The organism is Streptomyces sp. NPDC002958 (assembly GCF_055563255.1).
On sequence record NZ_JBVHDS010000014.1, the window covers coordinates 56,786 to 112,954 of the forward strand.

The following is a 56,169-nucleotide window of genomic DNA, read 5'->3' on the forward strand; positions in this document are numbered from 1 at the left end:
GGCGCCGGCAAGGTGCTGCAGACGCCGCGAGGCGCCGTCTACTGCGTCAGCCAGCGTGCCGAGCACATTTGGGAGGGCGTCAGTTCCGCCACGACGCGTTCCCGCCCGATCATCAATACGCGTGACGAACCGCACGCGGACGCGGAGCGGTACCGCCGCCTCCATGTCATCGTCGGTGACTCCAACATGTCCGAGACGACCATGCTCCTCAAGGTCGGCGCGACCGACTTGGTGCTCCGCATGATCGAGGCGGGCACCGTGATGCGGGATCTGACGCTGGAGAACCCGATCCGGGCGATCCGCGAGGTAAGTCACGACACCACGGGGCAGCGCAAGGTGCGCCTGGCCAGTGGCCGTGAGGCGTCCGCCATCGAGGTGCAGCGCGAGTACTACGAGAAGGCCGTCGACTTCGTCGACCGCCGTGGCATCCGCACGGGAACGGTCGCACAGGTCCTGGAACTGTGGGGCCGGACGCTCGACGCGATCGAGGCCGAGGACCTCGACCGGATCGAGACCGAGATCGACTGGGTGATGAAGTACAAGCTCATCGAGCGGTACCGGGCCAAGCACAACATGACGATGTCGCACCCGAGGGTCGCTCAGATAGACCTCGCTTACCACGACATCCACCGCCGTCGCGGCCTGTACTACCTGCTGGAGCGCAAGGGGCAGGCCGCTCGTGTCTGCAACGACCTGAAGATCTTCGAGGGCAAGTCCGTGCCTCCGCAGACGACCAGGGCACGGCTGCGCGGGGACTTCATCCGCAGGGCCCAGGAGCAGCGGCGGGACTTCACCGTCGACTGGGTCCATCTCAAGCTCAACGACCAGGCGCAGCGCACGGTGTTGTGCAAGGACCCCTTCCGTTCGGTGGACGACCGAGTGGAGAAGCTGATCGCGGGTATGTGAGCCGGCGCAGGACAGCCCCGGCTCCCGACGCGGGCCCCGTACGTTCCTCGTGCGGGGCCCCGCGTACGCCCTAGAGTGTCGGGGACTCAATCAACTGTGCCGTCTGAGATCTGAGGAACAAGTGCGCCGACTTGCCGGCCTTCTCGTCGTCCCCCTGTTGCTGCTGACAGCGGCCTGTGGCAACGACAAGGGCTCCGCTTCCGATTCCGTTTCCGCTTCCGCCGCGTCCAAGGACGGGTTCCCCGCGATCACCGCGGGCGCGAAGTTCGGCGAGAAGCCCACTCTGTCCAAGGGCACGGGGAACCCGCCGAAGGAGCTGAAGACCAGGGTCGTCAGCCAGGGTGACGGTGCCACGCTCAAGAACGGCGACGCGATCCAGGTCAACTACCTCGGCCAGGCCTGGGACTCCGACAAGCCGTTCGACAACAGCTTCGACCGCAAGCAGCCGTTCGATCTGACCCTCGGCGCCGGCATGGTCATCCAGGGCTGGGACAAGGGCCTCGTCGGCCAGAAGGTCGGCAGCAGGGTCCAGTTGGTCATTCCGCCGGACCTCGGTTACGGAGCGCAGGGCCAGGGCGACATCAAGCCGAACGCCACGCTCGTCTTCGTGGTCGACATTCTGAAGTCGACGCAGATCCCGGCGTCCGCCAAGGGCACCGCGGTCGCCCAGGACAACATCGACCTGCCCAAGGTCGGCACCAACACGGACGGCAAGGCTCCCAAGGTCACCATCCCCACCAAGAGCGACCCGCCGACGAAGCTCGTCTCCAATTACATCCTGGAGTCCAAGGGCGATGTGGTGAAGGCCACCGACAGCGTCGTCGTGAACTACGTGGGTCTGCTGTGGAAGGACGGCAAGACGTTCGACAGCACCTACACCGCGGGCCAGACGCAGACCTTCCCGCTCGACCAGGTCACCCTCAAGGGGCTCAAGAACGGTCTGGTCGACAAGAAGGTCGGCAGCCGTGTGCTCCTCGTCATTCCGCCGGACCAGGGGTTCGGTGACAAGGCGCAGGGGACCATCCCCGCCAAGTCCACGCTGGTGTTCGCCGTGGACATCCTGGCAAAGGTGTAAGACTGTCCCGGTTGCCCAGTTCATCATTAAGAGGAGCAAGTCAGTGAGCATCGACAAGCCCGAGATCGACTTCCCGGGTGGCGAGCCGCCGGCCGACCTGGAGATCAAGGACATCTGGGAAGGCGACGGCGCGGTGGCCAAGGCGGGCGACACCGTCTCCGTCCACTACGTGGGCGTGGCCTTCTCCACCGGCGAGGAGTTCGACGCCTCCTGGAACCGCGGCACCCCGCTGCAGTTCCAGCTCGGTGCCGGTCAGGTCATCTCCGGCTGGGACAAGGGCGTGCAGGGCATGAAGGTCGGCGGCCGCCGCCAGCTGACCATTCCCGCGCACCTTGCGTACGGCGACCGCGGCGCCGGTGGCGGCCGTATCGCCCCCGGCGAGACGCTGATCTTCGTCTGCGACCTGGTCGCCGCCTGATCCGCACCGTGCGATACGAGGGCCCGTGCCGCAAGGTGCGGGCCCTCGCTTTTTGTCCGGACAGCGCGGAGCGGTACGGTCGACGGTTGTAGGGCAAAACAGAAAGGGCGTCGATGGCGATTGCCAAGGCCGAGCGGCTGATGAACCTGGCGCTGTGTCTGCTGGGAACCCGGCGCCCGCTGAGCAAGCGCGAGCTGCGTGGTTCCATCGAGGCCTATCTGGAAGCGGGTTCCGACGACGCGTTCAACCGGATGTTCGAGCGCGACAAGGACGATCTGCGCGAGCTCGGTCTGGTCATCGAGACCGTGGAGAACCTGGACGGCGACACGGGATATCTCGCCCGCCGCGACAGCAACCGGCTGCCCCCGATCACGCTGGACGCCGAGGAGGCCGCCGCGCTCGGACTCGCCGCCAAGGTCTGGCAGCAGGCGCGGCTGGCCGGTGCCGCCAGCGGTGCGTTGCAGAAGCTTCGGGCCGCGGGCATGCCGGAGGCCGAGGACGCGTACGAGGTGCACAGCGCCCTCGAACCCCGCATCCCCGTTCACGAGGCCGCATTCGAGCCGTTGATGCTGGCCTGCCGGGACCGCCGCCCGGTGACCTTCGACTACCGCAAGGCCAACGCCGCCCGGCCCGAGCAGCGCCAGGTCGAGCCGTGGACGCTGGAGTGCTGGCGCGGCCACTGGTACCTGGCCGGCTGGGACCGGGACCGCGGCGCCGAGCGGGTGTTCCGGCTCTCCCGGATCAGCGGCCGGGTCCGCTCCCGGGCCGGGGCGTTCACCGTAGAGGTGCCCGATGTCGTGACCGTCCGCGAGACCGTCGAGAGCTGGGCGGGGGAGACGGCAACCCGGACCGCGCTGATCAGGCTGCGGGCCGGTGCCGGATACCCGCTGCGCTCGCGCGCCATATCGGTCCGGGAACTCGGGGACGGGTGGGACGAGTTGGAGATTCCGTACGGACACGGTCTGGATGCCTGGCTCGTCGAGTTCGGTCCGGACGTCGTCGTACAGGACCCCGCCGATCTGCGGGCCGATGTGGTGGACCGGCTGCGCGCCGTGGCCAAGGACTGAGGGGCACCGTAATCATGGCCACGAACGCGATCGACCAGACCCGCCGGATGCTCTCCCTGGTGACATATCTGCGTGAGCGCCCCGGCGCCCATGTCCAGGACGTCGCCCGCGCCTTCGGGATCACCGAGGACGAGCTGATCTCGGACCTCGACGTGCTGCCCATGTGCGGTACGAGCTTCCGAGGCGGGGACCTGCTGGACATCGACACCGACGGCGACCGGATCTGGTGGCACAACCCGGATGATGTCGCGGAGCCGCTGCGGCTCGCGGCCGACGAGGCGACGGCGCTTCTGGTCGCCGCCCGCGCCGTGGCCACGCTGCCGGGGCTGCGCGAGAGCGACCGGCAGGCGCTGCTGCGGGCCACCGCGAAGCTGGAGACCGCGGCCGGTGAGGTGGGGGCAGCGAGCTCGAGGCTGTCGGTCACCTTCGAGTCCGAGGGCGGTGTCTTCGCCGATGTCGACCGGGCGATCTCCGAACGGCGTCGGCTCTGGCTGCGCTACTACTCGCCCGCGCGCGACGAGCTCACCGAGCGCGAGGTGGACCCGATCCGGCTGTTCGCCGTGGGGCATACGTACATGGAGGCCTGGTGCAGGTCCTCCGAGGACCGGCGTACGTTCCGGCTCGACCGCGTCGCCGAGATCCGGCTGCTGGACGAGCCGGCCGCGCCGCCCGAGCTCGAACTGCGGGACCTGTCCGAAGGACTCGTCCAGCCGGCGGCCGAGGACCCGGAGGTCGTGGTCGAGGTGGGCCCCGGCGGTCGGTGGGTCGCCGAGTACTACCCGCACGACAGCGCCCAGGAGCTGCCCGACGGCGGGCTGCGGATCGCCCTGCGCACCCCCGATCCGGCCTCGCTGCGCAGGCTTGCGCTGCGTCTCGGCCGGGAAGGCCGCATCGTCTCCCCGCCGGAACTGGCACAGAGCGCACGGCAGGCGGCCCGTGCGGCGCTCGCCGCCTATGACGAACCGGTCTGAGCGGATACCTGTGGGAGATATGGGCAATATGTCTGTGGTGTCAGGTATTCCGACCGTGGTGGTGCCCGATTCGGTACGGTTCAAGGCTGCCTGTCCGGACTGCCGCGAGCGGTTCGAGCTGGCGGCGGGCGCCATCCGCCTCGCCGTAGGGGCCAGCCGCCGGACGACGTTCTACTCCTTCACCTGCCCGGAGTGCGGTGCGGCCGTCCGTAAGCCCGCAGGGGAGCGGATAGTTGAGCTCCTCACCGGTGGTGGGGTGCGGACCCTGCGCCTCCATACCAGCCTTTAGAACGTCGGACATAGAACTGACGTCGGACGAAGAACGTCGGACATAGAACGTCGGACATAGAACGTCGGACACCTAGACACATTGAGGCTCTGCGCATGTTCTGGCCCATGCTCGCCATCGCCCTGGGGTTCCTCGGGATCGCCGTCCTCGGTGTGCTGGCCGTCAAGGTCTTCATCGAGACCCAGCGCCTGGGGCGTCAGGTGAAGCGAACCACCGAGCGCATCAACCGGGCGGCGGAGGACCTCGAACGGGCCGCGACGGATCTTGCCGCCACCGGTGAGACGTTGCGATAGATGTACCGCCCCTACGATCGTGTGAGGCGGTGAGCAGGGCCGATTGATCGGGGAGTGCGTGGCCTCCAGTTTCTCGGGTTCGGGGGGTACCCTGCTGAACGCGGCCCTGAGAGCGAGGCGCGGGTCGTAATCGCAAGGACGCCTGGGTATTGCCCTGCGTTTACTCCTGCGGGATACGATCGCTGACAGTACAACGATCGGGCGTCCGTCCGACGTTCGATCCGCCCCACCCCTGCTGCCTCGGTGAGAAGGTACACGCATATGTTCGGAAGGCTCGGCGCTCCCGAGATCATCCTGATCCTCGTCGTCATTGTTCTGCTGTTCGGCGCGAAGAAGCTTCCTGACATGGCTCGCTCGCTCGGCAAGTCGGCCCGCATCCTCAAGAGCGAGGCCAAGGCCATGAAGTCCGAGGGCAGCCCGTCGGCCACCCCGGCCGAGCCGGCGAACGACGCCGCCCAGGACCAGGTGGCCCCGCGCACCATCCAGGCCGCGCCCGGTGACGTGACCAGTTCGCGTCCGGTCGCAGAGGCGACCGACTCGACCAAGCGCTGACAACCGGGCCGACGCAGGCGCCGTGATCGGTGACGGCCTGCTGCACGAGATGAGGACGTGGGTTGCTCAAGTCTGCCCGCAAACAGGAGACGGATCCAGAGGGCCGCATGCCCCTGGTGGAGCACCTGCGTGAGCTGCGTAACCGGCTGGCGAAAGGCTTGCTCGGGATCGTCGTCGTCACGATCGTGGCCGCCTTCTTCTACAAGGGGATCATCGAGTTCTTCACCGACCCGGTACTGAAGTCGGTCGGTTGCGAGTCCAGCTTCACCGACCTCGCCGAGAAGGAGGACGGTACGTGCGCACGTATCGTCCTGAACGGTCTGCTCACCCCGTTCACCCTTGCCCTCAAGGTCTCCTTGATGGCGGGCGTCGTCCTTGCCTCCCCGATCTGGCTCTACCAGCTGTGGGCCTTCGTCGCCCCGGGGCTGCACAACCACGAGAAGAAGTACTCGCTCGCCTTCGTGGGCGCGGGTTTCCCGCTCTTCCTCGCCGGTGGCTTCTTCGCGTACAAGACCCTGCCCACGATGGCGCGGGTGCTCCTGGAATTCTCGCCGGGCGGGCTCGACAACCAGCTGCCGCTGGACGAGCTGCTGGATCTGATCACGCGCATGGTGGTCGTCTTCGGGCTCTCCTTCGAGCTGCCCCTGCTGCTCGTCATGCTGAACTTCGGCGGGGTCATCACCGGCAAGCGGATGCTCGGCTGGTGGCGGGGCATGATCATGGGCATCACGGTCTTCGCCGCAGTGGCCACTCCCAGTACCGAACCAGTGAGCATGCTGGCGCTCGCCGGACCGATCTGGGTGCTGTACTTCGTGGCCACGGCGATCTCGCTCCTCAACGACCGTCGCAAGGCGCAGATCGCGGCGGCGGGGCCCGCCGACGACGAGGCGTCGGAGCTGGATCTGACCCCCGAGGACATCGGGGAGATCGAGCCGGTCGCGTCGAGACGGTCGTTGCCCGCGCAAGCGAGCTCGGACCGTGAGCGGGTGAACGGTTACGACGACATCACGTGACCTTGCAAGGTCCCCGGGGTGACCAGCGAGATCACCCTTTTCGTCAATCCCACCGCAGGGCGCGGCCGGGGCGCGCACGCCGCGCAGCCGGCCGCTTCCGCGTTGCGGGATGCCGGATTCTCCGTGCGTACGGTTCTCGGCGAGGACGCCGAGGACGCCCTGCGGCGGGCGCGTGAGGCCGTCGCGGGCGGGACCGGTGCGTTGATAGCGGTGGGCGGGGACGGCATGATGTCCCTCGCCCTGCAGGCCGTTGCCGGAACGATGACCCCGCTCGGGGTCGTCGCCGTGGGCACCGGGAACGACTTCGCCCGCGCGCTCGGGATGCCCATACGGGATCCGGCCGCCGCCGGGCGGCTGGCCGCCGAGGCGCTCAAAGGTGGTGCCGTCCGCGAGATCGACCTCGGCAGGGTCGATGAGCGGTGGTTCGGGTCCGTGCTCGCCTCCGGCTTCGACTCCCGGGTCAACGACCGTGGCAACCGGATGCGCTGGGTCGGCGGACGGTTCAAGTACGACCTCGCGATCCTCGCCGAACTCGCCGCGTTCAAGCCCATTCCGTACCGCATCAGGCTGGACGGCGGTCCGGTCCGGGACATCGAGGCGACGCTCATCGCCGTCGGCAACGGATCGACGTATGGCGGAGGCATGCGGATCTGCGCGGACGCCGTCATGGACGACGGGCTCTTCGACGTGACCGTCGTCGGGGACTGCAGCCGCACCACACTCCTCAAGGTCTTCCCCCGCGTCTACAAGGGAACGCATCTCGGTCACCCCGAGGTCACTACGCACCGGGTCTCTTCGATCGAGCTGGCCGCGGCCGGTGTCACCGCGTACGCGGATGGTGAACAACTCGGGGCGCTGCCGCTCACCGCGACCTGTGTACCGGGTGCGGTGAAGGTGCTCGCACCGGGTTCTCCCAACGGTATTTAAAGATCGCGTCACTGTCAGAGGCGGCGGGTAGGCTCGTACGCAAGATGACAGAGGACCTCTCACCAGCTGAGCGATACCAGGCTTCTCGGATCCGCGCCACCGAGCTGGCCACCGCACTCGCGCCCTTCCGCGAGATGTACGAGTTCGATCTGGACCCCTACCAGATCGAGGCCTGCGAGGCCCTGGAGACCGGCAAGGGGGTGCTCGTCGCAGCCCCGACCGGCTCGGGCAAGACGATCGTCGGCGAATTCGCCGTACACCTCGCCCTCGAACAGGGCCGCAAGTGCTTCTACACGACCCCCATCAAGGCCCTGTCCAACCAGAAGTTCACCGATTTGGTCAAGCGCTACGGACCGGACAAGGTCGGCCTGCTGACCGGTGACAACAGCGTCAACGGCGATGCCCCGGTGGTTGTCATGACCACCGAGGTGCTGCGGAACATGCTGTACGCGGGCTCGCAGGCGCTCCGCGGCCTCGGCTATGTGGTCATGGACGAGGTGCATTACCTCTCCGACCGCTTCCGCGGCGCCGTCTGGGAAGAAGTGATCATTCACCTCCCGGACTCCGTGACCTTGGTGTCGCTGTCGGCGACCGTGTCCAACGCCGAGGAGTTCGGTGACTGGCTGGACACCGTCCGCGGCGACACCCAGGTCATCGTTTCCGAACACCGTCCCGTGCCGCTCTGGCAGCATGTGCTGGCAGGCCGCAAGATGTACGACCTCTTCGAGGAAGAGACCGACCACGGCGGCCGTGGCGTCGGACGCCGCGAGGTCAACCCCGACCTCGTCCGGCTCGCCCGGATGGAGAACCAGCGGGGGTACAACCCGCGTGAGCGCCGCCGCGGCAAGATGGTCCGCGAGGCGGACCGTGAGCGCGAGCGGCGTGAGCGCAGCCGGATCTGGACCCCGGCCAGGCCCGAGGTCATCGACCGGCTGGACGCCGAAGGGCTGCTCCCCGCCATCACGTTCATCTTCAGCCGGGCCGGCTGCGAGGCTGCCGTACAGCAATGTCTGCACGCCGGATTGCGGCTCAATGACGAGGGCAAGCGGCGCCTGGTCCGCGAGATCGTCGAGGATCGGACCGCGGCCATCCCCGGCGAGGACCTCCATGTCCTGGGCTACTACGAGTGGCTGGAAGGACTGGAGCGAGGCATCGCCGCGCATCACGCCGGCATGCTGCCCACGTTCAAGGAAGTCGTCGAGGAGCTGTTCGTACGAGGGCTCGTCAAGGCCGTCTTTGCGACGGAGACCCTCGCCCTGGGCATCAACATGCCCGCACGCTCGGTCGTGCTGGAGAAGCTCGTCAAGTGGAACGGCGAACAGCACGCCGACGTCACCCCCGGCGAGTACACCCAGCTGACCGGGCGGGCCGGACGGCGTGGGATCGACGTCGAAGGCCATGCGGTGGTGCTGTGGCAGCGCGGCATGGACCCGGGGGCGCTGGCCGGACTCGCGGGTACGCGTACGTACCCGCTGCAGTCCAGCTTCCGGCCCTCGTACAACATGGCGGTCAACCTGGTGCAGCAATTCGGGCGGCATCGTTCGCGCGAACTGCTGGAGACGTCCTTCGCACAGTTCCAGGCCGACCGATCGGTGGTCGGGATCTCCCGGCAGGTTCAGCGGAACGAAGAGGGACTGGAGGGCTACCGGGAGGGCATGAACTGCCACCTCGGTGACTTCGAGGAGTACGCGCGGCTTCGCCGCGAACTCAAGGACCGGGAGACCGAGCTCGCCAAGCAGGGCGCGTCGCAGCGGCGGGCCGCGGCCGCGGCGTCCCTGGAGAAGCTCAAGCCCGGCGATGTCATCCATGTGCCCACCGGCAAGTTCGCCGGACTGGCACTGGTCCTCGACCCGGGGCTGTCCGCCGGACGGACCAATGGGCACGGGCACCGCGGGCTCGAATACCACGACGGGCCGCGGCCGTTGGTGCTGACCGCCGAGCGGCAGGTCAAGAGACTCGCTTCGATCGACTTCCCGGTTCCGGTGGAGGCCCTGGAGCGGATGCGGGTGCCGAAGTCGTTCAACCCGCGCTCGCCGCAGTCACGCCGCGACCTGGCCTCCGCGCTGCGGACCAAGGCCGGGCACATAGTGCCGGAGCGGCACCGCAAGGGGCGGTCCGCCGCGGCCGACGACCGGGAGATCGCCCGCTACCGGGCGGAGCTGCGCGCGCACCCCTGCCACGGGTGCGACGAGCGTGAGGACCATGCGCGATGGGCCGAGCGGTATCACCGGCTGCAGCGCGACACCCGGCAGCTGGAGCGGCGCATCGAGGGGCGGACGAACACGATCGCCCGTACCTTCGACCGGATCGTCGCGCTGCTCACCGAGCTCGACTATCTGCGGGGCAACGAGGTCACCGAGCACGGGCGGCGGCTCGCACGGCTTTACGGCGAGCTGGACCTGCTGGCGAGCGAATGCCTGCGGGACGGGGTGTGGGAGGGCCTGAACCCTGCCGAACTCGCGGCGTGCGTCTCGGCGTTGGTGTACGAGGCGCGGCAGGCCGATGACGCGGTGGCGCCCAGACTGCCCTCGGGTCCCGCGAAGACGGCGATGGGCGAGATGGTCCGGATCTGGGGTCGGCTCGACGCCCTGGAGGAGGACTTCAAGGTCAACGGGGCGGAGGGGGTCGGGCAGCGCGAACCCGATCTGGGCTTTGCCTGGGCGGTCTACATGTGGGCGTCGGGGCGGACGCTGGACGAGGTGCTGCGCGAGGCGGAGATGCCGGCGGGGGACTTCGTGCGCTGGTGCAAGCAGGTGATCGACGTGCTGGGGCAGATTGCGGCTGCGGCGCCGCGGGACGGGAGTTCTGTGGCGCGGAGTGCGCACAAGGCGGTGGACGCGGTGTTGCGAGGGGTAGTGGCTTACAGCTCTGTGGGGTGAGGGGGCCGCGGTGGGCGGATTTGCGGGGTGCGGGGCCGAGGGGTGCGAGGTGCGTGCGCCTGCGGCGGGCGGGTCTCCTCCTTGCCCCTTCCCGAAACCGGGGGCTCCGTCCGCGAGTTCGACCCAGCCACAGCCCGCGGTGCTGGGGAGGCCTGCCACATCGATGTTGCCCTTGACGGCCAGCAGGCGGCCCGCGAGCGGGAGGTGTTAGTCCGCGGCCGGTCCGCATTACGTGGACCGGCCGCGGGGTCCTTGTCTCAGATCGATTCCTTGCCACTCTTCATCGACACCCCCGCGCAGACCAACCCCAGCAGCACGGTCAGTCCGCCGATGATGACGTTGTTGAGGATGACGCCGAGGTCCGGGCTGCTGCCGACGACCCACGTCGAGATGATCATCCAGGCACCCATGGCGCAGATGGCCCAGCTCAGGCCGTACATCCGCTGCGGCATGACGGTGAACCCGAGGCCCAGCGCGGCGATCGCGATACCCATGATCAGGTTGTGCGTCACGAGCGCGGGCTGACTTGCCGTGAAGTTGAGCACCCAGGGCGAGATGGCGCAGTAGAGACCGATGAGGAACACCGGTGCGTCCACGAGGGCCACATCACGGCCACCGAGCACTCGCGCATAGCGATCGCGCATTTCGGAAACATCGGGGTGACTTGTCATGTCACGGCCGGTGTGCGAGAGGTTTGACATGGGGTTCGTCTCCTTCGCTCCAGACCTGGCCGCCGAGTCTGTGCGACAAGCGGCCTTTTACCGTCATTCTGCGCTTATCTCGCCCTTATGTGTAGATTCGCGACATGCGGACACCGCGGGAATCGCAACGCGTCAGGCACCGCCCAGCCGCCTGGCCAGGGCCACCGGATCGGGTGTCCGCAGCACCCGGCCCCGTACCCCGGCAGCGGTACGTGCAGGGGCTCCGTCCAGCGTGACGGAATCGCGCCGAAGCCGTACACCGCCCCCGCCGGACCACCGGCTCACCGCCGCGACCGTGTCCGTGTCCCCACCCACGTCGACCCCTGCGACCAGGGCTTTCTCGTACGTACGCGTGGTGTGCAGCGCCCACGGTGCGGTGCCCGGACACGGCCGCACCGCACCGTTGAACTCCGTTGCCGCGCCCGGGTGCCGGCCGGGCGCGGCAGGTGGCGGCCCAGCGCGAGTGAGCCGGTGTTACGCCGCGATCTCCTGCTCGCGCTCCACCTGTGCGTTCCACTCGCGCTTGACCGAGCGCCAGGCGTCGTCGTTCTGGCCGAGCCGCCAGTAGCCGGAGATCGACAGCTGGGTAAGCGGGATCTTGCGGTCCAGGCGCAGATGGCGGCGGATCTCCTTCACGAAGCCCGCCTCGCCGTGGACGAATGCCTGGACCTCGCCTGCCGGGAACTCCAGCTCCTTCACCGCGGCGGTCAGCGCCTCGCCGACCGGGCGCTCCCCGCGGTGCAGCCAGGTCACCTCGACCCCTTCGGGCGTCACGATCTTCTGCTCCTCGGCGGCGTCCGTCACCTCGACGAACGCGTGCACCACCGCGCCCGCCGGCATCTGCTCCAGGGTGGCCGCGATGGCCGGCAGGGCGCTCTCGTCGCCTGCCAGGAGGTGCCAGTCCGCCGAGGCGTGAGGGCCATAGCCCCCGCCGGGGCCGAGGAAGGTCACCTGATCTCCCGGGACCGCCCGCATTGCCCAGGGCCCGGCGAGGCCCTCGTCGCCGTGGACCACGAAGTCGATGGCCAGCTCCCGGGTGACCGGATCCCAGGAGCGCACCGTGTAGGTGCGAGTGGTGGGCCACAATTCCCGAGGCTGTTCCTCGCGTATGCGGGTCATGTCGAACGGGTGCGCGTACTGTGCGCCCTCGGGGGCGAAGCAGAGCTTGACGTAGTGGTCGGTGTACCCGGAGAGCCCGAAGCCGGCGAGGCCGTCACCGCCGAGCACCACGCGCACCATGTGCGGGGTGATCTGCTCGGTGCGCAGAACGTGGGCCCCTTGCGCCTTGGGTGCCTGTCGTGCCGGTCGTTCTGCCACGAAATTCTCCCTGCTCCGATTGCTTAGGCTTACCTAAGTTAGCACCTCAGTCGCGGAGTGTGGAGAGCAGGCGTTGCAGGGCACCGCCGAGCCCCCACTGCTTCGCGAGGGCTTCGAGGGCGGCGGGGTCACGCGGCTCGGTGGGCAGCGTGGAGTCGAACTCCGGCAGGGGTACATCACTGGCGACCCGCACCACTTTCGGTGCGACGGCCACATAGTCCCGGGCCTCGTCGAGCCGCTTGCGCTGCGAGGGTGTCAGCTTGGCGGCCGGATCGTCCACCGCGGCCATGATTCCGGCCAGATCGCCGAAGGCGTCCAGCAGTTTGGCCGCCGTCTTCTCGCCGATGCCCGGGACGCCCGGCAGCCCGTCGCTCGGGTCGCCGCGCAGCAGGGCCAGATCGACGTATCCGGAGCCGTTCACCCCGTACTTCCCCCGCAGCCACGCCTCATCCGTCACCTGGAGCGAGCCGACCCCCTTCAGTGGGTAGAGCACCCGCACCCCGCGGGCGTCGTCGACGAGCTGGTAGAGGTCCCGGTCACCGGTGACGATGTCCACGGGGCCGGTGGCCGGACCGGCGAGCGTGCCGATCACATCGTCCGCCTCGTAGCCCGCGACGCCGACCCGGGCGATACCGAGCGCATCGAGCACGTCCTCGATGACCGGTACCTGCGGGGCCAGGGTGTCGGGGGTCTCCTCCTCGTCGGGCAGCCCCTCGGCGGTCTCCACCGCGACGCGGTGCGCCTTGTACGAGGGGATCAGCTCCACCCGCCAGCGCGGCCGCCAGTCCGCGTCCATGCAGGCGACCAGATCGTCCGGCCGGTGGTCCTGCACCAGTCGCCCGATGAAGTCGAGCAGCCCGCGCACAGCGTTGACCGGAGTCCCGTCCGGGGCACGTACCGAATCGGGAACCCCGAAGTAGGCGCGGTAGTAGAGGGAAGAGGTGTCGAGGAGCATCAGGCGTCGCGTCACACCCCGATGATGCCGCACCCCACCGACACCGGCCGTCGCGGACACCGGGGCCGAAAGGCGGGGGAGGTCGGTCCCCGGTGGTGCGGTCCCCGACGGAAGCCGCTCATCTGTGACCTGGATCACTCTTGTATGACCTGGGTCACTCTTGCGTTTGCCTCGTGTAAGCGAGGGCAGGCGCGCAGCCGGAGCGGATCACGTAACAGTTTCAACTAGTGCACGTGCCAAGCGGGCCGAATCCGCGCCGCTCCACGGTCTGCCGGAGGGGTGGCGGACCGTTTTTCGGTTCAACCCGCGAGGTGTATGTGTCAAGGCTGCAAGCTGAGCACTTGTACAAAGTGTTCGGCAGACGACCCGATCAAGCCGTGCAGAAGCTCGAAGGCGGCGCCGACCGCGACGAGCTTCGCGCCGACGGAACGACCGCAGCGGTGATCGACGCCTCGTTCTCCGTCGAACCGGGACAGATCTTCGTCGTGATGGGTCTGTCCGGGTCCGGTAAGTCCACGTTGCTGCGCATGCTCAACGGACTTCTGGAGCCCACAGCCGGACGCGTGCTGTTCGACGGCCAGGACCTGACCGCCCTGAGCCCCGCCGAACTGCGTCATGTCCGGTCTTCCAAGATCAGCATGGTGTTCCAGCACTTCGCGCTCTTCCCTCACCGAAGCGTGCTGGAGAACGCCGCGTACGGCCTCGAAGTGCAGGGTGTGCCGCGTGCCGAGCGTGAGAAGCGCGCGGCCGAGGCGCTGGAGTTGACCGGTCTCGCCGGCTGGGAGAAGTCCTGGCCGGACGAGCTGTCCGGCGGTATGCAGCAGCGCGTCGGCCTGGCCCGCGCCCTGGCCACCGACGCCGACCTGCTGCTGATGGACGAGTCCTTCAGTGCGCTCGACCCGCTGATCCGCCGCGACATGCAGGACCAGCTGCTCGAACTGCAGAAGCGTCTGAAGAAGACCATCGTCTTCATCACCCACGACCTCAACGAGGCCATGCGCCTCGGCGACCGTATCGCCGTGATGCGCGACGGGAAGATCGTCCAGCTCGGCACCGCCGAGGACATCCTCGTCACCCCGGCCAACGACTACGTCGCCTCCTTCACCCAGGACGTCGATCGCACCCGGGTGCTGACCGCGGGCGCCATCATGGCCGAGCCGCACACCGTCATGGGCACCAGCACGGACGACGGCAAGGAACTGCGTACCGCCGCAGACGTCCTCAGGGAAGCCCCGGCCACCGTCACCGAGTCCACGCCGATCATCGAGCTGTTCACGCCCTGCTCGCAGAGCGCAGTCGCGGTCGCCGTGACCGACGCCGAGGGCAAGCTCGTCGGCGTCGTACCGCGCGCCCGGCTGCTCGCCGTCCTCGGTGAGCCGATGAGCCCCACCGAGGTTCCGCAGGACATCAGGCCCGGAGCCGTCGGCACGAAGAAGGTGGCCAATGTTTAGGCTCCCTCTCGGCGACTGGGTCGACTCCGCGGTCGACTGGCTCCAGACTCATCTGTCCTGGCTGTTCGATGCGATCAGCTCGATCGTCAACGGCATGTTCGACGGCATATCCGCCGTGCTCTCCGCCCCCGCGCCTCTCGTCTTCGCGGGCATCGTCGCGGTCATCGCCTGGTGGCTGCGCGGTCTGCTCCCGGGTGTACTCGCCTTCGTCGGCTTCGCGGTCATCGACTCCGTCGAGCTGTGGGACGAAGCGATGGACACGCTCACCCTGGTGCTCGTCGCCACCATCATCGCGCTGGTGCTGGCCGTACCGCTGGGCATCTGGGCGTCCCGCTCCAAGGCGGTCAGCGCGGTGACCCGGCCGGTCCTGGACTTCATGCAGACCATGCCCGCCATGGTCTACCTGATCCCCGGCGTCATCTTCTTCGGCGTCGGTGTGGTCCCCGGCGTCATCGCCACCATCATCTTCTCGCTGCCCCCGGGTGTCCGGATGACCGAGCTCGGCATCCGCCAGGTCGACGCCGAACTCGTCGAGGCGGCCGAGGCGTTCGGCACCACCCGGCGCAACATCCTGCTGCGGGTGCAGCTGCCGCTCGCCCTGCCCACGATCATGGCGGGCGTCAATCAGGTCATCATGCTGGGCCTGTCCATGGTGGTCATCGCCGGCATGGTGGGTGGCGGCGGCCTCGGCGGCGCCGTCTACCGCGCCATCGGCAACGTCGATGTCGGTCTCGGCTTCGAGGCGGGCATCTCCATCGTCATCGTGGCGATGTACCTGGACCGGATGACCAGCGCCCTCGGCCGTGAGGTCTCCCCGCTCGCTCGCCGCTCCCTCGCCAGGGCGCAGTCGATGGCCGGCGGACCGAAGGTCTGGAACCACCGTCCGCAGCCCGTCGTCGCGGTCGTCGGCATCGTCGTCCTCGCACTCGTCGCGGGCGGCATGGGAGTCTTCGGCTCGTCCGGCTCGGACAAGGCCACCGCCGCCGGCGCCTCAAACGTCGGCGAGGGCAAGAAGATCAGCATGGGTTACATCCCGTGGGACGAGGGCATCGCCTCCACCTACCTGTGGAAGGAGCTGCTGGAGCAGCGCGGCTTCGAGGTCGATGTCGAGCAGTACGAGGCCGGTGCGCTCTACACGGGTATGGCCAACGGCCAGATCGACTTCGAGACCGACTCCTGGCTCCCGGTCACCCACGCCAGCTACTGGGAGAAGTACCAAAACAGCCTGGAGGACCTGGGTTCCTGGTACGGCCCCACCTCGCTGGAGCTGGCCGTCCCCTCGTACGTGAAGGATGTCCAGTCGCTGGACGACCTCAAGGGAAAGTCCTCGCAGTTCAAGGGCCGGATCGTCGGCATCGAGCCGAGCGCCGGTGAGATGGCCCTGCTCAAGGACAAGGTCCTGCCGGGCTACGGCCTGGACGAGGAGTACGAGGTCGTCGACGGCTCCACGCCGTCGATGCTGGCCGAGCTGGAGCGCGCGTACGCCAAGAAGGAACCGATCGTCGTCCCGCTCTGGTCGCCGCACTGGGCGTACGACCAGTACGAGCTGACCAAGCTTGAGGATCCCAAGAACCTCTGGGGCGAGGGCGACGGCATCCACACCCTGGCCCGCAAGGACTTCTCCGCCGACTACCCCGAGGTCAGCACCTGGCTCAAGAACTTCGAGATGAGCGAGGACCAGCTCACCAGCCTTGAGGCACAGATCCAGAAGAGCGGCTCCGGCAATGAGCAGGAAGCCGTCCGCACCTGGCTGGAGGCCAACCCGGGCCTCGCCGACAAGTGGACCCCCGTTGCCGAGGCCGGTGCGGCCAAGGGCACCGACGGCGAGGACGAGCGCGACCGTGCCGTCGAGATGGCCTGGGCCCCTGGGAGGAGGGCATAGTCGCCACGTGCCTGTGGAAGGCCGTCCTGGAGGAGCGCGGCTACAAGATCAACCTCAAGCAGTCGGAGGTCGGTCCGATGTGCGCCACCAAGGCCTGGATGGAGAAGAACCCGGGCATCGCGGACACGATGGCTCCGCAGTAGGGCTCGACAGAGCCTGAAGCAGCAGAAGGGGTGGGCGCCGCCGTGGGCGGGCCCGCCCCTTCCGGCTGTCCGGAAGACGTTCATCAACCGGCCGACCTTGCGTAACCGTGTGCGTAATGTGCAGGCAGCCGGAAGGATGACGAGTCGGGAGGGAGCCGGACATGGATGACAAGGAAGCACTCCGGGTGGGCGCCGCGGTCCGCCGACGGCGCAGATCCCTGGGGCTCACACTGGCCGCGGTCGCGACCCGAAGCGGTCTGTCCGTGCCGTTCCTCAGTCAGATCGAGAACGAGCGGGCCCGGCCCAGCGCCCGGTCCCTGGACCGGGTCGCCGGAGCCCTGGAGACCACCACGGCACGATTGCGCGCCGCCGCGGACTCGGCGCGCGCCGTCGATGTCGTACGGGCGGGCGAGGGCGACGGGGTACGCAGGGTGGTGCGCGGACGCCATCAGCTCAGCGCCCTGGAGTTCACCGGTGAGCTCGACCTCGGGCGCGAGTTCCAGCACCGCAACGACGAGGTGATGTACGTGGTGCGGGGCGCCGCGGAGGTGGAGGCCGAGGGGCAGGCGTACCGGCTGGAGCAGGGCGACACACTTTTCCTGTCCGGCGGGGTGCGGCACCGCTGGCGGGCCACGATGCCCGGTACGCGGCTGCTGGTCGTCGCGGTCGCCGAACACATCGACGCCACCTTCGACCCGCGTCGCTGAGAAAGGGGCTTTCCGCCGTGCGAGTCGTCTCCCTGGTCCCCTCGCTGACCGAGGCTGTCGCCGTCACAGCCCCCGGCCTGCTGGTCGGTGTCACCGACTGGTGCACCCACCCGGCCGGCCTGACCGCCGCCCGTATCGGCGGCACCAAGAACCCCGACGTGGCCGCGGTCGTCGCGCTGCGGCCCGATCTCGTCGTCGCCAACGAGGAGGAGAACCGCGAGCCCGACCTCGCAGCGATCGGGGCGGCCGGAATCGAGGTCCTCGTCACCAGGATCCGCACCCTCGACCAGGCCCTCGAGGAACTGGACCGGGTCCTGGTCACCGCGTGCGGACGGCCCAGGCCGCGCTGGCTGGACGAGGCCGAGGCCGCCTGGGCCGCGCTCCCGCCACCGCGCGCCCCGCGCCGTGCGGTGGTGCCCATCTGGCGCAGGCCCTGGACGGTGCTGGGCCGCGACACCTTCGCCGGGGACCTGCTGGCCAGGCTCGGCGTCGAGAACGTCTACGCGGACCACGCCGAGCGCTATCCCCGTATCCCGCTCGACGCACTCAACACGGCGGGCGCCGACCTGGTCGTCCTGCCCGACGAGCCGTACCGCTTCACCGCGAACGACGGGCCCGAAGCGTTCCCCGCACTGCCCGCCGTACTCGTCGACGGGCGATTTCTCACCTGGTACGGGCCGTCGCTGGCGCAGGCGCCTGCGGCGCTGCGAGCAGCGCTCCGCTGAGCAGCCCGCGCACCGTCCGGAGCCCGGCCACCGCCCACGCCGTCACCAGCAGTACGTACAGCGCGACGGCCAGCCAGGTGTACGCCGTGAGACCGGTGTGCCGGGCCAGACCCGCTGCGCCCGTGACACACGTACCGACCGGGAAGGTGAAGCCCCACCACGTCATACTGAAGGTCATACCGTTGCGTACGGCCCGCACCACCAGCGCGACGGCCAGTGCCAGCCACATCAGCGCGAAGCCCATCACCGGCACCCCGTAGAGCACGGCGAACACCTCGAACCCCGAGGCATACGGCTCCCCGATCGCGCCCGGCGCCACATCGGCGAGCTGATTGACCGCGGTCGTCGACTGGCCCAGCGGGCCGAGGACAAGGAACAGCGTGGGCGTCAGCGCGAGCGGCAGCGGGCCCTGGTGGACGAGCCGGGCGAAGATCAGCGGCAGCATCACCAGCGTGGCCAGCAGACTCAGACCGAACATCGCGTAGCAGGCCAGCAGCATCGCCTCCTGCCACTGACCGGCGGGCAGCTCCGGCACCAGCAGCGCACCGAGCGCCGCGGAGACCATCGGGGCCACCACTGGAAGCAGCCACACCGGCGATGCGGTGCCGGGTTCGACCCGGTGACGCACGACCATCAGGTACGGAATCGCGACCGCGGCGGCCAGCCCGATCAGCGTGCCGGCCGTGTACAGCACCACATCCAGGGCAAGGGCCGCCTGATGGCCTATGACGTCCTGGCCCACCACCATCGTCGAGCCGCCGACCGCCAGCAGTGCCATCGAGAGACAGCCGTAGAAAGGGGCGACGGTGGGGTCCAGCAGATGGGTGCGGGCCTGGTCGCGATGGGCGATCCAGTGCCCGATACGGGCCGTGAGCACCACGGCGAGCATGACTGTCGCGAGCGCCCACACCACCGTGCAGGCACCCCGCAGTCCCGGGACGTGTACGGGCAGCGCGACACCCGCGCTCGCGACGATCGAGGTGCCCATGACGCTCGCGTACCAGTTCGGGCCGATGTACCGCAGGTGAGAGAGCCGGGGGGCTGCTGAAGCGGGGGCTGGGGACTGCTGTGTCTGCGGAAAAATGGCCATGCCGCGATTCTCGTGGCGCGGGACGGGCCCCACCAGGGACGTCATGTCTATGAGGTCATAAGGTGGAATTATGACCGGTGAAGAACGTATTTCCCTCTCCCGCCGGGTCCCTGACCTCGGTGCGCTGGAGCTGCTGCTCGCCGTCGCCCGGCACGGCAGCCTGGGGCGCGCGGCACGGGACGTCGGCGTCACCCAGCCCGCCGCGAGCAGCCGTATCCGGTCCATGGAGCGGCAGCTCGGCCTGGCCCTGCTGGACCGTTCACCGCGCGGCTCCCGGCTCACCGACGCGGGCGCACTGGTCACCGACTGGGCGCGCAGGATCGTCGAGGCGGCCGAGGCGTTCGACGCCGGCGCGCAGGCGCTGCGCGACCGGCGGGACTCCCGGCTGCGGGTCGCCGCCTCCATGACCATCGCCGAATACCTGCTGCCGGGCTGGCTGATAGCGCTGCGCGCCGAACGGCCGGACACCGCGGTCTCGCTGCTCGCCGGAAACTCGGCGGCGGTCGCGGGGCGGCTGCTCGTCGGCGAGGCGGACCTCGGGTTCGTGGAGGGCTTGTCCGTGCCGGAAGGGCTCGACGGCACGGTCATCGCCCACGACCACCTCGTCGTCGTGGTCGCTCCGCCCCATGCGTGGGCCCGCCGCCGTACGCCGCTGTCCCCGCAGGAACTGGCCGCGACCCCGCTGATCCTGCGCGAGCACGGCTCCGGCACCCGCCAGGTCCTGGACGCGGCCCTCGCCGTGCACGGCGGGCTCGCCCAGCCGCTGCTCGAACTCTCCTCGACGACCGCGGTGAAGGGAGCGGCGGAGAGCGGGGCGGGGCCGTGCGTGCTGAGCGAGCTGGCGCTGGGCGAGGAGCTGTCCTCCAGGCGCCTGGTCAAGATCCCGATCGCCGGAGTGCGACTGAGGCGCCAGCTGCGCGCGGTATGGCCCTCGGGCCACCGCCCTACGGGTCCGGCGCGCGATCTGCTGTCGCTGACCGGGCGGGGCACGTAGCGGGAGGATCGCGTGGGCCCGGCCCGCGCGATCCCTCGTCCTGCTGACGCCCTCCAGTGCCGTGACCGGCAGTGTTTGCGCGGAAGGAGCGTCGTTCAGCCCGTGCGATCGCCAGGCGGCCGGAAGTCCTTGGACGGGGGCCCTGCTGCTCGAACGAAGTCGGGGGCTTGGGGAAGGAGCTACCAGGGCTTTTGGCCAACGCCGCGAGCGTGCGTGCCGGACGCCGCAGGGCAGGCGGGACTTTCGAAACGCGCCTGGCCGGGGCCGCCGCAAGCGCTCGCAGGCCCCGTGGTCTGCGCTGATGCGAGTTCCTCGACCGACGTACGGGCCGGGGCCGACGAGGCCGCCACCAGCGCCTGCATCAGCCGTGAGTCGTCGCCCATCTCCGGGTGCCACTGCACCCCGAGCACCCACTGCGCTCCCGGCAGCTCGATCGCCTCGACCGTGCCGTCCGCCGCGTGCGCCGAAGCCACCAGCCCCGGTGCGAGTCGCTGTACGCACTGGTGGTGGTAGGTGGGGACGGCGGACTCCTCGGGCACGATCGACGAGCAGAGCGTCCCCGGCACCGGCTTCACCGGGTGTGTGCCGAGGGCTCCGGTCGCGCCCAGCGGGCCGGTGTGCCCGTCGAGGTGCTGGGTCAGGGTGCCGCCCAGCGCCACATTGAGCAGCTGCATGCCGCGGCAGATGCCGAGCAGCGGTGTACCGGACTCCAGCGCGGCGCTGATCAGGGCCAGCTCCCAGGCGTCGCGCTCCTGCGCGGGGGGACCGGTCCTGAAGTCGCGCTCCGCGCCGTACAGCCCGGGTTCCACGTCGGCGCCGCCTGCGATGACGAGGCCGTCCAGCCGGGCTACCGCGGCCCCGGCCCGGGCGGGGGCGTCCGGCGGGAGCAGCGCCGCAAGGCCGCCGGACTGCTGGACCATCCGCGGATAGGCGGCCGGGAGGAGAGTGGCGGGCAGCTCCCAGACACCCCAGCGGGCCACGGGCTCCAGATAGGTGGAGACGCCGATGAGAGGTTCGGACACGGGGCGGTCCCTCCGGTCGGCCGCCCGCAGGGCGGACTCGGTTCCATGGTGCCAATGGTGGCAGAGAATACCTTTATGGTTTCCGAGGCTGCCACCGACCCGAAGTCCCGCCGGTGTGCTCCCGGTCAGGCCAGAAAACCGCGCAACAGTGCGGCCGTACCCGCGCAGTGCTCGCGCATCACCGCGCGCGCGGCCTCCGCGTCCCCGTCGAGAACCGCCTCGACGAGACTCGCGTGTTGATGCTGCGAATGCTCCAGGTTCCGCACGAGCAGCGGTATGCAGTCCAGCAGATCGTTCAGGGTGGCCCGGACGGCCGCGTACTGCGCGGCCAGCGACGTGGAGCCGGAGAGTTCGGCCAGGGTCAGATGGAACAGGGTGTCGTGCCTGCGGTAGTCGGGCAGAGGTGCTTCGTGAGTTGCCGTCAGAGCCGTACGCAGCCGGTCCGCGCCCTCGTCCGTCAGTCCCTGCGAGGCGCACAGCCCGGCCGCCCCGGCCTCCAGTACCTCGCGGAAGCGCAGCACGTCCTCGATGTCGACCGACTCCACCTTCCGGCGCAGCTCGTCCTCGCCGGGGCTGCCGGTGCGGGCCGGCACGAACGTGCCGCCGTACCGTCCGCGCCTGCTCTCCACCAGGCCCTGGTCCTGGAGCACCTTCAGCACCTCGCGCAGGGTGACCCGGCTGATCCCCAGCAGCTCGGCCAGTTCGCGCTCGGCCGGCAGTCGCCCGCCACCGGGCACCAGCCCGAGCCTGACCACCTGGAGGATCTGCTCCAGCGCCTCCTCGAAGCCGTTCCCCGCCCGGACGGGCCGCAGTACGGGCATCAGGCGGTCGGTGAACCCGCTTTCCTCGGCCACGTCCCGTTTTCCCTTCACAATTAATGGTTCTCTCCCATACCTTAAGTCTTCCGGCTGACCGAAGGAGGAGTACCCCGTGGCAGACCGAACACCACCGCTCGGGATCGAGGAGCTGCGCGTCCTCGTCACAAGCGGTGAGATCGACACCGTCGTCCTCGCCTTCCCCGACATGCAGGGACGACTGCAGGGCAAACGGTTCGCTGCCCGCTTCTTCCTCGACGAGGTCGTGGAGCACGGCACCGAGGGATGCAACTATCTGCTCGCCGTCGACACCGACATGAACACCGTCGACGGATTCGCGATGTCCTCCTGGGCGCGCGGCTACGGCGACTTCGCCATGCACGCAGACCTCTCCACCCTGCGTCCGGCGCCGTGGAACGAGGGCACAGCCATGGTCATGGCCGATCTAGCCCACGAGGACGGCTCACCCGTCACCGCCGCGCCCCGCCAGATCCTCCGCCACCAGTTGGAACGCCTGGCCGAGCACGGCTACACGGCCCATGTCGGCACCGAGCTCGAATTCATCGTCTTCAAGGACACCTACGAGCAGGCCTGGGACCGCAACTACCGCGATCTGACCCCGGCCAACCAGTACAACGTCGACTACTCCGTCCTCGGCACCGGCCGCGTGGAGCCGTTGCTGCGCCGTATCCGCAACGAGATGGCCGCCGCGGGCCTCACCGTCGAGTCCGCCAAGGGCGAGTGCAATCCCGGCCAGCACGAGATCGTGTTCCGCTACGACGAGGCCCTGGTCACCTGCGACCAGCACGCCCTCTACAAGACCGGATCCAAGGAGATCGCCGCCCAAGAGGGCGTCGCGCTCACCTTCATGGCCAAATTCAACGAGCGCGAGGGCAACTCCTGCCACATCCACCTCTCGCTCCGCTCCATCGACGAGGCCGGGCGCAATGCCATGGCGGGCGAGGACGGCGGCATGTCCCCGGTGATGCGCCACTTCCTCGCCGGCCAACTGGCGGCCCTGCGCGACTTCTCCCTCCTCTACGCACCGAACATCAACTCCTACAAACGCTTCCAGCCGGGCTCCTTCGCCCCGACCGCCGTCGCCTGGGGCCGCGACAACCGCACCTGCTCGCTCCGCGTCGTCGGCCGCGGCCGCTCGATGCGCTTCGAGAACCGGCTGCCCGGCGGCGATGTCAACCCGTACCTCGCCGTCGCCGGACTGATCGCAGCGGGCATCCACGGCATCGAGAAGGGCCTCGAACTCCCCGAGCCGTGTGACAGCAACGCCTACACCGCCGACTACGACCACGTCCCCACCACGCTGCGCGAAGCCGCCGAACTCTGGGAGAGGAGCGAGATCGCCAGGGCGGCCTTCGGCGACGACGTCGTCGCGCACTACCGCAACATGGCCCGCGTCGAACTCGAAGCCTTCGACGCCGCAGTGACCGACTGGGAGCTCCGCCGCTCCTTCGAACGCCTGTGAGGCACCCTGTGACCACGCCCGACCACCCGGTGGAACACCACGTACTCAACCCGGCGACGGAAGAACTCCTCGCCACCGTCCCGTCCACCACCCCCGCCGAGGTCGACGCGGCGGTCGTCCGGGCCGCAACGGCCCAGCGCACCTGGGCCGCCCTCGCCCCCGCCGACCGGGCCCGGCTGCTGCGCCGCTTCGCCGCCGCCGTCGACGGCGAAGTCGAACAGCTGGCCCGACTGGAGGTCCAGGAAGCCGGCCATACCCTCGGCAACGCCCGCTGGGAAGCGGCCAACGTCCGCGATCTGCTCGACTACGCCGCCGGGGGAGTGGAACGACTCGGTGGCCGACAGATTCCGGTCCCCGGCGGACTCGACATCACCCTCCTCGAACCCCTCGGCGTCATCGGTGTGATCGCACCGTGGAACTTCCCCATGCCGATCGCCGCCTGGGGCCTCGCCCCCGCCCTCGCCGCAGGCAACGCCGTGCTCCTCAAGCCCGCCGAGACCACCCCGCTCACCGCCCTGCGGCTGGCCCGGATCGCCCTGGACGCGGGGCTTCCCGAACACCTCCTCCAAGTACTGCCGGGGGCGGGCGACGTGACCGGCGACGCCCTGGTCGAGCACCCCGGTGTCGCCAAGATCGTCTTCACCGGCTCCACCCGGGTCGGCAAGCAGATCATGGCCAAGTGCGCCGCCCGCGTGAAGCGACTCACCCTCGAACTCGGCGGCAAGAGCCCCAACATCGTCTTCGCCGACGCCGACATCGAGGCCGCCGCAGCCGCCGCACCCATGGCATTCCTGGACAACGCCGGCCAGGACTGCTGCGCCCGCACCCGCATCCTGGTCCAGCGATCCGCCTACGACCGCTTCCTGGAACTCCTCGCCCCCGCGATCGAATCGGTCGTCGTGGGCGACCCGTTGGACGAGAACACCCGGATGGGCCCGCTGATCTCCCGGGCCCAACTGGAACGGGTCCGAGGTTACGTCCCCGACGACGCGACCGCACTCAGCGGGAAAGCGCCCGAAGGGCCCGGCTTCTGGTTCCCGCCGACCGTCCTCACCGACGCCCGCCCGGACTCGCCCGTCGCCACCGAAGAGGTCTTCGGGCCGGTCGCCGTCGTCCTTCCCTTCGACGACGAGGCAGACGCCGTACGGCTCGCCAACGCAACGGAGTACGGCCTCGCCGGCTCGATCTGGACCCGGGACGTGGGCTGCGCGCTGCGCGTCTCGCAGGCGGTCCAGGCCGGGAACCTCTCCGTCAACTCCCACTCCAGCGTCCGCTACTGGACCCCGTTCGGCGGCTACAGACAGTCCGGACTCGGCCGCGAACTCGGCCCCGACGCCCTCGCCGCATTCACCGAGACCAAGAACGTCTTCATCAGCACGGAGGCCTGAGCCGACATGACCACCACCGACAGCCAGAACATCTGCCGCCGCCTGGTCGGCCGCACCGCCGTCATCACCGGAGCCGCCAGCGGCATCGGCCTGGCCACCGCACGCCGCCTGGCGTCGGAGGGCGCCCACGTCGTCTGCGCCGACATCGACGAGCACGCGGGCAAGGCCGCGGCCGAGGAGGTCGGCGGCACCTTCGTACGCGTCGACGTCACCGATCCCGAACAGGTCGAGGCACTCTTCCAGGCCGCCTTCGACACCTACGGCTCCGTCGACATCGCCTTCAACAACGCCGGTATCTCCCCGCCCGACGACGACTCCATCCTCACCACGGGCCTGGAGGCATGGAAGCGCGTCCAGGACGTCAACCTCACCTCCGTCTACCTCTGCTGCAAGGCCGCCCTGCCCTACATGCGCCGCCAGGGCCGCGGCTCGATCATCAACACCGCCTCCTTCGTCGCGATCATGGGAGCGGCCACCAGCCAGATCTCGTACACCGCGTCCAAAGGCGGTGTCCTCGCCATGTCCCGTGAACTCGGCGTGCAGTTCGCCCGCGAAGGCATCCGGGTCAACGCGCTGTGCCCGGGACCGGTCAACACCCCGCTGCTCCAGGAGCTGTTCGCCAAGGATCCGGAGCGCGCTGCCCGCAGGCTGGTGCACATCCCGGTCGGCCGGTTCGCCGAAGCCACGGAGATCGCGGCAGCCGTAGCGTTCCTCGCGAGCGACGACTCCTCATTCGTCAACGCCACCGACTTCCTCGTGGACGGGGGAATCTCCGGGGCGTACGTCACACCCGTCTAGTTGCCGTGACCGGGCGGTGTTTGCCCGGAAGGGGCGTCGTGCAGTGCGTGCGATCGCAAGGCGGCCGGAAGTCCTTGGACGGGGTGTCCCCTGCTCGATCGAAGTCGGGAGCTCGGGGAAGGAGCCACCAGGGCTCGTGGCGTCACCAAGGCGATCCGGCCGATCGGTGACAGCGGGACGAGCGGCGGCGTGGGCAGCTCCGTGGCCCCCTGACACCGGTCGGCTCAGAGGAACGTACGGCCCTCGCCCCGGTACGTCGGCACGGTCGCCGTCACCCGGTCGCCCTCGATCAGCTGCAACTCGTCGAAGCGTTCGCACAGTTCACCGGCCTTCGCGTGCCGGAACCACACCTTGTCGCCGATCAGCAGATCGTCGGCCGGGGCACCGAGCAGCGGGGTCTGCACCTCGCCCGGCCCCTCCTGCGGGTCGTAGCGCAGTCCCTCCGGAAGATAGGGGACGGGCAGCCGGTCGGCACCCGCGGGCCCGGACGCCGGATAGCCGCCACCGAGGACCGTCACCACACCCACACCGGGCCGACGCACCACCGGCTGGGCGAACAGCGCCGCCGGACGGGCCGTGAACGACGTGTAGTTGTCGAACAGCCGCGGCGCGTACAGCCCGGACCCGGCCGCGATCTCGGTCACCGCGAGCTCCGCCGCCGTGTGCTGCACACTGCCGGTGCCGCCGCCGTTCACGAACTCGAGATCCGGCGCCACCGCCCGTACCGCCCGCACCACCTCGGCCCGCCGGGCGGCCAGCTCCTTGCGGCCCGCTGCCTGCATCAGCCGGATCGCCCGGGAGCGCAGCGGCCGGCCCGCGACCGAGTCACCGACCCCGGCGATGTGGCCCTCGTACGCCATCAGTCCCACCAGCCGGAAACCGGGCCTGCGCGCCACCGAGCGTGCCAGTTCGGCCAGTTGGGCGGGGGAGCGCAGCGGTGAACGCAGGGCGCCGACCCTGACCCGGCCGCCGAGCAGCCGCAGGGAGGTGTCCAGCTCCAGACAGAGCCGGATCTCCTCGCGGCCACCGGCCCGCGCCGCGTCGATCAGCTCCAGCTGTGCGTGGTCGTCCACCATCACCGTCACGGCGGCGGCCAGCTTCGGATCCGCGGCCAGCTCCGCGAAGGCGGCCCGGTCGGCCGACGGATAGGCCAGCAGGACATCCTCGAAACCGGCCCGCGCCAGCCACAGCGACTCGGCCAGCGTGAACGACATGATCCCGGCGAATCCGGGCCGGGCGAGCACCCGCTCCAACAGGGCACGGCAACGCACCGACTTGCTCGCCACCCGGATCGGCTTCCCGGCGGCCCGGCGCACGAGATCGTCGGCATTGGCATCGAACGCATCCAGATCGACGACGGCGATCGGGGCGTCCAGATGGGCGGTGGCCCGGTTGTAACGGGTCCGGTCAGCGACGCGCGCAGTCATGGCCGCAGCTTGCCAGACGTCCGTACCACTGGGTAGGGGGATGATCTGCGCAGATCGTCCAGGGGCAGGGCGGCCCGCTCCCGCCGGGGCCGTCCCACCCCGTAGAGTGACGGGCACGCGGCAACCAACGGGCCTGCCTGTGACGTCGATCCGCGCGCGGTACGGAACAGGACCAGGGGGGCGGATGAGTACCGAGGCGCAGCACGCTCCCGTCCCGCCCCGCCCCGCGACCCCGCCACCGGCGCCCGCGCATCCCGCGCAGGCCCCTTCCGCGACCATCGCGAGCGTGCCCGTTCCGCCGCTCCCGAAGACACCACCGCCCGCAGTACCGGCCCCGATGCCGGGCCCAGCGGCGCCGGTGGGACCGGCCGCCGCGGTATCGATGCCCCCACCTCAGCGGCAGGAGCCGGACCCGAAACCGGTCGAGCCCCCTCAGCAGACGCACACCTGCGAAGTCCCGCCCGTGGAGACCACAGCGCGGCTCCGGCCCGTGCCCCCGGCTCACGCCGCGCCCGCACCCGCCACCACCCCGCCCCGCCCCGAGCAGCCGCCCGCCGCAACCCGTCGGCGCCCCGTCGGCGCTGTGGACCTCACCCCGCGTCCAGGGGCGACCCCGCCACCGCCCGGGCAGGTGCACGTCCCGCACGCGTACCCGCAGCCGCGCCCGTACCACCGCCCGTTCCCCGCACCGCCCGGGCAGGTGCACGTTCCGCAGCCGCACCCGTACCACCGCCCGTTCCCCGAGACACCCGTGGAGACCACCACCCGGCTGCTCCCCATCCGTACCCGCCACCCCGTCAGGACCGCGACCGCCGCCGCCTGCGTCGTCCTCGGGCTCGGACTGATCGGCGGCGCGGCCACCGGCGCCTGGCTCACCAGCGACTCCTCGGCCGACCCCGTCGCCCACAGCGCCTACACCGTGGGCCGCTCGGCGTGGCACAGCGTCCCCGTGGACACCCTCTTCCCCCGCACGCTCAATGGCGACGGAGCGGGGCCCGGCGGCGCCGACCGGGTCTGGACCAGGGTCGCCGTCGCCCCTGACAGCGGCTGCGCATCGGCCCTCGACCCACTGCTGGCCAGGACACTCGGCCCGGTCGGATGCGAGCGCATGCTCCGCGCCACCTACACCGACGCCACCAGCAGCAGCGTCACCACGGTCGGGTTGATCTTCGCCGAGGGCGACACCGAGGCCATGAGAGCACTGAGCACCCGCTTCACCGAACAGCACCTCGACCGGCGCACCGACCTGATGCCCCGTACATTCCCCGCCAAGGGCACGGTCGCCGCCGGGTTCGGCGACCGTCAGCGCGCCAGCTGGACCGTCCATGTACTGACCGAGATCCCTGTCGTCGTGTTCGCGGTCTCCGGGTTCGCCGACGGGCGTACGGTCACCGATCCGCAACCCGTCGACGAGGCCGTGGCCGCGAACGCCACCACGGCCGCCGCCCAGGCCGGACTCGGCCACGAGGCCAGAGGGGTCGCCGACCGGATCGAGCACGGTCTGCGCCGGACCGTCACCGACCTCACGGAGAAGCCGGAATGAGCCGCCGCACCCGCCGCCACCGCCGTGCCCTGGGTGCGGTCAGCGCCGCCACCGCGTTCGCGCTCCTGCCCGCCGCACCGGCCAGGGCCGATGCCATACGCGACCAGCAGTGGGGCCTTCAAACGCTCCACACCCAGCAGGCCTGGCAAACCACCAAGGGCAAAGGCATCACCGTCGCCGTCGTCGACACCGGGGTCGACGGCAGCCTCCCCGACCTGGCCGGCCAGGTGCTGCCAGGCAAGGACATGATCGGCTTCGGTGCCCGCCGCGGCGACCGCTCCTGGGCCCGGCACGGCACCGCGATGGCCGGGATCATCGCAGGCCGCGGCCATGGCGTCGGACGCGGCGACGGAGTGCTGGGCATCGCGCCCGAGGCGAAGATCCTCCCGGTCCGGGTGATCCTCGAAGCCTCCGACCCGGCCCGTGCCAAGGCCCGCGAGTCCCGCGGCACGGCCCTCGCCGACGGCATCCGCTGGGCCGCCGACCACGGCGCCGACGTCATCAACCTCTCGCTCGGCGACGACAGCGAGTCGGCGCACCCCGATCCGGGCGAGGACGCCGCCATCCAGTACGCGCTGAAGAAGGGGGCCGTCGTTGTCGCCTCCTCGGGCAACGGAGGCGAGAAGGGCGACCACATCTCGTACCCCGCCGCGTACCCCGGCGTGATCGCGGTCGCCGCCGTCGACCGGTACGGCACCCATGCCGCGTTCTCCACCCGCCGCTGGTACGCCACCGTCAGCGCCCCCGGGGTCGACATCGTCGTCGCCGCCCCCGACCACCAGTACTACGTGGAGTGGGGCACCTCCGCCGCCTCCGCGTTCGTCTCGGGCGCGGTCGCGCTCGTCCGCGCCGCACACCCGGGACTGACGCCCGCCCAGATCAAGCAACTGCTCACCGACACGGCCCGCAGCGCCCCGGCGTCCGGCCGAGACGACGCCCGCGGCTACGGCATCGTCGACCCCGCCGCGGCGATCAAGGCCGGAGCCGAGCTCCGTCCCGTCGGCCTGCGTGCCGACTCCGCCGAGGCCGGATACCGAAAGCGGTACTTCGGCTCCGGTCCCGCCCCCGAGCACCATGACAGCAGCCCCGCAGGCCGGCTCGCCCCCGCCGCGGGCGGCCTCGGAGCGGTCCTGCTGGCGCTGGCCGTGGTGCTGTGGCGAGGCAGGGGCAACAGGCCGGCCACCGCACGGCGCTGAACGCAGCTCCGGCAACGCTCGGGCCGCGCTCACCGGGCGGCGTCGAGCACGCCCACCGCCGCCTTCGCCACCGACTCCACGAGAGCGATCCCCGTCTCCTTCGTCCGCTGCCCGTCCGAGAGCACCGCCACCAGATAGGTGCGGCCGTCCGCACTCACCCGACCGATGCTGTTGATGTCCCACAGAGCGGTCGTCGTCCGGGGCAGCCAGCCGTTCTTCAGGGCCCAATTGCTGCCCGCCGCCGACACCCCCCACTGCTGGTCGGCCGCGACCTGCTCCATCAGCCCCTGCAGATACGTACGGGAACTCTCGCTCAGCTCCGACTCCGTACCGAACACCACTTGCAGCAAAGCCAGTTGATCCGCCGCCGTGGTCTGGGTCAGCCCCCATGCGTGCGCCGCCGTTGTCCCGGTCAGGCCCAGGCGTTCATTGGCCGCGTCGAGTCCTTGCGCCCCGCCGATCGCCCGCAGCAGGGCGGTGGCGGAGGCATTGTCGCTCCGCTCGATCATGGCGGTCGCGTAGTCGCGCTCGCCGGCGGTGAGTGCGCGCTTCTCGTCCTGGGCCCTGAGCAGCAGCGCCACGATTATGTCGACCTTGACGATGCTGGCGGTGTCGTACGCCCCGTCCCCGTAGACCGCCCGCGCCCCGCTCCCGGTGTCCAGCACCGCGACGGACACCTCCGCGTCACCCATGTCGGTCAGCAGCGGCTCCACCGCCGCGGCCAGCTCCGCGTCGAGATCCACCGTCGGCTCCTCACTCGTCGTTGCCGGGACCGGAATGCTCCCGGCAGCCGGTACGGACGATGCGGACGCCGAGGCGCGGGGAACGTCATCCGACGACCGGCCGGCCAGACAGATGCCACCCGCGGCCGAACCCGCCAGCAGAAGCACGGCCGCCACGGAGGCGGACCGGGCAGAGCCGCGGAATCTCTTTCGGGACATGCCCCGGACGTTAGGAACGGCACCTGAGAACAGGCTGGGTTCGACCTGGTGTCAGGGTAAGAAACCCCCGGTTGCCAGGGTGAGAAACCCCCAGTTGCCAGGGTGGGAAACCCCAGGCACTACGCTCGCCCTGTGGCGCTGAAGAACATTCCGGACCCCGGTTACTCCGACGACGACGGCACGGCCGCCCCTGCCCTGACCGCGGCGCTCGCCGCCTGGGCCGAGGACCGGAAGGCCATCGGCCCGGTACTCGAAGCTCTCAAGGGCGCCCGGCTCCTGGTCCCTGTCGTCGCCGTCCTGGGGGAGGTGGAGGAGGACGAGAAGGGACTGCGCCGCGAGAAGACCAGTGACATGGCCGTCCCCACCCTTCAAGCGGGGGACCGTCGGGCCCTGCCCGCCTTCACCTCGACCGCCTCGCTGGCCCGTTGGGATCCGCAGGCCCGCCCCGTCGCCGTGCCCCTGCACCAGGCGCTGCAGGCCGCCGCGCACGAGAAGGCGGACACGGTCGTCCTCGATCTCGCCGGCCCGGTCGCATTCGAGCTGACCGGCTCCGCACTGCTCGCCCTCGCCGAGGGCCGCACAAGCGCCGACCCGCTGGACGACCCCGCAGTCACCTCGGCGATACGGAACGCGGTCGCCGCCGAGCCCGCGGTGCTCCGCGCCCACCTCGGCCCCGGCCGGGCCGACGGCACCCTCGCCCTCGTCCTCGCACCCGATGCGGACCCCGCCGACGCGGCCCGCCGGGTCGCGGAACTGCTGGCAGCCGACGACGTCCTGCGCGCCCGTCTGGTGCGCGGCCTGGACCTGGCGCTGCTCCCAGCCGACGCGACCACGCCCGGTGAGGCCCTTTTCACGCGCTGATCCCCCGACCGGTCGCTGATCACCCGACCGCTCCGACGCGCGCGATGGCGCATCGGTACCTCGGTCGACCCGCCGCGCAGCCTCGGCCCGGCACTGTTCGCGGGCGGCGAGGCGCTCGCCCGGCTGTGGCTGTTCCTGGTGGCCCCGCCGGTCGGCGGCGTGATCGCGGCGCTCGTGCACCAGTTGACCCACCCGGTCCAGTTTCGGGCGCGGCTCGGCACCGTCTGACTCCGCTCCGACGACGTGAGTCCCCGGCCCGGGACGGGCAGGGGACTCACGGTCGTAAGAAGGTGTACGAAAGGGGGCGGACAGGCTCTCAGCCGAAGACGGGGCCGGTGTACTTCTCGCCGGGGCCCTGGCCGGGCTCGTCCGGTACGAGCGATGCCTCGCGGAACGCGAGCTGCAGCGACTTCAGACCGTCACGCAGCGGAGCCGCGTGGAAGGAACTGATCTCGGTGGTGCCGGCATCCAGCAGGCCGGCCAGCGCGTGCACCAGCTTGCGGGCCTCATCGAGGTCCTTGTGCTCGTCGCCGTCCTCGGTCAGCCCGAGCTTCACGGCGGCGGCGCTCATGAGATTGACCGCGACCGTCACGATCACCTCGACCGCGGGCACCTCCGCGATGTCGCGGGCCATGTCGTCGAAGCCGGGGGAATCAGTGGTGGGGGTCGCGTCACTCATGCGCCATACGATAGGCCCCCTCCGGTGCCGCCCTGTCCGCGGCAGCGGTGGGCGACCGACTGGTTAGCGCACGCCCGGGGGAGCTGCTAACCTTGTGTAACGACCGGCTGGGCAGCTATGTGCCCGGCCCACAAGTGGAGGCTCCGATCTCCCACCTGGCTGTCCTCTCGGACAGCGGGTCACCGGTCAGGTGGCGCCCATCGTTCCGTACGGACGATGGAGCCGCCCGATGCGCCCCGCGGTTGACTGCGGCGGTGTTCCGGTTGTTTCAGGAGCCCCGCCTGTGTCCCGTCCGGGGCGTTTTTCTTGGCCCTTGTGCGGTTGGTCTCACGAAACAGACGTTACGTGGCTGTCCGCCAGGCGGCCGCGTGGTGCTACCGAGGAGGATCCATCAGCGCCGAGCCCCGCATCAACGACCGGATTCGCGTTCCCGAGGTGCGACTTGTCGGTCCCAGCGGCGAGCAGGTCGGGATTGTTCCGCTTGCCAAGGCCCTGGAACTCGCACAGGAGTACGACCTCGACCTGGTCGAGGTGGCGGCGACCGCCCGTCCGCCCGTGTGCAAGCTCATGGACTACGGGAAGTTCAAGTACGAGTCGGCCATGAAGGCCCGTGAGGCGCGCAAGAACCAGGCGCACACGGTCATCAAGGAGATGAAGCTCCGGCCGAAGATCGACCCGCACGACTATGACACCAAGAAGGGTCACGTCGTCCGGTTCCTCAAGCAGGGCGACAAGGTCAAGATCACGATCATGTTCCGTGGTCGTGAGCAGTCCCGCCCCGAGCTGGGCTTCCGTCTGCTCCAGCGTCTCGCTTCGGACGTGGAGGAACTCGGCTTCATCGAGTCCAACCCGAAGCAGGACGGCCGGAACATGATCATGGTTCTGGGCCCGCACAAGAAGAAGACCGAAGCCATGGCCGAGGCCCGCGAGGCCCAGGCCGCCCGCAAGGCGGGGCGTCAGGGTTCCACCCCCGACGCCGAGGCCGCGGGCGGGGCTGCCGAACCGCAGCCCGAGGCTACGGCCGAGACACCTTCCGAGGCATGACCTCAGGGGGCCGCCATCCAGGCGGCCCCGGGTCTCCCCGGAATTCCCACCAAGATCTGACGCCCCTGCTGTCCGGTGCCCGCACCGTGAGGGGCGCCACTGACGAGGAGAGAACGGCGCGATGCCGAAGAACAAGACGCACAGCGGTGCCAGCAAGCGCTTCAAGATCACCGGCTCCGGCAAGGTGCTCCGTGAGCGCGCCGGCAAGCGCCACCTTCTTGAGCACAAGTCGTCCAAGAAGACGCGCTCGCTGACCGGCACGGTCGAGCTGGCCCCGGCTGACGCCAAGAAGGTCAAGAAGCTTCTCGGCAAGTGAGTCCGCAGCCCTCGGTGAATCCGTGGGCGGCGACCTCGACTCAGACCGGGACCAATTCGTTTCCGGGCCGTGTGAGTCCAACCACGGCCCCGCTACAAGGAGTTAAAAAGTGGCACGCGTCAAGCGGGCAGTAAACGCTCACAAGAAGCGCCGGGCAATCCTCGAGCAGGCCAGCGGCTACCGCGGCCAGCGCTCCCGCCTGTACCGCAAGGCGAAGGAGCAGGTCACCCACTCCCTCGTCTACAACTACAACGACCGCAAGAAGCGCAAGGGCGACTTCCGTCAGCTGTGGATCCAGCGCATCAACGCCGCTGCCCGCCAGAACGGCATGACGTACAACCGCCTCATCCAGGGTCTGAAGGCCGCCAACATCGAGGTGGACCGCAAGATCCTGGCCGAGCTCGCGGTCAACGACGCCAACGCGTTCGCCGCCCTCGTCGAGGTTGCCCAGAAGGCCCTCCCGAGCGACGTCAACGCCCCGAAGGCCGCCTGATCCAGGTCGCACTTCCTGTCTTCTGATCCGGACCCGCAGGCGCTCGTCGTCTGCGGGTCCGGTGCGTTGCACGACATGTTCCGCACGTCCGTCACGTCCGTCACGTCCGTCACCTCCGTCACCTCCGTACGCAGAGAGGCTCGCCGCCGACCATGGGCACCCCCGAACTGATCTCCCCGCGATCGCCCCGCGTCGCCGCCGCCCGGCGGCTGGCCAAGCGCAACTTCCGCGGCAAGGAGCGCAGGTTCATCGCCGAGGGCCCGCAGGCCGTGCGTGAGGCCGCCGAGCACCGCGGCAACGACGGTGAGCCGACGCTGCTGGAGCTCTTCGCCACCGTTGAGGCGGCCGAGCGGTACGCCGACATCGTCGACGCCGCCCACGCGGCGGGCGCCCGGGTGCACCTCGCGGACGGCGATGTGCTCGCCGATGTTTCGCAGACCGTCACCCCGCAGGGTCTGATCGGCGTCTGCCGCTTCCTCGACTCGCCGTTCGATTCCATTCTCGCCGCGAAGCCCAAACTGGTCGCCGTCCTCGCCCACGTACGCGACCCAGGCAATGCCGGTACGGTGCTGCGCTGCGCCGACGCCGCGGGCGCCGACGCCGTAGTGCTCACCGATGCCTCCGTGGACCTCTACAACCCCAAGTCCGTCCGGGCCTCGGTCGGCTCGCTCTTCCACCTGCCGGTCGCCGTCGGTGTCCCGGTCGAGCAGGCCGTGCAGGGGCTGAGGGATGTGGGCGTACGGATTCTCGCCGCCGACGGCGCGGGCGACGACGACCTCGACGACGAACTCGACGCCGGGACCATGGGCGGGCCGACCGCCTGGGTCTTCGGCAACGAGGCCTGGGGCCTGCCGGAGGAGACCCGGGCGCTGGCCGACGCCGTCGTGAGGGTTCCGATCCACGGCAAGGCGGAGAGCCTCAACCTGGCGACGGCGGCGGCCGTCTGCCTGTACGCCTCCGCACGGGCCCAGCGCCCGCGCCGATAGTCCGCGGCCGGGGCCCCGGTCCGCAGGGCCACCGCGACCGGCGCCCGCGCCGATAGTCGGCGGCCGGGGTCCTGGTCCGCAGGGCCACCGCGACCGGCGCCGCGTCGTCGGGCGGCGGGCGTTCCGGCCGGTCAGCTCGCCGCCTCGCTGACCGGCGCGGCGAACGGTGCCCCGTGGGGCGCGGCCCTGCTCCTCGTGCTGATCGCGGCCTGCACGGCCGCTGGATCGTTCGCCTGCGGATCGCTCACGAGGCGTGAGTGGACGGCCGGGCCGGCCGGGGATCGCGTCGAGGCCGCCGTCCGACCGACGCCATGTCCCGTACCCCGCCGAGCGGCGGACCGCGGCAGTGCGTCCCCGCAGGGTGTCGCTCCGTCACCGACGACTAGTAGGGTGACGGACTCGGGGGCCCACTGCACCGGTTCGAGAGGTGGGGTACGGGATATGGCTGTCGGCATGAGCAGGCCGCGCGAGACGCACGTGGCCGTCGTGCGCGTTGGTGAAGGTCCCGGCACGGCAGGCGAACCGGCCGACGGCCGGGACCTCGGACCCGTCGAAGCGACCGTCGATCCCGACGACCTCCCCGACGGCCTGGTCATCGCAGACGAGACCGGCCGGGTCATCTGCTTCAACTCCGCGGCGGCCCGGATCACCGCCGTACCCCAAGCCGCCGCTCTCGGCCGCCCCCTGGAGCTCACATTGCCGCTGGAGGATCTCAAGGGCCGCCGCTGGTGGGCCCTGACCGATCCGTACGGCGGCCTCGCCACCCGGGTCGGCCAGCCCGAACGCAATCTGTTGCTGCCCGGCGGCCGCGAGGTCCTGGTCTCCGCACGGTATGTACGCGAGCATCCGACCGGTCCCGTACGCCGTCTGGTGATCTCACTGCGCGGCACCGAGGCCCGCCGCCGCACCGAACGCAGCCATGCCGAGCTGATCGCGACGGTCGCCCATGAGCTGCGCTCCCCGCTGACCTCCGTCAAGGGCTTCACCGCGACCCTCCTCGCCAAGTGGGAACGGTTCACCGACGACCAGAAGCGCCTGATGCTGGAGACCGTCGACGCCGACGCGGGCCGCGTCACCCGGCTCATCGCCGAACTGCTGGACATCTCCCGGATCGACTCCGGCCGGCTGGAGCTGCGCCGCCAGCCCGTGGACCTCTCCGCCGCTGTCGAGCGCCACGTCCAGGCCCTCACCGCGAACGGCCAGGCCCCCGACCGCTTCCTCGTACGCACCTGCCAGCCGCTGCCCGCGGTCTGGGCCGACCCCGACAAGGTCGACCAGGTGCTCGGCAACCTGCTGGAAAACGCGGTGCGCCACGGTGAGGGAACCGTCACCATTGAAGTCGCACCCGCACCCGCGAAAAGCGACGAGAAGGGAACAGCCGTCACCGTGAGCGACGAGGGCCCCGGCATTCCCGAGGAGTCGATGGGCCGTGTCTTCACCCGCTTCTGGCGGGGGAGCAAGCGCGGCGGTACGGGCCTGGGCCTCTACATCGTCAAGGGCATCGTCGAGGCGCACGGCGGCACGATCACGGTCGGCCGCGGCCCCGGCGGCGGCGCGGAATTCCGGTTTATCCTGCCCGTGAGCGCGCCGGCCTACCTGGTCTGAGCAGCCCACGGGCCCCCCACACATCCTGTGACCCTTAGAATCGACCTTTGGCACCTTTGCGTCCTCCAGTCGTCGAGAGAGGCCACGGGAGTCCGGGACATCCCGGGTACACGCAGCATCAGCCAATCGGAAGCACGGGAAGAGATGTCGGCACCGAACAAGTCGTACGACCCAGTCGAGGTCGAGGCACTGAAACCGGAAGAGATCGAGCGCATGCGGGACGAGGCGTTCGCCGCCTTCGGCGCCGCCGGTGACCTCGACGCGCTCGCCCAGGCGAAGACCGCGCACACCGGTAGTACCTCGCCCCTGTCGCTCGCCAACCGGGAGATCGGCGCACTGCCGCCGCAGGCCAAGGCCGAGGCGGGCAAGCGCGTGGGCCAGGCCCGCGGAGCCGTGAGCAAGGCCCTCGCCGCCCGTCAGGCGGAGCTGGAGGCCGAGCGGGACGCCCGCGTGCTGGTCGAGGAGGCGGTGGATGTCACGCTGCCCTACGACCGCGTCCCGGCCGGCGCCCGCCACCCGCTGACGACCATCATGGAGCGCGTCGCGGACGTCTTCGTGGCCATGGGCTACGAGGTCGCGGAGGGCCCCGAGGTCGAGGCGGAGTGGTTCAACTTCGACGCCCTGAACTTCGTGCCCGACCACCCGGCCCGGCAGATGCAGGACACCTTCTTCGTCCAGGGCGCCGACGGTGCCAAGAACGACGAGTCCGGTGTCGTGCTGCGGACGCACACCTCGCCGGTCCAGGCCCGCACCCTGCTCGACCGCGAGCCCCCCGTCTACGTCGTCTGCCCCGGCCGCGTCTACCGCACCGACGAGCTCGACGCGACGCACACCCCGGTCTTCCACCAGATCGAACTGCTCGCCGTCGACGAGGGCCTCACCATGGCCGACCTCAAGGGCACCCTCGACCACATGGTCCAGGCGCTCTTCGGCCCGGACATGAAGACCCGGCTCCGGCCGAACTTCTTCCCGTTCACCGAGCCGTCCGCCGAGATGGACATGGTCTGCTACGTCTGCCGCGGCGCGTCCGTCGGCAACCCGGACCGCCCCTGCCGCACCTGCGGCAGCGAGGGCTGGATCGAACTCGGCGGCTGCGGCATGGTCAACCCCAGGGTGCTCATCGCCTGCGGTGTCGACCCCCAGAAGTACAGCGGATTCGCCTTCGGGTTCGGCATCGAACGGATGCTGATGTTCCGCCACAACGTCGAAGACATGCGAGACATGGTCGAGGGTGACGTCCGGTTCACCCGGCCGTTCGGGATGGAGATCTGATGCGCGTCCCGCTTTCCTGGCTGCGGGAATACGTCGACCTGCCGGCGACGGAGACCGGCCGTGACGTACAGGCCAAGCTCGTCGCCGTCGGCCTCGAGGTCGAGACCGTCGAGCAGATCGGCGCCGGTCTCAAGGGCCCCCTGGTCGTCGGACAGGTACTGACCATCGAGGAGCTGGAGGGCTTCAAGAAGCCCATCCGCTTCTGCACGGTCGACGTCGGCGACGCCAACGGCACCGGTGAGCCGCAGGAGATCGTCTGCGGAGCCCGTAACTTCTCCGTCGGCGACAAGGTCGTCGTGGTTCTCCCGGGCGCCGTCCTGCCCGGCGACTTCGCGATCGCCGCACGCAAGACGTACGGCAAGACCTCGCACGGCATGATCTGCTCCACCGACGAGCTCGGCATGGGCGACGACGGCACACACGGCATCATCGTGCTGCCGCCGGAGCACGAGGTCGGCACCGACGCGATCGAGCTGCTCCAGCTCGTCGACGAGGTGCTCGACATCGCCGTCACGCCGGACCGCGGCTACTGCCTGTCCATGCGCGGCGTCGCCCGCGAGACCGCCATCGCGTACGGGCTGCCGCTGCGCGACCCGGCCCTCCTCGACGTGCCCGCGCCGAACGCGTTCGGCTACCCGGTCAAGGTCGCCGACCCGATCGGCTGCGACAGGTTCACCGCGCGCACCGTCGTGGGCCTGCGGTCCGAGGCACGTTCCCCGATCTGGCTGCAGCGCAGGCTGCAGAAGGCCGGGATGCGCCCGATCTCGCTCGCCGTCGACATCACCAACTACGTGATGCTGGAGCTCGGCCAGCCGCTGCACGCCTACGACCGCACCCGCATCGACGGGCCGATCGGGGTGCGCCGCGCCCAGCAGGGCGAGAAGCTCACCACCCTCGACGGCACGGTCCGCGTCCTGGACGCCGAGGACCTGGTCATCACCGACAATCGCGGGCCGATCGGCCTCGCGGGCGTCATGGGCGGTGCCAACACCGAGATCGCTGACGTCCAGGAGGGTGTGCACACCACCACCGAGGTCGTCATCGAGGCCGCGCACTTCGACGCGATCTCGATCGCCCGGACCGCGCGCCGCCACAAGCTGTCCTCGGAGGCGTCCAAGCGCTTCGAGCGGGGCGCCGACCCGCAGGCCGCTGCCGCCGCCGCACAGCGCACCGTCGACCTGCTGGTGCTGCTCGCTGGCGGCACCGCCGAGGCCGGGGTCACCGAGGTCAGCACCCCGTCCGCGCCCCGCACCATCGCGATGCCCGCGAACCACCCGGACCGGGTGGCCGGTGTCGACTACGGCCGCGAGACCGTCGTACGCCGCCTCCAGGAGGTCGGCTGCGACGTCTACGGGCAGGACGAGCTGCTCGTCACCGTGCCGTCCTGGCGCCCCGACCTCAGCGAGCCCAACGACCTCGCCGAAGAGGTCATCCGCCTCGAAGGTTACGAGAACCTCCCGTCCACCCTCCCGACGCCGCCGTCCGGCCGGGGGCTCACCGACGGCCAGCGGCTTCACCGCAGGGTCGGCCGGGCGCTCGCCGGAGCCGGCTATGTCGAGGCGCTGAACTACCCGTTCATCGGCGACGCCGTGCTCGACCAGCTCGGCCTCGACACCGACGACGCCCGCCGCCGTACGGTCGAGCTCGTCAACCCGCTCTCCGACGAGGAGCCGGCGCTGCGCACCACGCTGCTGCCGGGTCTGCTCGGCGCACTGCGGCGCAACGACGGCCGCGGCAGCCACGACCTCGCGCTCTTCGAGACCGGCCTGGTCTTCCGGCCGACCGGAAGCGAGACGAAGGCCGTACGGCTGCCCGTCGACCGCCGTCCGACCGACGAGGAGATCGCCGGGCTCAACGCCGCGCTGCCGCGTCAGCCGCGCCGCGCCGCCGTCGTCCTCGCGGGCGCCCGCGAGCAGGCCGGCTGGTGGGGCAAGGGCCGCCCGGCCGACTGGGCGGACTCCATCGAGGCCGCCCGTACGATCGCCGGCGAGGCCGGTGTCGACGTGACGGTCCGCAGCGACCAGCACGCGCCGTGGCACCCGGGCCGCTGCGCCGCGCTGTACGTCACGGTGGACGGCGAGGAGACCCTCTTCGGGCACGCCGGTGAGCTGCACCCGCGCGTCATCAAGGAGCTCCACCTGCCGGAGCGCACCTGCGCCATGGAGGTCGAGCTCGACGTCCTGGAGCAGGCCGTCGACGGTGCGCTCCAGGCACCCCGGATCTCCGCCTTCCCGGTGGCGACCCAGGACGTCGCGCTGATCGTCGCCGAGAGCGTCCCCGCCGCCGAGGTGGAGCAGGCGCTGCGTGCGGGCGCGGGTGAACTCCTCGAATCGCTGCGGCTGTTCGACGTCTTCACCGGTGATCAGATCGGTGCGGGCCGCAAGTCGCTGGCGTACGCGCTGCGCTTCCGCGCGGCGGACCGCACACTGACCGTCGACGAGGCCACGGCCGCGCGCGACGCGGCGGTGGCCCTGGCGGCCGAGCGGACGGGCGCGGTGCTGCGGGGCGCGTAGCGCCTCGGCGGCACCGCGTGAAGGAGGGGCGTATCCGATCACCGGATACGCCCCTCCCGTGCTCGCCGAGCGGCACAGAACCGCTCGCGGGCGTTTCCCGCGCCGTCCGTGCCGCCACGGGGTGTCGGACAGGTCGGCGGAACGGACGGCGCGGGTGCGGGTCGTCGACTGTACGAGGGGGAGCAGACGACCCGGCCGCCTCTTGCGAGACGACTGATTCAATCGATCCGCACACCGGCGCAACAGAGCGTGCGGTGGGACGGTTCGGGCATTGCGTTCACACCCCGTGTGAATCGTGCTGCACTCGTGCTGCACTCGTGCTGCACTGGTTCGGCACGCCTCGCCGTGCCGAACCACCGGAGGGGCACATGGGGGCAACGGAGCCCAACATCCTGCTGGCGTCCCTGATCGAGGAGGCGGGCGTCTCCCGGGCGGGCCTCGCCGCGCACATCAACCGGGCAGGCCGCTCCCGCGGACTGTGCCTGCGGTACGAACACACCGCGGTGGCCCGCTGGTTGAAGGGGCAGCGCCCACGCGGCCAGGTGCCCGACCTGATCTGTGAAGTGCTCGGGAAGCGTCTGAACAGGCATCTTTCGCTGGACGACATCGGCATGGCGACCCCGGGGGCCGGCACCGTCGTGCCCGCTTCCACGCTCACCGGGTTCGTCGAGCGGGCCACCGCGCTGTGGCGCTCCGACGAGCAGCAGCGCCCGCACATACTCGCCTCGGCCGCCGTCACCGGCACCACGGCGGTTATGCCGGTCTGGGAGTGGGAGAACCCGCCCGAGGACGTCGATGTCTCCCGCAGCGGTACGACCCGCGTCGGCATGGCCGACATAGTGACCCTGCGCGCGGCACGTGCCCACTACGAACTGATGTACCGCAGGGCCGGTGGAATCGCGACCCGATCCCGCATCGTCGGCTTCCTCAACGCGGAGACCGCCCCGCTGCTGCGCGGTGGCTACAGCGATGCGACGGGGCGCCAACTGCACCGGGCGACGGGCGGGCTGGTGGCGATCGCGGGGATCTGTGCCTACGACTCCGACGCCCACGGGCTCGCCCAGCGCTACTTCCACCAGGCGCTGCGGCTGGCCAAGGCGAGCGGGGACCGGGGACTCGGCGGCTATGTGATCGCCCTGCTGGTCAACCAGTCGCTGTACCTCGCCGACTACCGGCAGTCGGTGGCCTTCGCGCAGGCGGCGCTACGGGCCGCCGGCCCGCACATCACGCCCGCACTGGCCGCCGATCTGTACGCGATGCAGGCCAAGGCGTACGCCCGCATCGGTGACGTCGGCAATGCCCTGGAGTGCATCCGGCGCGCCGAGTCGGAGGCCGGACGCATCCGGCCGGGACATGAACCGGACGAGACGGGGTACGTCCAGCCGGGCCTGGTCGATGTGCAGGTGGCCGAGGCCCTGCTCAGCCTCGGTGATCTGCCGGGGGCCAGGGAACACGCGGCAACGGCCGTACGGACCCCGGCGCACGACCGGGGCCGGGTGCACCGGCTGGCCATGCTGACCCATATCGAGCTGCGCCAGGGCGAGGCGGACCGGGCGGCGGCCACGGCCGTGGAGATGGCGGAGCGGGCCAGGGGCATGGAGTCGCAGCGGCTGCGCGACCGGCTGCGTGCGGTGCGCGAGGAGCTGATCGCGAGCGGCTGCGCCGACGCGGGGCGGGCCGCCGAACTGATCGACGGGGCGTTGCGCGTACCGCTGTGAGCTCCGGGGCCGGCCGCGGGGTTGCCCCGGCCGGCCCCGTACGAGCACGAGAGACGGTCAGGAGTACGGATAGAAACCCGAGCCCGTCTTGCGGCCGAGTCGGCCCGCGTCCACCATCCGCTGGAGCAACGGGGGAGCGGCGTACAGCGGCTCCTTGAACTCCGCGTACATCGAGTCGGCGACCGAGGCCACGGTGTCCAGACCGATCAGGTCGGAGAGCTTGAGCGGGCCCATCGGGTGGGCGCAGCCGAGCTCCATGCCGTTGTCGATGTCCTCACGACTGGCGATCCCCGACTCGAACATCCGGATCGCGGAGAGCAGATACGGGATCAGCAGCGCGTTGACGACGAAGCCGGAGCGGTCCTGGGCGCGGATCGGGTGCTTGCCGAGGACGTCCTCCACCAGGGCCTCGGCGCGCGTCACCGTGGCGTCGGACGTCGTCAGTGCCGGGATCAGCTCGACGAGCTTCTGCACCGGTGCCGGGTTGAAGAAGTGGATGCCGATGACCTGGTCCGGGCGAGAGGTCGCCACGGCCAGCTTCACCAGCGGGATGGAGGAGGTGTTCGAGGCGAGGATCGCGTCCTGCCGGGTCACCACCTGGTCGAGCACCTGGAAGATCTCGGTCTTTACCTGCTCGTTCTCCACGACGGCCTCGATGACGAGATCGCGGTCGGCGAACTCTCCGAGGTCGGTGGTGAAGCTCAGTCGAGCCAGTGTCTCGTCGCGCTCCTGAGGAGTGATCTTGCCGCGCTCGGCGGCCTTCGAGAGGGAGTTGTGCAGCCGGGTGCGGCCGATCTCCAGCGCCTCGCCGGTGGTCTCGGCCACCATGACCTCGAGACCGCTGCGGGCGCACACTTCCGCGATGCCCGCGCCCATTTGGCCACAGCCCACCACTCCGACGCGTGCAATGTCGGCCATAGAGTCCGTCACCTCATGCCTTTCGCTGTTCTCCGTGTCGCAGGTTCCCGTCTGATTCCGGTGCCCGCCTCGACCCCCCGACGTTACTCCGCGACCTACGGGTCATCGCGGGCCGGGGCGGGCATGCTCTGCGTTACGCCCGGATACCGGGGCGACGGACGAGGACAGAGAAACGGCAGGTGCAAAGAAATGCGGCAAATGGCCAGAAGAGGCTTTGTGGCGGGTGCGGCCGGGGTGGTCGCGGCCGTGGTGAGCACCATCACCACGGCCGGTGATGCCGTCGCGGCCCCGTCCCGGCAGGCCGGCACCGGGGCGGCGGTCCCAGCGCCGCGCGAGGGCGGTCACCACGTCGCGCGGCGCGAGCTGCGCGGTATGTGGGTCGCCACCGTCGCCAACATCGACTGGCCCTCGGCGCCCGGCCTGACGGCGGCCGCGCAGCAGGCCGAGCTGATCGCGTACCTCGACGAGGCCGTCGACCGGCGGCTGAACGCCGTGATCCTCCAGGTCCGCCCGACCGCCGATGCGCTGTGGCCTTCGCCCTACGAACCGTGGGCCCAGTACCTGACCGGGGTCCAGGGCAAGGACCCCGGCTGGGATCCGCTGGGCACCGCCGTCAGCGAGGCGCACCGCCGCGGTCTGGAGCTGCATGCCTGGTTCAACCCGTACCGGGTCGCCAACCACACCGACCCGTCCCGGTTGGTCGCCACCCACCCCGCCCGGCTGCACCCCGAATGGGTTCTGCCGTACGGCGGAAAGCTCTACTACAACCCCGGAATTCCCGAGGTCCGCCGCTTCGTCCAGGACGCGATGCTCGACGCGGTCCGCCGCTACGACATCGACGCCGTGCACTGGGACGACTACTTCTACCCGTACCCGGTGGCCGGGCAGGTCTTCGACGACGACGCCACGTACGCGAAATACGGCGCCGGCTTCCCGGACAAGGCCGCCTGGCGGCGCGACAACACCGACAAGCTGGTGCGCGAGATGGCCGAGCGGATCAAGGGGATCAAAAAGAACGTCCAGTTCGGGATCAGCCCGTTCGGTGTGTGGCGCAACGCCGCGACCGACCCGCTCGGCTCCGACACGAAGGCGGGTGTGCAGACCTACGACGATCTGCATGCCGACACCCGCGGCTGGGTCAGGAAGGGCTGGATCGACTACATCTGCCCGCAGATCTACTGGAACATCGGCTTCGCGGCCGCCGACTACGCCAAGCTGCTGCCCTGGTGGGACAAGGTCGTACGGGGCACGGGCGTCGATCTGTTCGTGGGCGAGGCGCTCTACAAGGCCGGTGACCCGGCGCAGCCCACCGCTTGGCAGGACCCGGCCGAACTCTCCCGCCACCTCGACTTCGCCGCCGACTACGACCAGGTGCGCGGCCATGTCTACTTCTCCGGCAAGGACGTGGTCACGGACCGGATCGGAACCATGGCCCGGGTGGTGGCCGACCACTATCGCAACAGGGTGCGTCCACCCCGCTGACAGCAGAAGCGAAGTGGACGCATCGGGTGGGTGGGCGGGCCGTCAGGTATTGATCGGCCCGCCCAGGGCCCGGGGGCGCGAAGAGCAGTGCCGTCCGCCGGAGGCCGCTACGAGGTCTCCGGCGCCTGCTTCCGGACGTGGGTGTGCTGTACGACGCTGTCGGGACCGGGCGAAATCAGGTGTTCGTGTCCGTCCTCGAAGCGGACGCGGTACGGGGGAGTGCCCCCGGCCCCGAGCACTTCGATGATCTCTGCGACCCGGTCGTGCTGTCCCACGGTCCTGCCGTGCGTCAGCAGCCGGTCGCCCGCGTGTGCCTCCATCGGGAGTGACCTCCTCACGGGTGCGGTCCTTGTCGACAAGTCTATGACCGAAAAGCGACTTCGCCCGGTGAAAGGTGCGGGCTTCTCACGCCGGACGCCGCGCGTGCCCCGCCCGCTGGGTGGCCGCGATGCAGACGAGCACCGCGACGGCCGCCACCGGCGCCGCCGTCGAGACCTCCTCGCCGAGCAGCAAGAACGACCACCCCGGGGTCAGCAACGGCTGCGCGAGCTGAAGCCGGCCGGCGCGCGGCTCCTGCGGGCTCGCCGACCCGGAGGCCGATCTCGCCCTGGGCTACGTGTGAACCGGATGGGCCCCCGGATCTCCGACGATCCGCGCAAGACGGCCCTGATCGAGGCGGTGTACGGGACACTGTGACCGGTCGGCACGCGAAGGCCGGCACCGGATGACCGGCGTCGGCCCCCGCCGCGCATACCCCGGACGGGCCGCTTCCCTCAGGCCTCCTGGTCCGAGTCGGTGGCGATGAGCGTGAGGGCCTCGGTGATGCCCGTCTCGGCGGTCGCCTTGTCGATGCCGAGGTCCGTGAGCACACCCGCGCCGTCCTCCTGCTCCAGCAGGGCGAGCAGGATGTGTTCCGTGCCGACGTAGTTGTGGCCCATCCGCAGGGCCTCCCGGAACGTCAGCTCCAGTGCCTTGCGGGCCCCGGCGTCGAACGGGATGAGGTCCGGCAGTTCGTCGACCGCGGCCGGCAGAGCCTCGGTCGCGGCCTGACGGACGGCCTCCAGTGCCACGCCCTGGGACTTGATGAACGCGGGGCCCAGGGCCTCCGGCTCGGCGAGCAGTCCCAGCACCAGGTGCTCGGTGCGCACCTCGTTGTTACCCGCCGCGCGGGCCTCGTTCTGCGCGGTCATCACGACGTTCCTGGCCCGCTCGGTGAAGCGGCCGAACCCTTGGCTGGGGTCCAGGTCCGAGGGCTCGCCGGGGTCCTTGGAGACGAACCGTTTCTGGGCCGCCTGCCTGGTCACCCCCATGCTCTTCCCGATCTCCGTCCAGGAAGCGCCCGAGCGCCGGGCCTGGTCCACGAAGTGCCCGATCAGATGGTCGGCCACATCGCCGAGGTGGTCCGCGGCGATGACCGCGTCGGAGAGCTGGTCGAGGGCGTCGGTGTGGACCTTCTTGATGGCCTCGATCAGGTCGTCGAGGCGTACGGGATTGGTTGGGCGTACAGGTTTCACCATGTGTCAACTGTAGGTTGACACGCCTCCACTGTCAACCATCAGTTGACAGTGGAGGCCGCGAAACCCGTGCCACCGGTGCGGGATCACCAGAGCGCCGTACAGAACACGCACGCCTCCCAATGGGCCGGCGCGCACAGGACGTGGTGCCGCACGCACGAGGCCATGGCGGCTTCCTCCGGGCCGGGAAAGGGGAAGCCGCCGCTCGGCCGCTCCACGTCGGCCGGATCGAACGCCTCGACCATCTCCCGGTACTGCCGCAGGAAGCCTTCGGCGAAGGGTGGCTCGTAGTCCAGTTCGTCCCACCGGTGCCTGCGCAGCGCGAGATCGAGCACCCGCAGGACGAAGTCCTTCGCCGCGGCCTGCTCGTGCGGGGAGCGGCCCCAGTCGACGTCCTCCAGACCGAACCCGACCACCCCGCGCCCGATGACGTTCTGGTCCTGCAAGGTCAGCAGAGTGGCGAAGCGGTGCTCCCAGACGCTCTCGGCGAGGTCGGACACGGCCAGCATGAGCACATCGACGAAGACGTCCGTGCTCCCGTTGGACATGGACAGACTGCGGCCCCCGCCGTGAAAGACGTTCCCCATCCGAGCACCGTACCGAGCGGAATCGCGCCGCCGCTCGGCCGGTCGGCCGTGGCCGTCCCTCTCCGCCGGGAACGACGCAGCGCGCCCCCGACGGAGACCGTCGGGGGCGCGCTCGTTCAGCGGTTGCGGGTCAGAGGACGCCGCTGTCCGCGATCGTGATCTTCGCTGAGGGGCGGCCGCTCTGCGAGCCGAGGGCCTCGATCTTCTTGACCAGGTCCATGCTCTCCTGGTTGTCGACCTCGCCGAACACCACGTGCTTGCCGTCCAGCCACGACGTCACGATGGTCGTGATGAAGAACTGCGAGCCGTTGGAGTTGGGGCCGCTGTTGGCCATGGACAGCAGGCCGGGCTTGGTGTGTGCGAGCTTGAAGTTCTCGTCCGCGAACTTCGCGCCGTAGATGCTCTTGCCACCCGTGCCGTTGCCCTGGGTGAAGTCGCCGCCCTGCAGCATGAAGTCGGGGATGATCCGGTGGAAGGACGATCCCTTGTAGCCGAAGCCCTTCTCGCCGGTCGCCAGCGCGCGGAAGTTCTCCGCGGTCTTGGGAACGACGTCGTCGAACAGTTTGAACGTGATCCGCCCAGCGGGCTCGTCATTGATGGTTATGTCGAAGTAAACCTTGCTCGTCATGGAACCATCCTGACATCGATGCGCTCCGCGCCGACGGGCGGGCATGGTGCCGAACCCGGCGCCGTGGCAGGAGTGGTCACCGCGGCGCCCACTCCCGCTGTCCTGCACATCGACGACTGGTTAGCCTGAAGAAGGGGTGCGCAGGCTCAGGGAGGTCCGACGTGACTGTTGAGGCCAATGCGAGCACCGGGACGTTCGGTGCATTCGACGCATCCCCGGGTGTCGGCGCGCCCCGCTATCTGCCGGTTTCCGAGCACGGCCTGATCGGCGATCTGCGCAGCGCGGCGCTGGTGGACACCAACGGCACCATCGACTGGTACTGCTGCCCGCGCTTCGACGCACCCAGTGTCTTCGCCTCGATCCTCGACGCCGACCGTGGTGGGTACTTCGAGCTGGCGGCGGATGCGCCGACGCGTACCAAGCAGTTCTACTTCCCCGACACCAATGTGCTGATCACCCGCTTCTTCGCGGAGGACGGGGTCGGCGAGGTCCAGGATTTCATGCCGGTACTCGACGATTCGCGCGAGGCCGACCGGCACCGTCTGATTCGCCGCGTGGTGTGCGTCCGCGGATCGCTGCCGTTCCGCGCCCGTGTGGCCCCCCGTTTCGAGTACGGGGCGCAGCCGCACACCGTGCACGCACAGCATGGCCAGGCGGTCTTCGAATCGCCCTCACTCACTCTCGCGCTGACGTCGAGTATGCCGCTCGAGGTCGCCGGCCAGGACGTATGGGCGCTGTTCAAGGTGCACGAGGGCGAGTCCGCGGTCTTCGCCCTCGACCGGGTCGGCGGCGACGTGGCACCTCGCTTCTGCGCGCTGTCCGAGGCGGAGCAGCAGTTCAATGCCACCGTGGGGTACTGGCGGCGCTGGTTGTCCCGGTCGCGGTACCGCGGTCGCTGGCGGGAGATGGTGCACCGCTCAGCCCTCACCCTGAAGCTGCTCACGTACGCCCCGACCGGCGCCATCATCGCCGCGCCGACCACCAGCCTGCCCGAACGCATTGGGGGTGAGCGCAACTGGGACTACCGCTACGTATGGATCCGTGACGCAGCGTTCTGTGTCTATGCGCTGCTGCGGCTCGGCTTCACCGAGGAGGCCGAGGCCTTCATGGGTTTTCTTTCCGAGCATGTCCCACTCGAAGTGACCGAGGCGACCGGTCCGCTGCAGATCATGTACGGCATCGACGGGCGCCGTGAGCTGCCCGAGCGCGAGCTGACTCATCTCGAGGGGTACCGGGGCTCGGCCCCAGTACGCGTCGGCAATGATGCCGTCGACCAGTTGCAGCTGGACATCTACGGGGCGCTCATCGACGCCCTCTACCTCTACGACAAGTGGGGGCAGCCCATCTCCAGTGCGCACTGGGACAGCATCAGCGAGGTGGTCGACTGGTTGTGCGACCACTGGGACCAGCCCGACGAGGGGATCTGGGAGACGCGCAGCGGGCGCAAGAACTTCCTCTACTCGCGATTGATGTGCTGGGTGGCCGTCGAGCGCGCCATGCGGCTGGCCCAGCATCGCGGCCTGCCCGTCGACATCGTGCGGTGGGGGCGGGCCCGGGATGCGATCTACCGCCGGATCATGCGCCATGGCTGGTCCGACGAGCGGCACGCCTTCGTCCAGTACGAGGACGGCCACGTCCTCGATGCGTCCCTGCTGATGATGCCGCTGGCGAAGTTCGTCTCCCCGACCGACCCGAAGTGGCTCGCCACGCTGGACGCGCTGGGCGAGGACCTGGTGTCCGACTCGCTGGTCTACCGCTACGACCCGCAGGGCAGCCCGGACGGGCTGCGGGGCGATGAGGGCACGTTCTCGATCTGCTCGTTCTGGTACGTCGAGGCGCTGGCCCGCGCCGGCCGCCTGGACGAGGCCCGACTCGCGTTCGAGAAGATGCTCACGTACGCCAATCACCTCGGTCTGTATGCGGAGGAGATCGGCCACACCGGGGAGCAGGCCGGGAATTTCCCTCAGGCCTTCACCCACCTGGCGCTGATCAGCGCGGCCTTCGGTCTCGATCGCGCGCTCGGCTAGGGCGTGAGTTCAGGGCCCGGCGCCATGGCGTGGATGCCTTTGCATAAAAGTGCATTACTGCGTATAGTCATGCCATCGACGAGGAGGATTTCGATGGTGGTACGTGCAGCAGTGGCAGGGGCGAGTGGCTATGCCGGTGGGGAGCTGCTCCGTCTCCTGCTGGTCCACCCCGAGGTCGAGATCGGGGCCCTCACCGCCAACTCCAACGCGGGGCAGAAGCTCGGTGCGCTGCAGCCGCATCTGCGGCCGCTTGCCGACCGGGTGCTGCAGCCGACGACGCCCGAGGTCCTCGCCGGGCATGATGTCGTCTTCCTCGCCCTTCCGCACGGGCAGTCCGCCGCCGTCGCCGAGCAGCTCGGTGACGAAGTGCTCGTGGTCGACATGGGAGCCGACTTCCGGCTCCGGGACGCAGCGGACTGGGAGAAGTTCTACGGTTCGCCGCACGCCGGGACCTGGCCCTACGGTCTGCCCGAACTTCCGGGCGGGCGACCGGCGTTGGCGGCGTCCAAGCGCATCGCAGTGCCCGGCTGTTACCCGACCGCCGTCTCTCTCGCGCTCTTCCCGGCGTACGCGGCCCACCTGGCCGAGCCCGAGGCCGTGATCGTCGCCGCGTCCGGTACCTCCGGGGCGGGCAAGGCGGCCAAGCCGCATCTGCTCGGCTCCGAGGTGATGGGCAACATGTCGCCGTACGGCGTCGGCGGGGTCCACCGGCACACCCCCGAGATGATCCAGAACCTCAGCGCCGCGGCCGGTGAACCGGTCACGGTCTCCTTCACGCCGACCCTGGCACCGATGCCCCGCGGCATCCTTGCCACGTGCAGCGCGAAGGCGAAGGCGGGTGTGAGCGCCGAGTCCGTCCGTGACGCGTACGAGAAGGCGTTCGCCGACGAGCCGTTCGTCGATCTGCTCCCCGAGGGGCAGTGGCCCGCCACCGCTTCGGTCCACGGCTCCAATGCCGTACAGATCCAGGTCGCGTACGACGAGGCTGCGGGCCGGATCATCGTCATCAGCGCAATTGACAACCTCGCCAAGGGCACCGCCGGCGGCGCCCTCCAGAGCATGAACATCGCCCTCGGAATTCCCGAGGACACAGGTCTTTCCACGATCGGAGTCGCACCGTGAGTGTCACGGCAGCACAGGGATTCTCCGCGGCGGGCATCGCCGCGGGAATCAAGGAGAGCGGTAACCCGGACCTGGCCCTCGTGGTCAACAACGGTCCGCGTCACGCCGCCGCGGGCGTCTTCACCTCCAACCGCGTCAAGGCCGCCCCCGTCCTCTGGTCGGAGCAGGTGCTCAAGGGCGGCGCGGTCAGCGCCGTCGTGCTCAACTCCGGTGGCGCCAACGCCTGTACGGGCCCGCAGGGCTTCCAGGACACCCACGCCACCGCCGAGAAGGCCGCCGAGGTGCTCACCGGTCACAGCGCCGGCGAGATCGCGGTCGCATCGACCGGGCTGATCGGCACCCTGCTTCCGATGGACAAGCTGCTGCCCGGCATCGAGCAGGCCGCCGCCGCCCTCAGCGAGCACGGCGGCGAGAAGGCCGCGATCGCGATCAAGACCACCGACACGGTCCACAAGACCGCCGTCGCGGGCGGCGAGGGGTGGACCGTCGGCGGGATGGCCAAGGGCGCCGGCATGCTCGCCCCGGGCCTCGCCACCATGCTGGTCGTCCTCACCACCGACGCCGATGTGGACGCCCCGGCACTGGACATTGCGCTGCGCGCCGCCACCCGCACCACCTTCGACCGGATCGACTCCGACGGCTGTATGTCGACCAACGACACCGTTTTGCTGCTGGCCTCCGGTGCGAGTGGCATCACCCCGGAACAGGACGAGTTCGCCGAGGCCGTACGGACCGTCTGCGCCGACCTCGCCCGGCAGCTCATCGGTGACGCCGAGGGCGCCTCCAAGGACATCCGGATCGAGGTCATCAACGCCGCGACCGAGGACGACGCCGTCGAGGTGGGCCGGTCCATCGCCCGTAACAACCTCCTCAAGTGCGCCATCCACGGCGAGGACCCCAACTGGGGCCGGGTCCTCTCCGCGATCGGCACGACAAAGGCCGCCTTCGAACCGGACCAGCTGAATGTCGCCATCAACGGCGTATGGGTCTGCAAGAACGGCAGTGTCGGTGAGGACCGCGACCTGGTCGACATGCGCTACCGGGAAGTGAAGATCACCGCCGACCTGGCCACCGGCACCGAGTCCGCCGTCATCTGGGCCAACGACCTCACCGCGGACTACGTCCACGAGAACAGCGCGTACAGCTCATGACCACGGCGCGGAAGCACACCGCACTTCCGAAGGCACAGATTCTCATCGAGGCGCTGCCCTGGCTGACCCGGCACAACGGCAAGACCGTCGTCATCAAGTTCGGCGGCAACGCCATGATCGACGAGGAGCTCAAGGCGGCCTTCGCCCAGGACGTCGTCTTCCTGCGGCAGGCCGGCCTCAAGCCCGTCGTCGTGCACGGCGGCGGCCCGCAGATCAGCGCCCAGCTCGACAAGCAGGGCCTGGTCAGCGAGTTCAAGGCCGGTCTGCGCGTCACCACGCCCGAGGCGATGGACGTCGTACGGATGGTGCTGGCCGGACAGGTCCAGCGCGAGCTCGTCGGCCTGCTCAACCAGCACGGCCCGCTCGCCGTCGGCATGACCGGCGAGGACGCCCACACCATCACCGCCACCCAGCACCGGCCGACCATCGACGGCGAACTCGTCGACATCGGCCGGGTCGGCGAGATCACCGCCATCGACACCGGGGCGATCCAGGCGCTGCTGGACGACGGCCGGATCCCGGTCATCTCCTCCATCGCACGCTCCGCCGACGACAACCACGTCTACAACGTCAACGCCGACACCGCGGCCGCCGCCCTCGCCGCCGCGCTGAACGCCGAGACGCTGATGGTCCTCACCGACGTCGAGGGCCTCTACGAGGACTGGCCGAGCAGCGACGACGTGATCAGCCGCCTCACCGCCACCGAGCTGGAGAAGCTGCTTCCCGAGCTGTCCAGCGGCATGGTCCCGAAGATGCAGGGCTGCCTGCACGCCGTACGCAACGGCGTCGAGACCGCCCGTGTCATCGACGGCCGGGTCCAGCACTCGATCCTGCTGGAGATCTTCACCGACGAAGGAATCGGCACGATGGTCGTGCCCGACGCACAGGGGGAGTCATGAGCAACCGGGAGCTCTCGCAGCGCTGGAGCCACGCGCTGATGGACAACTACGGCACCCCCCAGCTGTCCCTCGTCCGCGGCGAAGGCGCCCATGTGTGGGACGCCGACGGCACCGAGTACCTCGACTTCGTCGGCGGTATCGCGGTGAACGCCCTGGGCCACGCCCACCCCGCCGTCGTCGAGGCCGTCTCCACCCAGATCGCCTCGCTCGGCCATGTCTCCAACCTCTTCATCGCACCGCCGCCCGTCGCCCTCGCCGAACGGCTGCTGCAGCTCTTCGGTCGCGACGGCCGGGTCTGCTTCGCCAACTCGGGCGCTGAGGCCAATGAGGCGGCCTTCAAGATCGGCCGGCTGACCGGACGGACCCACATGGTCGCCACCGACGGCGGCTTTCACGGCCGGACCATGGGCGCACTCGCGCTGACCGGCCAGCCCAAGAAGCGCGAGCCCTTCGAACCGCTGCCCGGCGATGTCACACATGTCCCGTACGGGGATGCCCAGGCGCTGCGGGCCGCCGTGACCACCGACACCGCGCTGGTGATCATCGAGCCCATCCAGGGCGAGAACGGTGTGGTCGTGCCGCCCAAGGGCTATCTGGAGGCCGCCCGGGAGATCACCCGGGCCACCGGCACCCTGCTCGTCCTCGACGAGGTGCAGACCGGTATCGGCCGCTGCGGCCACTGGTTCGAGCACCAGGCCCACCAGGGCGTCGAGCCCGACATCGTCACCCTCGCCAAGGGCCTCGGCGGCGGACTGCCGATCGGTGCGGCCGTCGCGTTCGGCCCGACGGCCGATCTGCTGAAGCCGGGCCAGCACGGCACGACGTTCGGCGGCAACCCGATCGCCTGCGCCGCCGGTCTCGCCGTCCTGGACACCCTGGCGGCCGATGGCGCCCTGGACCGGGTGAAGCGGCTCGGCGAGAAGATCCGGGACGGCGTGGAGGGGCTGGGGCACCCTCTGGTCTCCCATGTCCGCGGCTCCGGACTGCTGCTGGGTATCGTGCTCACCGAGCCCCTCGCACCTCAGGTGCAACAGGCGGCTCAGGGAGCCGGAATCCTGGTGAACGCACCCGCCCCCGATGTCCTGCGGCTCATGCCGCCGCTGATCATCGGCGACACGGAGGTGGACGCGTTCCTCCAGGCGCTGCCCGGCGCTCTCGACGCGGTAAATGGGGACGGACGATCCGGAGAATGAGGCGACGACGATGACCGAGGCGCAGGAGACCGAGCACGGCGGGCCGTCCGTGCCGCAGACCCGCACCGCACGCCACCGCCGGATCGTGGACATCCTGAACCGGCAGCCGGTGCGCTCGCAGAGCCAGCTGGCCAAACTCCTCGCCGACGACGGGCTGAGCGTCACCCAGGCGACGCTCTCCCGCGACCTCGACGAGCTGGGCGCGGTGAAGATCCGTAACACCGGCGGCGAGCTGATCTACGCGGTGCCCAGCGAGGGCGGATTCCGCACTCCGCAGGCACCGTTGGGCGGGTCCGCGAAGGAGGAGCGGATGCGGCGCCTCTCGGCCGAGCTGCTCATCTCGGCGGAGGCCTCGGCCAACCTCGTGGTGCTGCGTACGCCTCCGGGCGCGGCCCAGTTTCTCGCCTCGGCCATCGACCAGGCCGAACTGCACGACATCCTGGGCACCATCGCGGGTGACGACACACTGATGCTGATCAGCCGCGACCCGGCGGGCGGCCGGGCGCTCGCCGAGCACCTGCTGCGACTGGCCCAGAACGAGCGCTGAACGGCCGGGGCACCCCGCGTCCGTCAGTAGCGCGTGATCGCGGTCGGGCCCGAACGGGTCCCGATCGCGATGTGCGTGGTGCTGGTGCCCTGTTTGCGCGACGCCCCCTCCGCCAGGCCATTCGCCCCGAACCCGGCGGGCGCGGACCCGCCATTCACCCGGACGCCCCGGCGCAGATTCCACCAGGTGACGGTGCCCGTGGTGGAGCCTGCGGTCGGGGCCTCGGCCGTGATCAGTCGGGTACCGCCTCCGGTGTCGGCCAGCCGTCCCGGGGAAGTCGGCGCCGCGGCAGGCCGGGCCGCGACCGAGCCCGCCAGCGCGAGCAGTACCGAACCGAGTACCGGAGATCTGCGCATGTCCCGGACGTCAGACGCTCCGCCCGGCCCTCACCCCCGGTTCTGCTCCGTACGGCTCAATCACTGTCCATGCGCGGCATGGCCGGCAGCGGAAGCGGCAGGCCCGGCAGCCCGTCGATGCTCGTCGCCACGTGCTCCTTCTTCTCGAAATAGACACCGAGCGAAGCGTCGTCCTCGCGTGCGAAACGCTGGGCGTGCAGTGGCCGGTCCGCGTCGTACGACATGAACGGCACCGCGTAGCCGCAGGTGTCCCGGATCAGTTCGGCCCTCACCACGATGACGGCGCGCAGCCCGTGGAGGCCGGGGTCCACGTCCGGGAAGTGGGCCAGCAGGGGTACGAACCGCGGATCGTCACGGAAGACCGGCTCGCCGCGACCGTGCACCCGCACGATGTTCGGCGGCCCCTGGAAGGCGCACCACATCAGCGTGATACGGCCGTTCTCGCGGAGGTGGGCGACGGTCTCGGCGTTGCTGCCCGCGAAGTCCAGGTAGGCCACGGTCAGTTCGTCTATGACGGCGAAGGAGCCGGTGACCCCCTTCGGGGAGAGATTGACCGTGCCGTAGCCGTCCAGGGGCGCGGTCGCCGTGAAGAACATGTGCTGCTCTTCGATGAAGGTCCTGATCCGTCCGTCGATGCGTTCATACGTTTTGCCCATGACGGTCATTGTCGTCTTCGGCTCCGGGGAGCGGTGAGAGGGGTCCGCGCCCGTCCGCACCGGTCCGGCCGGGCCACCGCGATCACGCCCGCGCCTCTCGGCCCGCCTGCGGGTCGGGCATCGCCGCACTCGCCCGCGGCCTCGCGACCTCGCCGCCCATGCACCGCCCCTGCGGCACCGCTCGCCTACACCTTTGACAAATCATACGGAGGACTGCATAGTTATACCCATCAGTGATTGCACCGTAAGGAGAAACCCGTGACCGAGCGCGTCGTACTCGCCTACTCGGGCGGCCTGGACACCTCCGTCGCCATCGGCTGGATCGCCGAGGAGACGGGCGCCGAGGTCATCGCCGTCGCCGTGGATGTCGGCCAGGGCGGCGAGGACCTGGACGTCATTCGTAAGCGCGCTCTCGCCTGCGGTGCCGTCGAAGCCGAGGTCGCGGACGCCAAGGACGAGTTCGCCGAGGAGTACTGCCTCCCGGCGATCAAGGCCAACGCCCTCTACATGGACCGCTACCCGCTGGTGTCGGCCCTGTCCCGGCCGACCATCGTCAAGCACCTCGTCGCCGCCGCCAACAAGCACAACGCCGGCATCGTCGCCCACGGCTGCACCGGCAAGGGCAACGACCAGG

Annotated in this window: 52 protein-coding genes and 6 pseudogenes (2 of these 58 only partly in view); 40 read left to right on the forward strand and 18 right to left on the reverse strand. The window is 70.0% G+C overall.

Annotation, left to right across the window (positions count from 1 at the left end; genetic code table 11):
* The 11 genes from pafA to ACZ3IC_RS23030 all read left to right on the forward strand — a co-directional run.
* Positions 1–906: the 3' portion of a Pup--protein ligase gene (pafA, locus tag ACZ3IC_RS22980; RefSeq protein ID WP_093541264.1), read on the forward strand. 456 nt of this gene lie to the left of the window's left edge; the window shows 906 of its 1,362 coding nt (coding positions 457–1,362); its start codon lies beyond the left edge, outside the window; its stop codon occupies positions 904–906.
* A gap of 121 nt (positions 907–1,027) precedes the next feature.
* Positions 1,028–1,981, forward strand: a complete 954-nt coding sequence (locus ACZ3IC_RS22985; protein ID WP_467418655.1) for an FKBP-type peptidyl-prolyl cis-trans isomerase — start codon at positions 1,028–1,030, stop codon at positions 1,979–1,981.
* 43 nt (positions 1,982–2,024) lie between these two features.
* Positions 2,025–2,399: an FKBP-type peptidyl-prolyl cis-trans isomerase gene (locus tag ACZ3IC_RS22990; protein WP_467418657.1), complete on the forward strand. Its 375-nt coding sequence runs from the start codon at positions 2,025–2,027 to the stop codon at positions 2,397–2,399.
* 113 nt (positions 2,400–2,512) lie between these two features.
* Positions 2,513–3,466, forward strand: a complete 954-nt coding sequence (locus ACZ3IC_RS22995; RefSeq protein ID WP_467418659.1) for a helix-turn-helix transcriptional regulator — start codon at positions 2,513–2,515, stop codon at positions 3,464–3,466.
* A 14-nt stretch (positions 3,467–3,480) separates the two neighbouring features.
* Entirely contained in the window at positions 3,481–4,437 is a 957-nt protein-coding gene (locus ACZ3IC_RS23000; RefSeq protein ID WP_467418661.1) for a helix-turn-helix transcriptional regulator, read from the forward strand.
* A 19-nt stretch (positions 4,438–4,456) separates the two neighbouring features.
* Entirely contained in the window at positions 4,457–4,726 is a 270-nt protein-coding gene (locus ACZ3IC_RS23005) for a hypothetical protein (protein ID WP_467418663.1), read from the forward strand.
* A gap of 95 nt (positions 4,727–4,821) precedes the next feature.
* Positions 4,822–5,019, forward strand: a complete 198-nt coding sequence (locus ACZ3IC_RS23010; RefSeq protein WP_467418665.1) for a hypothetical protein — start codon at positions 4,822–4,824, stop codon at positions 5,017–5,019.
* A gap of 261 nt (positions 5,020–5,280) precedes the next feature.
* Positions 5,281–5,571, forward strand: a complete 291-nt coding sequence (gene tatA / locus ACZ3IC_RS23015) for a Sec-independent protein translocase subunit TatA (protein ID WP_467418666.1) — start codon at positions 5,281–5,283, stop codon at positions 5,569–5,571.
* 62 nt (positions 5,572–5,633) lie between these two features.
* Positions 5,634–6,584, forward strand: a complete 951-nt coding sequence (tatC, locus tag ACZ3IC_RS23020; RefSeq protein WP_467418668.1) for a twin-arginine translocase subunit TatC — start codon at positions 5,634–5,636, stop codon at positions 6,582–6,584.
* An 18-nt stretch (positions 6,585–6,602) separates the two neighbouring features.
* The gene (locus tag ACZ3IC_RS23025; RefSeq protein ID WP_467418670.1) at positions 6,603–7,511 is read left to right on the forward strand and encodes a diacylglycerol kinase; all 909 of its coding nucleotides are present in this window, start codon (positions 6,603–6,605) and stop codon (positions 7,509–7,511) included.
* A 44-nt stretch (positions 7,512–7,555) separates the two neighbouring features.
* Positions 7,556–10,390, forward strand: a complete 2,835-nt coding sequence (locus ACZ3IC_RS23030) for a DEAD/DEAH box helicase (protein ID WP_467418672.1) — start codon at positions 7,556–7,558, stop codon at positions 10,388–10,390.
* A gap of 257 nt (positions 10,391–10,647) precedes the next feature.
* Here the strand turns inward: ACZ3IC_RS23030 and ACZ3IC_RS23035 are convergent, their stop codons facing one another.
* From ACZ3IC_RS23035 to ACZ3IC_RS23050, 4 genes and pseudogenes are all read right to left on the reverse strand, one after another.
* Positions 10,648–11,091 carry an SPW repeat protein gene (locus ACZ3IC_RS23035; protein WP_467418673.1) on the reverse strand — a complete coding sequence of 148 codons (444 nt, stop codon included), beginning with the start codon at positions 11,089–11,091 and terminating at the stop codon, positions 10,648–10,650.
* A gap of 132 nt (positions 11,092–11,223) precedes the next feature.
* Positions 11,224–11,532 (reverse strand): annotated as a pseudogene (locus ACZ3IC_RS23040) (ADP-ribosylglycohydrolase family protein); the annotation flags it as partial.
* 33 nt (positions 11,533–11,565) lie between these two features.
* Entirely contained in the window at positions 11,566–12,408 is an 843-nt protein-coding gene (locus ACZ3IC_RS23045; RefSeq protein ID WP_467418675.1) for a siderophore-interacting protein, read from the reverse strand.
* Positions 12,409–12,454: 46 nt separating this feature from the next.
* On the reverse strand, positions 12,455–13,363 hold the full coding sequence (locus ACZ3IC_RS23050) for a 5'-3' exonuclease (protein ID WP_467418785.1): 909 nt from the start codon (positions 13,361–13,363) through the stop codon (positions 12,455–12,457).
* A 377-nt stretch (positions 13,364–13,740) separates the two neighbouring features.
* Here ACZ3IC_RS23050 and ACZ3IC_RS23055 point away from each other — a divergent pair, with 377 nt between their 5' ends.
* From ACZ3IC_RS23055 to ACZ3IC_RS23070, 4 genes and pseudogenes are all read left to right on the forward strand, one after another.
* Complete coding sequence (locus ACZ3IC_RS23055) at positions 13,741–14,814, forward strand: quaternary amine ABC transporter ATP-binding protein (RefSeq protein WP_467418677.1); 1,074 nt, start codon at positions 13,741–13,743, stop codon at positions 14,812–14,814.
* Positions 14,807–16,839, forward strand: a pseudogene (locus ACZ3IC_RS23060) (ABC transporter permease/substrate binding protein). Before ACZ3IC_RS23055 ends, ACZ3IC_RS23060 begins: the two are co-directional and overlap by 8 nt.
* A 161-nt stretch (positions 16,840–17,000) precedes the next feature.
* The gene (locus ACZ3IC_RS23065) at positions 17,001–17,546 is read left to right on the forward strand and encodes a helix-turn-helix domain-containing protein (RefSeq protein ID WP_467418678.1); all 546 of its coding nucleotides are present in this window, start codon (positions 17,001–17,003) and stop codon (positions 17,544–17,546) included.
* 17 nt (positions 17,547–17,563) lie between these two features.
* Positions 17,564–18,271, forward strand: a complete 708-nt coding sequence (locus ACZ3IC_RS23070) for a helical backbone metal receptor (protein ID WP_467418680.1) — start codon at positions 17,564–17,566, stop codon at positions 18,269–18,271.
* Here ACZ3IC_RS23070 and ACZ3IC_RS23075 read toward each other — a convergent pair.
* The gene (locus tag ACZ3IC_RS23075) at positions 18,210–19,361 is read right to left on the reverse strand and encodes a TDT family transporter (protein ID WP_467418682.1); all 1,152 of its coding nucleotides are present in this window, start codon (positions 19,359–19,361) and stop codon (positions 18,210–18,212) included. The two genes, ACZ3IC_RS23070 and ACZ3IC_RS23075, sit on opposite strands and share 62 nt — an antisense overlap.
* Positions 19,362–19,431: 70 nt before the next feature.
* On the opposite strand from ACZ3IC_RS23075, the gene ACZ3IC_RS23080 reads away from it, so the two are divergent.
* Positions 19,432–20,355 (forward strand): LysR family transcriptional regulator, encoded by a 924-nt coding sequence (locus tag ACZ3IC_RS23080; protein ID WP_467418684.1) that lies wholly within the window; start codon positions 19,432–19,434, stop codon positions 20,353–20,355.
* 332 nt (positions 20,356–20,687) lie between these two features.
* On the opposite strand, the pseudogene ACZ3IC_RS23085 reads toward ACZ3IC_RS23080, so the two are convergent.
* Together ACZ3IC_RS23085 and ACZ3IC_RS23090 are read right to left on the reverse strand one after the other, a co-directional pair.
* Positions 20,688–21,377, reverse strand: a pseudogene (locus ACZ3IC_RS23085) (gamma-glutamyl-gamma-aminobutyrate hydrolase family protein); the annotation flags it as partial.
* A 125-nt stretch (positions 21,378–21,502) separates the two neighbouring features.
* Entirely contained in the window at positions 21,503–22,198 is a 696-nt protein-coding gene (locus ACZ3IC_RS23090) for a FadR/GntR family transcriptional regulator (protein WP_467418787.1), read from the reverse strand.
* A 109-nt stretch (positions 22,199–22,307) separates the two neighbouring features.
* Between ACZ3IC_RS23090 and ACZ3IC_RS23095 the strand changes: the two genes are divergently transcribed.
* The 3 genes from ACZ3IC_RS23095 to ACZ3IC_RS23105 are packed head-to-tail and all read left to right on the forward strand — an operon-like array spanning position 22,308 to position 25,861.
* The gene (locus tag ACZ3IC_RS23095; RefSeq protein ID WP_467418686.1) at positions 22,308–23,675 is read left to right on the forward strand and encodes a glutamine synthetase family protein; all 1,368 of its coding nucleotides are present in this window, start codon (positions 22,308–22,310) and stop codon (positions 23,673–23,675) included.
* Between the two features lie 8 nt (positions 23,676–23,683).
* Positions 23,684–25,063 carry an aldehyde dehydrogenase family protein gene (locus tag ACZ3IC_RS23100; protein WP_467418688.1) on the forward strand — a complete coding sequence of 460 codons (1,380 nt, stop codon included), beginning with the start codon at positions 23,684–23,686 and terminating at the stop codon, positions 25,061–25,063.
* 6 nt (positions 25,064–25,069) lie between these two features.
* Complete coding sequence (locus tag ACZ3IC_RS23105; RefSeq protein ID WP_467418690.1) at positions 25,070–25,861, forward strand: 3-oxoacyl-ACP reductase; 792 nt, start codon at positions 25,070–25,072, stop codon at positions 25,859–25,861.
* Between the two features lie 224 nt (positions 25,862–26,085).
* On the opposite strand, the gene ACZ3IC_RS23110 is transcribed toward ACZ3IC_RS23105, so the two are convergent.
* The gene (locus ACZ3IC_RS23110) at positions 26,086–27,288 is read right to left on the reverse strand and encodes an amino acid deaminase/aldolase (protein ID WP_467418692.1); all 1,203 of its coding nucleotides are present in this window, start codon (positions 27,286–27,288) and stop codon (positions 26,086–26,088) included.
* A 583-nt stretch (positions 27,289–27,871) separates the two neighbouring features.
* Between ACZ3IC_RS23110 and ACZ3IC_RS23115 the strand changes: the two genes are divergently transcribed.
* Together ACZ3IC_RS23115 and mycP are read left to right on the forward strand one after the other, a co-directional pair.
* Positions 27,872–28,831, forward strand: coding sequence for a hypothetical protein (locus ACZ3IC_RS23115; protein WP_467418789.1), 960 nt, complete (start codon positions 27,872–27,874; stop codon positions 28,829–28,831).
* Positions 28,828–30,027, forward strand: a complete 1,200-nt coding sequence (gene mycP / locus ACZ3IC_RS23120; protein WP_467418694.1) for a type VII secretion-associated serine protease mycosin — start codon at positions 28,828–28,830, stop codon at positions 30,025–30,027. Before ACZ3IC_RS23115 ends, mycP begins: the two co-directional genes overlap by 4 nt.
* 29 nt (positions 30,028–30,056) lie before the next feature.
* On the opposite strand, the gene ACZ3IC_RS23125 is transcribed toward mycP, so the two are convergent.
* A complete protein-coding gene (locus tag ACZ3IC_RS23125; protein ID WP_467418696.1) occupies positions 30,057–30,968 on the reverse strand; it encodes a serine hydrolase in 912 nt (303 codons plus the stop codon).
* Positions 30,969–31,100: 132 nt separating this feature from the next.
* Here ACZ3IC_RS23125 and ACZ3IC_RS23130 point away from each other — a divergent pair, with 132 nt between their 5' ends.
* Complete coding sequence (locus ACZ3IC_RS23130; RefSeq protein WP_467418698.1) at positions 31,101–31,829, forward strand: SseB family protein; 729 nt, start codon at positions 31,101–31,103, stop codon at positions 31,827–31,829.
* Between the two features lie 51 nt (positions 31,830–31,880).
* A complete protein-coding gene (locus tag ACZ3IC_RS23135) occupies positions 31,881–32,057 on the forward strand; it encodes an aquaporin (protein ID WP_467418791.1) in 177 nt (58 codons plus the stop codon).
* Between the two features lie 88 nt (positions 32,058–32,145).
* On the opposite strand, the gene ACZ3IC_RS23140 is transcribed toward ACZ3IC_RS23135, so the two are convergent.
* Positions 32,146–32,508 (reverse strand): DUF1844 domain-containing protein, encoded by a 363-nt coding sequence (locus ACZ3IC_RS23140; RefSeq protein ID WP_467418700.1) that lies wholly within the window; start codon positions 32,506–32,508, stop codon positions 32,146–32,148.
* Positions 32,509–32,853: 345 nt separating this feature from the next.
* On the opposite strand from ACZ3IC_RS23140, the gene infC reads away from it, so the two are divergent.
* The 8 genes from infC (at position 32,854) to ACZ3IC_RS23180 (ending at position 42,455) form a co-directional block, all read left to right on the forward strand.
* Positions 32,854–33,552, forward strand: coding sequence for a translation initiation factor IF-3 (infC, locus tag ACZ3IC_RS23145; RefSeq protein ID WP_467418702.1), 699 nt, complete (start codon positions 32,854–32,856; stop codon positions 33,550–33,552).
* Between the two features lie 121 nt (positions 33,553–33,673).
* Complete coding sequence (gene rpmI / locus ACZ3IC_RS23150; RefSeq protein WP_114243588.1) at positions 33,674–33,868, forward strand: 50S ribosomal protein L35; 195 nt, start codon at positions 33,674–33,676, stop codon at positions 33,866–33,868.
* A gap of 109 nt (positions 33,869–33,977) precedes the next feature.
* Positions 33,978–34,361 (forward strand): 50S ribosomal protein L20, encoded by a 384-nt coding sequence (rplT, locus tag ACZ3IC_RS23155; RefSeq protein ID WP_018103794.1) that lies wholly within the window; start codon positions 33,978–33,980, stop codon positions 34,359–34,361.
* Positions 34,362–34,513: 152 nt separating this feature from the next.
* The gene (locus tag ACZ3IC_RS23160; protein WP_467418705.1) at positions 34,514–35,347 is read left to right on the forward strand and encodes a TrmH family RNA methyltransferase; all 834 of its coding nucleotides are present in this window, start codon (positions 34,514–34,516) and stop codon (positions 35,345–35,347) included.
* A gap of 441 nt (positions 35,348–35,788) precedes the next feature.
* Positions 35,789–36,952: a sensor histidine kinase gene (locus ACZ3IC_RS23165; protein WP_467418707.1), complete on the forward strand. Its 1,164-nt coding sequence runs from the start codon at positions 35,789–35,791 to the stop codon at positions 36,950–36,952.
* 144 nt (positions 36,953–37,096) lie between these two features.
* Positions 37,097–38,224, forward strand: coding sequence for a phenylalanine--tRNA ligase subunit alpha (gene pheS / locus ACZ3IC_RS23170; RefSeq protein WP_467418709.1), 1,128 nt, complete (start codon positions 37,097–37,099; stop codon positions 38,222–38,224).
* The gene (gene pheT, locus ACZ3IC_RS23175; RefSeq protein ID WP_467418710.1) at positions 38,224–40,737 is read left to right on the forward strand and encodes a phenylalanine--tRNA ligase subunit beta; all 2,514 of its coding nucleotides are present in this window, start codon (positions 38,224–38,226) and stop codon (positions 40,735–40,737) included. Before pheS ends, pheT begins: the two co-directional genes overlap by 1 nt.
* A gap of 368 nt (positions 40,738–41,105) precedes the next feature.
* Positions 41,106–42,455: a transcriptional regulator gene (locus ACZ3IC_RS23180; RefSeq protein WP_467418712.1), complete on the forward strand. Its 1,350-nt coding sequence runs from the start codon at positions 41,106–41,108 to the stop codon at positions 42,453–42,455.
* A gap of 57 nt (positions 42,456–42,512) precedes the next feature.
* Here the strand turns inward: ACZ3IC_RS23180 and ACZ3IC_RS23185 are convergent, their stop codons facing one another.
* Positions 42,513–43,373, reverse strand: coding sequence for a 3-hydroxybutyryl-CoA dehydrogenase (locus ACZ3IC_RS23185; protein WP_467418714.1), 861 nt, complete (start codon positions 43,371–43,373; stop codon positions 42,513–42,515).
* A gap of 189 nt (positions 43,374–43,562) precedes the next feature.
* Here ACZ3IC_RS23185 and ACZ3IC_RS23190 point away from each other — a divergent pair, with 189 nt between their 5' ends.
* Positions 43,563–44,855 carry a glycoside hydrolase family 10-like protein gene (locus ACZ3IC_RS23190; protein ID WP_467418715.1) on the forward strand — a complete coding sequence of 431 codons (1,293 nt, stop codon included), beginning with the start codon at positions 43,563–43,565 and terminating at the stop codon, positions 44,853–44,855.
* A gap of 107 nt (positions 44,856–44,962) precedes the next feature.
* Here the strand turns inward: ACZ3IC_RS23190 and ACZ3IC_RS23195 are convergent, their stop codons facing one another.
* Together ACZ3IC_RS23195 and ACZ3IC_RS23200 are read right to left on the reverse strand one after the other, a co-directional pair.
* Positions 44,963–45,175: a DUF1918 domain-containing protein gene (locus ACZ3IC_RS23195; RefSeq protein WP_467418793.1), complete on the reverse strand. Its 213-nt coding sequence runs from the start codon at positions 45,173–45,175 to the stop codon at positions 44,963–44,965.
* Between the two features lie 85 nt (positions 45,176–45,260).
* Positions 45,261–45,422 (reverse strand): annotated as a pseudogene (locus tag ACZ3IC_RS23200) (EamA family transporter); the annotation flags it as partial.
* Position 45,423: 1 nt separating this feature from the next.
* On the opposite strand from ACZ3IC_RS23200, the pseudogene ACZ3IC_RS23205 reads away from it, so the two are divergent.
* A pseudogene (locus ACZ3IC_RS23205) lies at positions 45,424–45,551 on the forward strand (EstA family serine hydrolase); the annotation flags it as partial.
* A gap of 77 nt (positions 45,552–45,628) precedes the next feature.
* Here ACZ3IC_RS23205 and ACZ3IC_RS23210 read toward each other — a convergent pair.
* From ACZ3IC_RS23210 to ACZ3IC_RS23220, 3 genes are all read right to left on the reverse strand, one after another.
* Positions 45,629–46,372, reverse strand: coding sequence for a Clp protease N-terminal domain-containing protein (locus ACZ3IC_RS23210; RefSeq protein ID WP_467418717.1), 744 nt, complete (start codon positions 46,370–46,372; stop codon positions 45,629–45,631).
* An 83-nt stretch (positions 46,373–46,455) separates the two neighbouring features.
* Complete coding sequence (locus ACZ3IC_RS23215; RefSeq protein ID WP_467418719.1) at positions 46,456–46,956, reverse strand: hypothetical protein; 501 nt, start codon at positions 46,954–46,956, stop codon at positions 46,456–46,458.
* Between the two features lie 130 nt (positions 46,957–47,086).
* Positions 47,087–47,584, reverse strand: a complete 498-nt coding sequence (locus tag ACZ3IC_RS23220; protein WP_467418720.1) for a peptidylprolyl isomerase — start codon at positions 47,582–47,584, stop codon at positions 47,087–47,089.
* 161 nt (positions 47,585–47,745) lie between these two features.
* On the opposite strand from ACZ3IC_RS23220, the gene ACZ3IC_RS23225 reads away from it, so the two are divergent.
* The 6 genes from ACZ3IC_RS23225 (at position 47,746) to ACZ3IC_RS23250 (ending at position 54,523) form a co-directional block, all read left to right on the forward strand.
* Positions 47,746–49,611 carry a glycoside hydrolase family 15 protein gene (locus tag ACZ3IC_RS23225; RefSeq protein ID WP_467418722.1) on the forward strand — a complete coding sequence of 622 codons (1,866 nt, stop codon included), beginning with the start codon at positions 47,746–47,748 and terminating at the stop codon, positions 49,609–49,611.
* A gap of 93 nt (positions 49,612–49,704) precedes the next feature.
* Positions 49,705–50,733, forward strand: coding sequence for an N-acetyl-gamma-glutamyl-phosphate reductase (gene argC, locus ACZ3IC_RS23230; RefSeq protein WP_467418723.1), 1,029 nt, complete (start codon positions 49,705–49,707; stop codon positions 50,731–50,733).
* Complete coding sequence (argJ, locus tag ACZ3IC_RS23235; protein WP_467418724.1) at positions 50,730–51,884, forward strand: bifunctional glutamate N-acetyltransferase/amino-acid acetyltransferase ArgJ; 1,155 nt, start codon at positions 50,730–50,732, stop codon at positions 51,882–51,884. Before argC ends, argJ begins: the two co-directional genes overlap by 4 nt.
* A complete protein-coding gene (argB, locus tag ACZ3IC_RS23240; protein WP_467418726.1) occupies positions 51,881–52,783 on the forward strand; it encodes an acetylglutamate kinase in 903 nt (300 codons plus the stop codon). Before argJ ends, argB begins: the two co-directional genes overlap by 4 nt.
* A complete protein-coding gene (locus ACZ3IC_RS23245) occupies positions 52,780–53,976 on the forward strand; it encodes an acetylornithine transaminase (protein ID WP_467418728.1) in 1,197 nt (398 codons plus the stop codon). The genes argB and ACZ3IC_RS23245 overlap by 4 nt, the downstream gene beginning before the upstream one ends.
* Positions 53,977–53,986: 10 nt before the next feature.
* Positions 53,987–54,523 (forward strand): arginine repressor, encoded by a 537-nt coding sequence (locus tag ACZ3IC_RS23250; RefSeq protein WP_467418729.1) that lies wholly within the window; start codon positions 53,987–53,989, stop codon positions 54,521–54,523.
* Positions 54,524–54,597: 74 nt separating this feature from the next.
* Here ACZ3IC_RS23250 and ACZ3IC_RS23255 read toward each other — a convergent pair.
* A pseudogene (locus ACZ3IC_RS23255) lies at positions 54,598–54,879 on the reverse strand (hypothetical protein); the annotation flags it as partial.
* Between the two features lie 56 nt (positions 54,880–54,935).
* Positions 54,936–55,535, reverse strand: coding sequence for a pyridoxamine 5'-phosphate oxidase family protein (locus ACZ3IC_RS23260; RefSeq protein ID WP_467418731.1), 600 nt, complete (start codon positions 55,533–55,535; stop codon positions 54,936–54,938).
* Between the two features lie 258 nt (positions 55,536–55,793).
* Between ACZ3IC_RS23260 and ACZ3IC_RS23265 the strand changes: the two genes are divergently transcribed.
* A protein-coding gene (locus ACZ3IC_RS23265) for an argininosuccinate synthase (RefSeq protein ID WP_467418733.1) crosses the window boundary here: on the forward strand, positions 55,794–56,169 show its 5' portion. Its footprint extends 818 nt past the window's final position; the window shows 376 of its 1,194 coding nt (coding positions 1–376); it begins with the start codon at positions 55,794–55,796; its stop codon lies off the right edge, out of view.

Coding starts and splice junctions, on each gene's coding strand:
- ACZ3IC_RS23125 (WP_467418696.1), bottom strand. CDS start 30,968: ATGTCCCGAAAGAGATTCCGCGGCTCTGCCCGGTCCGCCTCCGTGGCG.
- ACZ3IC_RS23030 (WP_467418672.1), top strand. CDS start 7,556: ATGACAGAGGACCTCTCACCAGCTGAGCGATACCAGGCTTCTCGGATC.
- ACZ3IC_RS23180 (WP_467418712.1), top strand. CDS start 41,106: ATGGGGGCAACGGAGCCCAACATCCTGCTGGCGTCCCTGATCGAGGAG.
- pheT (WP_467418710.1), top strand. CDS start 38,224: ATGCGCGTCCCGCTTTCCTGGCTGCGGGAATACGTCGACCTGCCGGCG.
- ACZ3IC_RS23005 (WP_467418663.1), top strand. CDS start 4,457: ATGGGCAATATGTCTGTGGTGTCAGGTATTCCGACCGTGGTGGTGCCC.
- argC (WP_467418723.1), top strand. CDS start 49,705: ATGGTGGTACGTGCAGCAGTGGCAGGGGCGAGTGGCTATGCCGGTGGG.
- ACZ3IC_RS23260 (WP_467418731.1), bottom strand. CDS start 55,535: ATGGGCAAAACGTATGAACGCATCGACGGACGGATCAGGACCTTCATC.
- ACZ3IC_RS23010 (WP_467418665.1), top strand. CDS start 4,822: ATGTTCTGGCCCATGCTCGCCATCGCCCTGGGGTTCCTCGGGATCGCC.
- ACZ3IC_RS23165 (WP_467418707.1), top strand. CDS start 35,789: ATGGCTGTCGGCATGAGCAGGCCGCGCGAGACGCACGTGGCCGTCGTG.
- ACZ3IC_RS23000 (WP_467418661.1), top strand. CDS start 3,481: ATGGCCACGAACGCGATCGACCAGACCCGCCGGATGCTCTCCCTGGTG.
- ACZ3IC_RS23190 (WP_467418715.1), top strand. CDS start 43,563: ATGCGGCAAATGGCCAGAAGAGGCTTTGTGGCGGGTGCGGCCGGGGTG.
- ACZ3IC_RS23090 (WP_467418787.1), bottom strand. CDS start 22,198: ATGCCCGTACTGCGGCCCGTCCGGGCGGGGAACGGCTTCGAGGAGGCG.
- ACZ3IC_RS23195 (WP_467418793.1), bottom strand. CDS start 45,175: ATGGAGGCACACGCGGGCGACCGGCTGCTGACGCACGGCAGGACCGTG.
- mycP (WP_467418694.1), top strand. CDS start 28,828: ATGAGCCGCCGCACCCGCCGCCACCGCCGTGCCCTGGGTGCGGTCAGC.
- ACZ3IC_RS23080 (WP_467418684.1), top strand. CDS start 19,432: ATGACCGGTGAAGAACGTATTTCCCTCTCCCGCCGGGTCCCTGACCTC.
- ACZ3IC_RS23210 (WP_467418717.1), bottom strand. CDS start 46,372: ATGGTGAAACCTGTACGCCCAACCAATCCCGTACGCCTCGACGACCTG.
- argB (WP_467418726.1), top strand. CDS start 51,881: ATGACCACGGCGCGGAAGCACACCGCACTTCCGAAGGCACAGATTCTC.
- ACZ3IC_RS23075 (WP_467418682.1), bottom strand. CDS start 19,361: ATGGCCATTTTTCCGCAGACACAGCAGTCCCCAGCCCCCGCTTCAGCA.
- rpmI (WP_114243588.1), top strand. CDS start 33,674: ATGCCGAAGAACAAGACGCACAGCGGTGCCAGCAAGCGCTTCAAGATC.
- ACZ3IC_RS23160 (WP_467418705.1), top strand. CDS start 34,514: ATGGGCACCCCCGAACTGATCTCCCCGCGATCGCCCCGCGTCGCCGCC.
- ACZ3IC_RS23110 (WP_467418692.1), bottom strand. CDS start 27,288: ATGACTGCGCGCGTCGCTGACCGGACCCGTTACAACCGGGCCACCGCC.
- ACZ3IC_RS23065 (WP_467418678.1), top strand. CDS start 17,001: ATGGATGACAAGGAAGCACTCCGGGTGGGCGCCGCGGTCCGCCGACGG.
- ACZ3IC_RS23220 (WP_467418720.1), bottom strand. CDS start 47,584: ATGACGAGCAAGGTTTACTTCGACATAACCATCAATGACGAGCCCGCT.
- ACZ3IC_RS23185 (WP_467418714.1), bottom strand. CDS start 43,373: ATGGCCGACATTGCACGCGTCGGAGTGGTGGGCTGTGGCCAAATGGGC.
- ACZ3IC_RS23105 (WP_467418690.1), top strand. CDS start 25,070: ATGACCACCACCGACAGCCAGAACATCTGCCGCCGCCTGGTCGGCCGC.
- ACZ3IC_RS22995 (WP_467418659.1), top strand. CDS start 2,513: ATGGCGATTGCCAAGGCCGAGCGGCTGATGAACCTGGCGCTGTGTCTG.
- ACZ3IC_RS23140 (WP_467418700.1), bottom strand. CDS start 32,508: ATGAGTGACGCGACCCCCACCACTGATTCCCCCGGCTTCGACGACATG.
- ACZ3IC_RS23245 (WP_467418728.1), top strand. CDS start 52,780: ATGAGCAACCGGGAGCTCTCGCAGCGCTGGAGCCACGCGCTGATGGAC.
- ACZ3IC_RS23250 (WP_467418729.1), top strand. CDS start 53,987: ATGACCGAGGCGCAGGAGACCGAGCACGGCGGGCCGTCCGTGCCGCAG.
- ACZ3IC_RS23215 (WP_467418719.1), bottom strand. CDS start 46,956: ATGGGGAACGTCTTTCACGGCGGGGGCCGCAGTCTGTCCATGTCCAAC.
- ACZ3IC_RS23050 (WP_467418785.1), bottom strand. CDS start 13,363: ATGCTCCTCGACACCTCTTCCCTCTACTACCGCGCCTACTTCGGGGTT.
- ACZ3IC_RS23035 (WP_467418673.1), bottom strand. CDS start 11,091: ATGTCAAACCTCTCGCACACCGGCCGTGACATGACAAGTCACCCCGAT.
- pheS (WP_467418709.1), top strand. CDS start 37,097: ATGTCGGCACCGAACAAGTCGTACGACCCAGTCGAGGTCGAGGCACTG.
- tatA (WP_467418666.1), top strand. CDS start 5,281: ATGTTCGGAAGGCTCGGCGCTCCCGAGATCATCCTGATCCTCGTCGTC.